Consider the following 55,571-nt stretch of genomic DNA (forward strand, 5'->3'; position numbering starts at 1 on the left):
GCAGGATCAGGGCAGCGCTGTTCTGCTGCAAGTGAAGTCATGGATGCAGCTTAAATTCTGGCAAACGCTGTCTTGACGGATGGGTCCACTTTATAGTTACCGGAAAAATTGTCGCGGACTCAACCGGCGCATCCATGGAAATGCCTGTGCTGTTGAGTCCCAGTGGGGTGGTGATACCACTGGTTGATTATTTGCTTTCGGTTAGGCGAAGCATGAGCTGGAGAGACAAGCTAGTGCATGCTGTGAAGCTCTTTTTGGAATATGTTGAATCTTCCGCACAGCCTGGAGCGGCAGATTGGACAGTACTTAGAAATTTTTCGAATTGTCTTTCTCTTGGCACCGTGGACACTAAGACTGGGAATGACCCCAGCGGATTGTTTTGGTCGCCGTCAGGGAAAAACGCCCACAATGAGATTATTTCGATGCTGTCGGATTTTTTCGACTGGTTGGGTGAGAACGGGCTGCCGCGTGCTAAAGAATTTAATCCAAGGTATCGAGGAAGCGTATATGACCAGAAGATATCGCCTTATTTGATTCATCTGCTTCGATAGCTCAGCCGCTTCTTCGCGACGCTCACTGTATCTATTTGTGAGGTAAGGCGAAATGTCTCGTATAAGGAGGGTGAACTTAAAGAGATCTTCCATCACGTCGACCACGCGCTCGTAGTATGGCGAGGGTTTCATCTTGCCGGCTTCATCGAACTCCTTATACGCCTTGGCGGCCGATGACTGATTTGGAACCGTCAGCATCCGCATCCAGCGCCCCAATAGAGAGTAAGAAGTCTCCACTTTACAGTGAGCCAGCTTTTTCGGTATCGCTAGTATCTCTGTTTAAGAATACTGGTCTCGGAGATGATCATGCACGGATGATCTTGGGGAAGAACGCAATCCTTTATTTACGGCAAATTTTGTTCCAGACACGCAATGCAAGTTGGGGGGGAATGGACGATGTTAAAGAAATACATCAAAAATGTCCCCAAATCATCCCCGCTGCTTGGCATGTAGCTTTAGAGGGGCGAATGCCGTTTCGAATGTTTAACTCAATTCACAAACTGAGAAATGATTTGATTTCTTGCGGAGTTATGGCCGATGACCTAGTTTTGCCCGTGTGGATGCAAGAGACGCCAAGCATTGACGGGACTACAAAAAGTTAAACCAGTTTTTCATTGAAGATAATTGCTTTTTGGCAATGCATACTTCTGCATATTTTAGAATTTACAACCTATCGATACTGAGCCAGTGCAAAGTGCATAAGTATGTAGTTTAAGGGGTAACTAGGGAAGGCTGCGAGCACGGCTGCATCTACTGCTTCGCGCGGCCTTCGCACAGCTACCTGGGCCTGTCCCCGGGCCTGGATTTCGAAAGCCGCCTGGTGGCCAAGCGCAATGCCCCCGAAGTGCTGCTGCGCGAACTGGCCAAGCCGTCCTATGAACCCGACACCATCACGGTGGGCATCAATACCGATGCCTACCAGCCCATCGAGCGCGAACGCCAGCTGACCCGGCGCATCGTGCAGATCCTGCACGACTGCGAGAATCCGGTGGCGCTCATCACCAAGTCCTCCCTGGTCGAACGCGACATCGACCTGCTGGCGCCCATGGCAGCCAAGGGGCAGGCCATCGTCGCGGTGACGATTACCACACTGGATGCGACCATCGCGCGCACGCTGGAGCCGCGGGCGGCCAGCCCGGCGCGGCGGCTGCGGGTGATTCGCACGCTGGCCGAGGCGGGCATTCCGGTGAGCGTATCGATTGCACCGGTGATCCCCTTCGTCACCGAACCGGACCTGGAACGCGTCATGGAAGCGGCCGTCGAGGCCGGGGCGCGCCAGGCGGGCTACATCGTGCTGCGCCTGCCATGGGAGGTCAGCCCGCTGTTCCGGCAGTGGCTGCAGGCGCATTTCCCCGACCGTGCGGCGCGGGTGATGAACCGCATCCAGGACATGCGCGGCGGCAAGGATTACGACGCCGATTTCGCCACCCGCATGCGCGGCACCGGGGTCTGGGCCGACCTGCTGCACCAGCGCTTCGAGAAGGCCAGCCGGCGCCTGGGTATCGATCACCGCCATCGTGCCTTCGCCACGCTGGATGCCAGCCGCTTCAGGCGGCCTGTGGTGGTGCCGGCGGGGCAGGGGCGGTCGGCGGGCGATGCCCAGCTCGATTTGTTCTGAGCGGGACGGCCGGCGGCTGGTAAGATCCGCGTTTTCGTCCGTTTCTTCACTTCTCTGCATGCACACCCTGGAACAACTGCGCAGCGGCGCCCTGGAAGGCATTACCCGCCTGTCCCTGTCGTGCGGGCTGCGCGAATTCCCGCCAGAAATCTTCACCCTGGCCGAAACCCTTGAGATTCTGGACCTCAGCGGCAACGAGCTGACGGCCTTGCCCGAGGGCCTGCCGCGGTTGCACCGGCTGCGCATCGTCTTCTGTTCCGACAATCCCTTCACCGAATTGCCCGCTGTATTGGGACGCTGCCCGTCGCTGGAGATGATCGGTTTCAAGGCCAACCGGATCGAGCACGTTCCTGCCGAATCGCTGCCCCCCACGCTGCGCTGGCTGGTCCTGACCGACAACCGGATCGAACAGCTGCCATCAAGCATCGGGCAATGCCCGCGCCTGCAGAAGCTGATGCTGGCCGGCAATCGCCTGCGCGCGCTGCCGCCGGAACTGGCGGCCTGCCGCAACCTGGAGCTGTTGCGCCTGTCGGCCAATGCGCTGGAGGCGTTTCCGCATTGGCTGCTGACCTTGCCGCGCCTGAGCTGGCTGGCCATGGCAGGCAATCCCTGGTGTGCAGCGGTGGAAGAGGCGGCGGATCGCAACGCGCAAGTCGCGGCCATCGATTGGGACGACCTGGCCTTGGGCGAAAAGCTGGGGGAAGGCGCCTCCGGTGTGATCCACGCGGCCCGGTGGACCGTGGAGGGCAGGTCGCAGCCAGTGGCGGTGAAGCTGTTCAAGGGCGCGGTCACCAGTGATGGCCTGCCCGAGCGCGAGATGGCGGCCTGCATCATGGCCGGCAGCCATCGCGGGCTCATCCCCGTGCTGGGCCGCTTGCATGGGCATCCGCAAGCGGTGCAGGCCCTGGTGATGCCGTTGATCGATCCTGATTTCAAGGTGTTGGCCGGCCCGCCCAGCCTGCAATCCTGCTCGCGCGATGTCTATGCACAAGGCTTCACGCTGGCCTGGAGCCAGGTGATCGCCATCGCACGCGATATCGCCTCGGCAGCAGCCCACCTGCACGCGCAGGGCATCGTGCACGGTGACCTCTATGGTCACAACATCCTGCATCGGGAGGGTGAAGCCTTGCTGGGCGATTTTGGTGCGGCCTGGTTCTACGATGTCGAACAGCCGCATGCCTGGGGTGTGCAGGCCATGGAGGTGCGGGCCTACGGCTGCCTGCTGGAAGAGTTGCTCGCGCATGGCCAGCCGGCAGATGACGCCGGCAAGAAGCAGCGAGCAGCCCTGGCCGGGGTGCGCCAGGCTTGCCTGAGCGCCGATGCCGCCGCGCGGCCGCATTTCGAGGCCATCGTGGCCATGCTGGATAATCTGACTGCGGGCTGAAGCGGCGTTCAGGCCCGTTCGCTGGAGCGCAGCAGCACCACCAGCGCACCCGCGCCGCCATCGGCTGCGCGGGCCTGGCAGAAGGCCATCACTTCATCCTTCTGCGCCAGCCAGTTGCGCACCTTGTGCTTGAGTACGGGCTCCTTGTTCACCGAACCGAGTCCCTTGCCGTGGATCACCCGCACGCAGCGCAGGCCGCGGCGGCGTGACTGGCGCAAGAATTCACCTAACGCTTCACGGGCCTGGTCGCGGCGATAACCGTGCAGGTCCAGCTGGGCCTGGATTACCCAGTTGCCGCGCCGCAGCTTGCTCAAGACATCCATGCCCACGCCGGGGCGGGCGAAACTGAGGTTTTCGTCGCTGTCCATGAGCGTGTCGACGGTGAACTCGTCGGAGAGCGACTCGAGCAGCGCGGCCTGTTCATCGGCCAGGTGCTGGCGGGGAATGGGGAGGGGAGGTTCCGGCAGGTAATGCGCCTTGTCGACCACTTCGGGACGCAAGGGCGCCACCTGGCCGATGCTGTTGCGAAAGATGTTGGCTTCCTCGCGGGCTGCCGCTTCCTGGCGCTGGCGCTCGGCCAAGGCCAGTGCGCGCGCTTTTTCCTGTTCCTGCAGATCGCGGCGCAATCCCTGGAGCGCCGAGAAATCCTTCATTGTCGCCATGACAGCCACCCAACCCTGTAGCGTATTGTTCCCTAGGTGACTACTTTAGCAGAAGCGGGCGAGCTCTTCAGCCGCAGGCGACCTTGATGATGACCAGGCCCGGATCGACGTGCAGGTTCAGGCGGCGCGGGTTGAAGTCCATGGTGGCAGCGTCATCGGGTTTGAGCACGCGGATGTCGGTGGCGCCGGACTCGGCCAGCGCCTGGCGTTCCACGTAGCCGCTGTAGTTCTCGCCGATCAGGTGATCGGCGCGGGAGGCATCGCATTGGCCGGCTGTGGCATTGGCCACCGGCGTGTCGCGCGAAGCGCTGCAGGCCACCAGCACGGCGCCCAGGCTCATGGTGGCCAATACCGCCTTGATGCCCGGCGATCGCACGCCGGCGCGGGAGGGAGTTGAGTGATAGGGCACGATGCTTTCCTCGGTCTTGATGATTCTTGTGTTGGATTGCTCGAGTGAAACAAAAAAGCCGGGACGACAACTCGTCACCGGCTTTTGGAGTGCCCGTTGCGTTGCGAGTTCTCGCAGCGCAGCATTTTACATGGCTTTATTTGCTTATTCGAGCCCTTCGAGGTAGCGCTGTGCATCCAGTGCCGCCATGCAACCCGTGCCGGCGCTGGTGATGGCCTGGCGGTAGATGTGATCCTGCACGTCGCCCGCAGCGAAGACGCCGTCGATGCTGGTGGCAGTGGCAAAGCCTTCGGTGCCGGTACGGGTCTTCAGGTAGCCGTTCTGCATCTCCAGCTGGCCTTCGAAGATGCTGGTGTTGGGCTTGTGGCCGATGGCGATGAACAGGCCGTGCACCGGGATGTCGGTGATGGCACCGTCCTGGGTGGACTTGATCTTGATGCCGGTCACGCCGCTGTCGTCGCCGACCACTTCATCCAGGGTGGAATGCCACTGGATGGCGATCTTGCCTTCGGTGACCTTGTGCAGCAGGCGGTCGATCAGGATGGGCTCGGCGCGGAACTTGTCGCGGCGGTGCACGATGGTGACCTTGCTGGCGATGTTGGAGAGGTACAGCGCCTCTTCCACGGCGGTGTTGCCGCCACCCACCACGGCGACTTCCTTGCCGCGATAGAAGAAACCGTCACAGGTGGCGCAAGCCGACACGCCACGGCCCATGAAGGCTTGTTCCGAGGGCAGCCCCAGGTATTGGGCCGAGGCGCCGGTGGCGATGATGAGGGCATCGGCGGTGTATTCGCCGCTATCGCCGATGAGGCGGAACGGACGCTCGGAGAGCTTGGTGGTGTGGATGTGATCGAAGATGATCTCGGTGTTGAAGCGCTCGGCGTGCTGCAGCAGGCGCTGCATCAGTTCCGGACCTTGCACGCCCAGCGGGTCGCCGGGCCAGTTCTCGACATCGGTGGTGGTCATCAGCTGGCCGCCTTGCTCCACGCCGGTGATCAGCACGGGGTTCAGGTTGGCGCGCGCGGCATAGACGGCGGCGCTGTAACCGGCGGGGCCGGAGCCGAGAATCAGGACCTTGGCATGTTTGGGCGTGCTCATAAGCTACTCATCAAATGTTGTGGGATCGCTTCTGCAAATGAGGCGACTCCCGGGGATTTCAATTCCCGGCCGGCCTGACAGTTCAGCCAGACCGGCCGGCACAAGCGGGGTGGGTTGCCAGCGCACAAGTTTGCGGTTTGCCGCGCTGCAAAACGGGTAAGATTATAGTCCATGCCCCCGACCGGGCTCATGGAATTACGCTATGCCGGCAATAGCCGCGGGCGGGGCGGGCAGTAGCAGTGATGCTGTCCAGAATATGAACAAAATGACAGCACGACCAGAACGATAGCGGTCGATCAGGGTCTGTGCAGCGGGTTTCCCGCCGCCCTGCGCAAAACCGCGAAGCGCCAATTCAATGCCGTTACAATGACGGCGTGTATTTTTTGTACGGAAGTTATGTCCAAGACGAGTCAAGCCCACATCCGCACCAACAAGACGCCGGCGCCTCCCATGCCCAACCGTCTGGTACGGCTGTTATCGGAGGCGCGCTGGCTGGCGCTGGCGGCCTTGCTGGCCTATCTGGCGCTGATCCTGCTGAGCTATGCCAAGACCGACCCCGGCTGGTCGGTGGCCAGCTCGGTGCCGCGCGTGGGCAACTGGGGCGGCCGTGTGGGGGCCTGGATGGCCGACCTGCTGCTCTACATCTTCGGGCTCTCGGCCTGGTGGTGGTGCGTGCTGCTGGGGCGCTCGGTATGGACCGGCTACCGCCGCCTGTCGAACCGCTTCCTGGTCGCCCAGCCGGTGGAACCGGAACACCATCAGGAACCGCTGATCCGCGCGGTCGGCTTCGTCTTCATGCTCACCGGCAGCATGGGTATCGAATTCACCCGCATGCAGCGCTTTGCGCCCAAGCTGCCGCATTCGCCCGGTGGCGTGCTGGGGGAGATGATCGGTTCGGGCATGCAGCCGACCTTCGGTTTCACGGGGTCCACCTTGCTGCTGTTGCTGCTGTTCGGGCTGGGTTTCTCGCTGCTGTTCCAGGTCTCCTGGCTGGCGGCGGTGGAACGCATCGGTGGCATGATCGAGGATGGCCTGTTCTGGGTGCGCGACTTCTTCGCCGCCCGTGCCGATCGCCGCGCCGGCCAGGAAGCCGCCGTCAAGCGCGAGGAAACCGTGGTGCAGGAACGCGCCAAGATCGTGGAAGCGCCGCCGATCCGCATCGAACCGCAAATCGTCGAAGTGCAGAAATCCGACCGCGTCCAGAAGGAGAAGCAGACCAGCCTCTTCGATGACCTCAACAGCGAATTGCCGCCCCTGTCCCTGCTGGATGAAGCACCGCCGGCGCAGCAGACAGTCTCGGTGGAAACCCTGGAATTCACCAGCCGCCTGATTGAAAAGAAGCTCGCCGACTTCGGTGTCGAGGTCAAGGTGGTGGCGGCCTATCCGGGCCCGGTGATCACCCGCTACGAAATCGAACCGGCCACGGGGGTGAAGGGCAGCCAGATCGTCAACCTGGCGCGCGACCTGGCGCGCTCGCTGTCGCTGACCTCGATCCGCGTGGTGGAAGTCATCCAGGGCAAGAATTTCATGGGCCTGGAGCTGCCCAATCCCAAGCGCCAGATCGTGCGCCTGACCGAGATCCTCGGCTCCAAGGTCTACAACGACAGCCATTCCAGCCTCACCGTGGCGCTGGGCAAGGACATTGCCGGCAATCCGGTGGTGGCCGACCTGGCCAAGATGCCGCACTTGCTGGTGGCCGGTACCACCGGTTCGGGCAAGTCGGTGGGCATCAATGCCACCATTCTGTCGCTGCTGTACAAATCCTCGCCACGCCAGGTGCGCCTGATCCTGATCGATCCCAAGATGCTGGAACTGTCGATTTACGAGGGCATTCCGCACCTGCTGGCGCCGGTGGTGACCGACATGCGCCAGGCCGGCCACGCCCTGAACTGGGCGGTGGAAGAGATGGAGCGCCGCTACAAGAAGATGTCCAAGCTGGGCGTGCGCAACCTGGCCGGCTACAACCAGAAGATCATCGACGCCGAGAAGCGCGGCGAGAAGATCCCCAATCCCTTCAGCCTCACCCCGGATGCGCCGGAACCGCTGGAGCAGCTGGAAACCATCGTCATCATCATCGACGAACTGGCCGACCTGATGATGGTGGTGGGCAAGAAGGTGGAAGAACTGATTGCCCGCATCGCCCAGAAGGCGCGCGCGGCCGGCATCCACCTGATCCTGGCCACGCAGCGGCCGTCGGTGGACGTCATCACCGGCCTGATCAAGGCCAACGTGCCTACCCGTATCGCCTTCCAGGTGTCGTCCAAGATCGACTCCCGCACCATCCTTGACCAGATGGGTGCCGAAACCCTGCTGGGCATGGGTGACATGCTCTACAACCCGCCGGGTACGGCCTTGCCGGTGCGCGTACACGGCGCCTTCGTCTCGGATGACGAAGTGCATCGCGTCGTGGAGCACCTCAAATCCCAGGGGGAACCGAATTACATCGAGGGCATCCTAGAAGGAGGCGTGCTGGAGGACGCCGACGGTGGCGGTGGCAGCGGTGCTGCGGCCGGTGCCGGTGGCGGCGAAGGTGACGAGATGTACGACCAGGCCGTGGCCGTGGTCCTGAAACATCGCCGGGCCTCGATCTCGCTGGTACAGCGTCACCTGCGCATCGGCTACAACCGCGCGGCGCGTTTGCTGGAGCAGATGGAGCAAAGCGGTCTCGTCTCCACCATGCAATCCAATGGCAACCGTGAAATCCTGGTGCCGGCAGGTGCCAGCGATGCGGCTGAATAAGCCGCGTTCCAGCCAGACCGCATCCCGTCATCAACAGCACGCCCAGAAGGCCGGCCACTGTCGCGCCGGCCGCCACCTTGCTGGTGGCATCCGTCAAGAAGGAATCGAATAACATGGACAATTCCAGAAACGCTCTCCGCTCGCGCACTGCGCAAGCCCGCACCTTGAACCTGCGCCGCCTGGTCATGGCAGCCGGTCTTTCGGCACTGGCGGTGGCCAGTGCCATCGCCATCACCGCGCTGACCCCCGGCCGCGCCTCGGCTGCTGCGCTGGACCAGTTCAAGCAGTTCGTCAGCAGCACGCAATCGGCCAAGGGGGCGTTCACCCAGCGCATGGTGCGGGTCGAGAACGGCAGCTCCAAGGTGGTCAATACCTCCAGTGGCAGCTTCGTGTTTTCGCGTCCGGGCAAATTCATCTGGACCTACCAGAAGCCCTATGAGCAGGTGATCCAGGCCGACGGGGAAAAACTCTTCATCTACGACAAGGACCTCAACCAGGTCACCACCAAGAAACTGGGCAATGCGCTGGGCTCTTCGCCGGCGGCCATCCTCTTCGGCAGCAATGACCTGGAAAAAAACTTCACCTTGAAGGAAGCCGGCACCAAGGATGGACTGGAATGGCTGCAAGCCGTACCCAAGAGCAAGGATACGACCTTCGACAACATCGGCATCGGCCTGAAGAACGGCACGCCCGTGGCCATGGAACTGCATGATTCCTTTGGCCAGGTCTCGGTGTTGAGCTTCGACAGCTTCGAGAAGAATCCGCCGCTCAAGGGCAACAGCTTCAACTTCACGGTGCCGAAGGGTGCGGACGTGTTCGAGAACTGATCGGTTTCCCCCTTCACATGAAAACAGCCCCGCAAGCGCATGCCTGCGGGGCTGTTTTCATGTCGGGCGCGTGGATGTCAGGGCTCGGGCATTTTCAGCAGCGGCAGCTTGCCGGTAACGTCTTTCCACTGCGCATGATCGGGCAGGGGCGGCTGGGCCTTGGTGATGGGTTTCCAGCCCGGCAGCTTGGCCAGGCGGGCGTTGAGGTCCTCGAAGTGCGACAGGGCGGCGGGCAGGTCGGTGGCATTGTAGATGGCACCGACCGGGCATTCCGGCACGCACATGGAGCAGTCGATGCAGCCGTCCGGATCGATGGCCAGGAAATTCGGGCCTTCCACGAAGCAGTCCATGGGGCAGACGCTGACGCAATCGGTGTACTTGCACTGGATACAGGAATCGGTGACGACGAAGGGCATGGAAAGCAGGGGAAAGGGCAGGTAAAAGGGCGATGTGAAGAAAAACGCGCAGGCGGCATTTTAACCGCTGCCGCTGATGGCTGCAGGCGCAGCCCGTCATCGCGCCATCGCCCTCGCGGCGGCCTGCTGCGTTAGACTACGGCCTTTGGTGAATGCGCCTTGCAATCCGGCGCTGCGCCCGCATCCTGATGACTATGAACTTTATTTCGCTGGCCGCGCTGTGGCCGTCCTCTTTGCCTGTTGATTCCCGCTGCCTGCAGGAGGCTGCCCATGGCTGACCTGTTTGCGCAAGAGCCGGCCGCGCCGCTGGCGGAGGCCCTGCGGCCCAAGACGCTGGACGAGGTCATCGGTCAGTCGCACCTGCTGGGCGAGGGCAAGCCGCTGCGCCTGGCCTTCCAGTCCGGCAAGCCGCATTCGATGATCTTCTGGGGGCCGCCGGGCGTGGGCAAGACCACGCTGGCGCGGCTGACCGCGACTGCCTTCGATTGTGAATTCATCGCGCTGTCGGCAGTGTTCTCGGGCGTGAAGGATATCCGCGCGGCCATGGAGCAGGCCGAGCAGAATCTGGCGATGGGCAAGCACACCATCCTGTTCGTGGATGAAATCCACCGCTTCAACAAGTCGCAGCAGGATGCGCTGTTGCCCTATGCGGAAAGCGGGCTGGTGACCTTCATCGGTGCCACCACCGAGAATCCTTCCTTCGAAGTCAATTCGGCGCTGCTGTCGCGGGCGCAGGTCTATGTGCTCAAGTCGCTCACCGATGAGGAGTTGAAGCAACTGCTCAAGCGTGCGCAGGACAAGGCGTTGGGCGACCTGCAGTTCGACGGGCAAGCTACGGAGACCATCATCGGATACGCCGATGGCGATGCGCGGCGTTTCCTGAACCTGCTGGAGCAGACCCAGACTGCGGCGCACACGACCGGCACCCAGCTGGTCACGGCCGAATTCCTGCAGAACGCATTGACGCTCAACAGCCGCCGTTTCGACAAGGGCGGCGACAATTTCTACGACCAGATTTCAGCGCTGCACAAGTCGGTGCGCGGTTCGCATCCGGATGCCGCGTTGTATTGGCTCACGCGCATGCTCGACGGCGGTGCCGATCCGCGCTACCTGTCGCGGCGCATCGTGCGCATGGCCTGGGAAGACATCGGCCTGGCCGACCCGCGCGCCATGCAGATCGCCAACGATGCGGCGCTGACCTATGAGCGCCTGGGCAGTCCCGAGGGCGAACTGGCGCTGGGGCAGGCGGTGATCTACCTGGCGGTGGCGGCCAAGAGCAATGCCGGCTACAACGCGTACAACGCTGCGCGCGCTTTCGTGAAGCAGGACAAGAGCCGCGAGGTGCCGGTGCATCTGCGCAATGCGCCGACCAAGCTGATGAAGGAATTGGGGTATGGGCATGAATATCGGTATGCCCATGATGAGCCCAATGCTTATGCGGCGGGGGAGACGTATCTGCCCGACGGTATTGCCGAGCCGGGGTGGTATCAGCCTGTGCCGCGGGGGTTGGAAATCAAGATTGGTGAGAAGCTCAATACGCTGCGGCAGTGGGATGAAGAAGCGCGTAAGCAATAGTGTTCAGGCGACGACGTCATATCGAACCAACGCCTCCCCCTTCTTGACCCGCACCGATTCAATCCGGATCTGCCCGATCTCCCCCAAGGCCGCCACATGCGTGCCGCCACAAGGGTAGGCGGGCAGTTCTCCAAATCCAATCTGCCGCAAGCCATTCTCCATGGCCATCACACAGGGCAGATCCTGCGCCAGCAAGTCATTGCAGCGCCGCTCCAGTTCCGCCGGCACCAGTTCCTGCGCTGCGCCGTCAGCTGCTGCAGCCACGCCCACCACGCGCGCCTCTCCCGGCCAGTGATGGGCCTTGGTTAGCTTCCATCCCAGTTCTGCCATCACTTGCCCAATCACGTGGCCTGCCGAATGCAGGCGCGCATGCAGCTGGCGCGGCTCGGCGTCGACGGTCGCCACGGCCGGGCCCGGTACGACGGGGGCGGCGGTGTAATGGATGATGCCTTCACTTTCGCTGACCACGCGCAGTACTTCCACGTCGCCGATCCGGCCGGTATCACTGGGCTGTCCGCCGCCCTGTGGATGAAAGGGTGTGGCCGACAGGCGCACGGCGTAGCGGCCATCGTCCTGCGGGGCGCAGTCGAGCACGTGGATGTCAGCGCGCAAGGCGCGGTCGGTCAGGTAAAGGCGATCAGTCATGGCTAGGCTTTCAATGTGGCTTGCTGCGAGTGTCCTGCATTGTATCGGCCGCACGAAGTTGCGATAATCCGGCACCGACGCAAAGGATCTTTGCACCATGAGCACAAATCAAAGCATCGCCCTCCTGAACGAAATGGCCGTCTTCGCCAAGGTGGTGGAGACCGGCAGCTTCTCCGAAGCGGCACGGCAACTCGGTGCCACGCCCTCGGCCACCAGCCGTGCCGTGGCCCGGCTGGAAAAGGCCCTCGGGACGCAACTGCTCCAGCGGACCACCCGCAAGCTGCGCCTGAGCGACAGCGGCGAGGAAATCCACGCCCGCTGCCGCGATATGCTCAATGCCGCGCAAGCCGTGCTGTCGGTGTCCGGCGCCTTCGATGCCGAACCGCAAGGGCAGGTGAGGGTGAGCGTGCCCAAGGCGGTCGGCCATGCGCTGGTGCATCCGCACATGCCGGATTTCCTGGCCGCGCATCCCAAGGTGGATGTGCTGCTGCGACTGGAAGACCGCTACATGGATCTCATCGACGACCAGGTCGACCTGGCCATCCGTATCACCGACCAGCCGCCGCCTGGCCTGATGGGCCGGCGCCTGATGCGCATCGACCATCTCCTGTGCGCCACGCCGCAGTACCTGCAGCGCCATGGGATGCCTGCCCACCCCCAGGCCTTGAAGGAGCACAGCTGCATCTACCTCGGTGAATCACCGGCGGACGCACGCTGGCGATTTCGCCGGCAGGGAAAGTCCGTCAATGTCGAGGTACGGGGAAGGTATGCCGCCAACCATACCGGCGTGCGGCTCGATGCCACGCTGCGGCATCTGGGGATTGCCAGCCTGCCGTATTTCATCGCCAGGCCGGCATTGGAAGAGGGGAATCTGGTGCAGGTGCTGCCCCAGTGGAGTTTCAGGACGCGTTATTGCGGCGAGCTGTGGGCGCTCTATCCGGCGACGCGCCATCTGCCGCCGCGCCTGAGTGCCTTCGTGCAGTTTCTGGCGCACCGGCTGGCGCAGGAGCCAGCCCTGGCACCGGGCGCCAAGCCGCTGCGCTGACGGGGTTCAGGCCGCAGGGCGGTGCCAGATGTGGAAGCTGCCTTCCATGGCGGACATGGCGGCGATCACGGTTTCGTAGTTCTTGTCATCGTCATAGCCGGGCAAGCGGGTCTTCATGGCTTCCATCAAGGCTTCCAGGCCATCGGCGTCATTCGGGACCAGCACGCCCTTGATGCCCTCGGTGCTCTTGCCGGCCAGGATCCATTGCGGCTGCGGCAGGGCATCGTCGCTGATGCGGATGGTGACGTCATCGACTGCACTCCAGGCAATGCCTTCGCGCTTGGCGCCGCGCACCATGGTGCGGATTTCTTCATCGTCGAATTCCACGCTGATCTTGCGTGCCTGCTGCGCGGCCACGCGCGTGGGCGACAGCTCGGCTGCACCCGGGGCCTGCACCTTCCAGTCGGTCTTGCGGACCTTGGGCGGGACCAGGCGGTTCTTGATCTGCTGGCCGAAGGCAAAGGTGGCGCCGAAGGAAAGTCCGGCGATCAGTCCGTAGAACAGGCTGGCCTCGTTGGACATGTAGTGGATGCCCGCCCACAAGCCCACGGAAAGGGCGGCGACCAGGCCCAGCAGGGAAAACAGGACAGGGACTTCGCGCGGCGGACGGGGATCGGGCTGGACGGACATGGGCAAACGGGTCTCATGAGGGATGCAATGGGCCGCATGGTAACCCGCATGGGCGATGGCGGCTACCGCTGCGGCCGGATTTTATTGGGGGCAGGGCGCACGGGAGGCCCGTGGCGGGCGCGCGACTTGGTACAATCGCGGTTTCGAGCACCAACCCTATCGTAATTTCTTCCCATGATCGACATTCAACTCCTCCGTAAAGACATCGAGAACGTCGCAGCCCGCCTGGCGGCCCGCAAGTTCGTCCTGGACGTGGCCGGCTTCAATGCGCTGGAAGCCGAGCGCAAGCAAATCCAGACCCGTACCGAAGAACTGCAGGGCAAGCGCAATTCGCTGTCCAAGCAGATCGGCATGCTCAAGGGCAAAGGTGAAGACGCTTCTGCCGTCATGGCCGAAGTCAATGGCATCGGCGACGAGTTGAAGGCGTCCGCCACCCGCCTGGAAGAAGTGCAGCAGCAGATGACCCTGTTCCTGCAGGCCGTGCCCAACCTGCCGCACGAATCCGTGCCCGCCGGCAACGACGAAAGCGGTAACGTCGAGCTGCGCAAGGTCGGTACACCCCGCAGCTTCGACTTCGAGATCAAGGATCACGTCGACGTCGGCGCCCCCCTGGGCCTGGACTTCGATACCGCCACCAAGCTGACCGGTTCGCGCTTCGCCGTGCTCAAGGGCGGCATCGCCCGCCTGCATCGCGCGCTGGCGCAGTTCATGCTCAACACCCATACCATGGAGCATGGCTACACCGAGTGCTACACCCCCTACATCGTCAATGCCGACAGCCTGCGCGGCACCGGCCAGCTGCCCAAGTTCGAGGCGGACCTGTTCGCAGCCAAGAAGGGCGGCCAGGAAGGCGAGGCCGAGAACGCCGCGCTGTACCTGATCCCCACGGCCGAAGTGCCGCTGACCAATTTCGTGCGCGATGAAATCGTCGCCGGCGATGCGCTGCCGATGAAGTTTACGGCGCACTCGCCGTGCTTCCGCTCGGAAGCCGGTTCCTACGGCCGCGACACGCGCGGCATGATCCGCCAGCACCAGTTCGACAAGGTGGAAATGGTGCAGATCGTCCATCCGGAGAAGTCTTACGAAGCCCTGGATGAGATGCTGGGCCACGCCGAGACCATCTTGAAGAAGCTCGGCCTGCCGTATCGCGTCATCACCCTGTGCACCGGCGACATGGGCTTTGGTGCGGCCAAGACCTACGACATCGAAGTCTGGCTGCCGGCGCAGAACACCTATCGCGAGATCTCCTCGGTCTCCAACTGCGAGGCCTTCCAGGCGCGCCGCATGCAGGCCCGCTTCCGCAATGCCCAAGGCAAGCCGGAACTGCTGCATACCTTGAACGGTTCGGGCCTGGCCGTGGGCCGTACCTTGGTGGCCGTGCTGGAAAACTACCAGCAGGCCGATGGCAGCGTGGACATTCCCGAGGTGCTGCAGCCCTACATGGGCGGCGTGACCAAGCTGGTGCCGGGCGCCTGATCCGGTTTTCCTGAGCGGCAAATGAAGACGGCTGCCTCGCAAGAGGCAGCCGTTTTTTTATCTTCGCACCGAGTGAGAAAACGTTTTCGCAAGCAGGCTGGCTAAGCGTCCTTGAGCGCCCAGGAGAAGGTGGTCGGGATGCGGCGCTCGATGAAGAGGCTGTTGCCCTGGATCTTCTTGGCTTCCTTCTTGGCGCGGGTGGCGGCCGAGGCGATCTGGTGCGGTGACGAGTATTGCGACGGTTCAATCTTCACCGAGCCCAGCGACAGCGACACCAGCGGGTGGAAGACCCGGTTGCCCTGGCGGTCCTCGGTGTAGTAGCCATTGCGCGCTACGTCTTCGTCGTAATAGAAGCTGCGGGTGTCTGCCTCGAAGGTGTCGAGGATGGTGCGGCAGCGTTTTTCCCAGTCCTCGCTCTGGAACAGGATGAGGAAATCGTCCCCGCCGATATGTCCGATGAAATCCAGGTTGGGGTCGCAGGCCTGCTGCAGCACGCGGCCGGTGGCCTGGATCATGTCGTCGCCCTTGCGATAGCCGTAGACATCGTTGAAGGGCTTGAACTGATCGAGGTCGCAGTAGCAGATGCAGAATTCCACGCCGCTCTGCAGCAGGTATTCGATGTGATCGTTGATGGGCACGTTGCCCGGCAATTGCGTCAGCGGATTGGCGTGGCGGGCGGCGTCGATCTGCATCTGCGTGATCTCGCGCAGCAGGTCGTGGCCGGTGCCCAGGCCCACATACTGGCCGCGATCGGTGATGATGAAGCCGTTGGAAAGGTGGTGCGACTCGGCGTGCACCAGCAGGTTGGAGAGGTCCTGCAGGCTGGTGTCCTGTTCGGTCAGGATGGGATTGGGGTCCATGAAGAAGGCGCAGGACTTCTTGCCGTACAGCTCGCGTCCATACAGGCGGGCAAAGCGTTCCACCATGCTGTAGCGGTTGATGAGCCCGATCGGCAAGCCATTGCTGACCACCGGCAAGGCCTGCAGCTGCGGATCATTGACGAACATGTCGTAGGCCGCATCATTGGTCACTTCCGGGCTCACGTACTGGGTCTCGCGCAGCAGCTTGGCCACCGTCGCGCTGCGCTTGCCAGGACCATACTTGTTGGCCGACAGTGGCACCTTGTCGCGACGCAGGGTCTTGCTGACATCCTCCGAGATCGACACCGGCGGCTCCGGCAGCGGGCGCGAGATGTGGTAGCCCTGGCCGCAGGCAATGCCGAGGTCGCGGATGGTCAGCAACTCGGCTTGGGATTCAATGCCTTCGGCGATGACGATGGAGCCGGATTTCTCGGCAATTTCCTGGATCGAGCGGACGAACTGCAGTTTCATCGGATCATGGTTGATCCCCTGCACGAAGTGCATGTCGACCTTGACGTATTCCGGCTGCAGCTCCGACCACAGGCGCAGGCTGGAGAAACCTTCACCCAGGTCGTCGATGGCGATCTGGAAGCCCATGTCGCGGTAATGCATGGCGGCATTGCGCAGCAGGGCATAGTCGTAGGTAGGCTCGTTCTCGGTCAGCTCGATGATGATGCGCTGCGGATTGACGCCCAGCTTTTCCAGATACCGCAGGGTTTCGCCCTGGATCGCCTCCGGCTGCATGAGCGCACCCGGCGAGACGTTCAGGAACAGGTTGCCCGGCAGGCCCAGTTGCGCGAAGCGGGTCAGCACGATGTGGCGGCACAGGTATTCCATCTGCACCGACAGGTTGTGCGCGCGCGCCACCTTGAACAGCGCCAGCGGCGAATGCAGCGGGGTATTGGACGGGCCGCGGATCAAACCTTCATATCCCAGGATCTCGCCATTGCGCATGCGTACGATGGGCTGGAACAGCGCCGAGAGCTTGCGCTGGGCGATGATCTCATGCAGCAATGACAACATCGGATCGTCTGCACTGCGCAAGGCGGCGCCGGAGGCGCGGGCGATCAGGTCGACGACTTCGGCGCCGAGCGGGAAGGAAGTGCTGGAGAGGGGAGCCATCTGGCTGAATCCGGGGTTGAAGGTTCCAAAGAACGGCGGTGCATCAGAAAATAGTTTACGGATGCTAGAAGTGATTTATGACAAGATGATGATAAGCAATTCACTTCCGCTATTTTAAGTGTGAATGATGATTGGTGAGGGTTGCGAATAGTACGTCCGCGGCAGGATGCAATGGCGGGAAGATAATTTTTTGAAGTTTTTTCAAAAAATAGTTCCACTCCGAAAATGTTTCTGCTATAGTCGCTGTCTTCGCTGCACCACGCAGTTGAACGACCGAAGTTAACCGGAGAGGTGGCAGAGTGGTCGAATGTACCTGACTCGAAATCAGGCGTACGGTTTCCCGTACCGTGGGTTCGAATCCCACCCTCTCCGCCAGCATTTACGCGGTTCACCCCGCGCTGTAAAAATAGCCGCCTTGTGCGGCTTTTTTTACGCCCTGTGGGGAAGACGTTGTCGGAGAATTCCGGGCGCGCTTCTTCTCGACAGGAGTGCGTTCTACGTTCTGCGCACTTGTCATTTCCTGGCCGCCGTCTGCTTTTCGAGGGGGAGAGCACCCGGTCCGCGCCAGGCCATCCCAGCCGCTGGGAGGGTCCTTCCTGTTTCGTGGCGCCGCTGCGATACACGGATCAAATTTTCTTCCCGCTCGCGAAGTAGCCGTGCCCCTGATCGAGCGCGGCTTGTTATATTCGTCTCATGCGTTTGCTTTCCATGGCGGGCTCATCATGTCCCTGAATCGTCTGTTCCGGCTGATCTCGGTCGCTTTGCTGGCGCTGTTCTTGGCGTTTGCGGTGGCCTTGGTCTGGACGGAGTGGAGCACCTATCGCAGCGGTGCCAACAGCGTGCCGGCCTTGCGCAAGCTGCGCCTGGCGCTGCTGGCCATGGAAAAGGTTTCCGCCGAGCGTGGGCCCGCCAATGCCGCCATGGGGGCGGCAGCGCCACTGGCGCCGGAGCTGCAGGTCCGGCTGGCCGATGCCCGTGCCCGCAGCGACGCCGCCCTGAATCAATTGCGCACTGCGCTGGAGACCGATAGCAAGCTGCGCCAGTCGTGGGCCATGGACAAGGTGCGGCTGGTCCAGCAGGGCTTGGTTCCGGCACGCGCCAATGTCGATCGGGTGGCGCACCTGGCGCCGCAGGATCGCAGCGACGTGCTGGTGGTCGCCGCCGTGAGCAGCATGGTCGATCTGATGCCGCTGATGGTGCGCGTGGTCAGTGACTTGAGCAATGAGGCTGACCGCGCCGATCCCTTGCTGCGGGATGGACTCTCGGCAGTGCGTGCCGTCGCCAGCCTGCGTGAGTATGCCGGGCAGGTCGGATCGCGGTTCGCCGCGCCGCTGATCGCGCACCGTCAGCTGACCCAGGATGAGGTCATTGAAATCGGGCGCCTGTATGGCCGCATCGAGTTGCTGCGCACCTTTATTGGCGGCCAGTTGGGCAACTACAGTCGCGCCCCGGAATTTGTCACGGCCCTGGAGCGGGTAGAAAAGGAATTTTTCGACAGTGGCTTCCAGTTCCTTGACTTCCTGCTGCAGATAGGCCTGAAGTCGGGTGATTTCGGTGTCACGCCCTCGGAACTCTTCAAGTTCTATGTGCCCTCGATGGCTTCCATCACGGACCTGCGTGACCTGCTCCTCGATGACCTGCTGGAGCAGGCTGAGCGCCACAACACGCGTGCCCGCAACCTGCTGATCCTGGTGGTGAGCTTGACGCTGGTGGCCTGCCTGTTCTTCCAACTGCTGGTGGTGCTGATCGGCCGGCGCGTGGTGCGCCCGCTCGTGCAGGCCACCGACCTGGTCTCCGGGCTGGTCGACGGCAAGCTGGAGCAGCAGATTCCCGAAGGGCAGCACCGGGATGAGATCGGCGCCATGATGCGCGCGCTGCGCGTGCTCAAGGAGCGCATGCGCGAGCGCAACAGCCTGGCCAAGGAACGTGAAGCCTTGATCACCCAGCTGCAGACCTCCTCCAACACCGATTTCCTCACGGGCGCGCTGAACCGGCGCGCTTTCTATACCCATGCCGACCAGCAGCTGGGTGTCGCCCAGCGCTATGGGCGGGCGGTATCGGTGGTGCTGTTCGACATCGATCATTTCAAGCGCATCAACGATACCTATGGCCACCAGGCCGGTGACGTGGTGCTGATTGGGGTGAGCCAGTGCGTGGCGCAGTTGCTGCGCAAGGTCGATGTGCTGGCGCGTTACGGCGGTGAGGAATTCATCATCCTGTTGCCCGAATCCGACCTGGCCCAGGCGGGCGCGGTGGCGGACAAGCTGCGGGTTGCCCTGGAGGAGTGCGTGTTCGATGTCGAGGGCGATCGGCGCATCAAGGTCACGGCCAGCTTCGGCGTGGCTGCGCTGGCCGGTGGCGAGGCGCTGGACATGCTGACCAAGCGCGCCGACATTGCGCTGTATCGCGCCAAGCGCCTGGGGCGCAACCGCGTCGAACTGGCCGGGGATGAGGTCGAAGAACCCTGAGCTGCGCCGCTGAGGGGGCCAGGGTGGTCTCAGGTGCTTTCGCGTTCCAGGATTGAATACCCCAGGTCGCACAGCGGCTCGGGTACGGTCTGCCCGTCGAAGCGGGTCAGCAGCATCTCGGCTGCGGTCAGGCCGATCTGGTGTGCGCTGATCTGCACCGTGGTGAGGGCGGGCAGGACTTCGGTGGCGATCTCCAGGTTGGCGAATCCGGCCAGGGCGATGCGCTTGGGCACGGCGATGCCGCGCCGCGCGCATTCCAGTGCGGCACCGGCGGCCATGACGTCATTGCTGAAGAAGGCAGCTTCGATGTCCGGCTGCAGTGCCAGCAGCCGGCAGATGGTCTCGCGGCCGGCCTGCAGGAAGCTGCCCACCGGTACCACCAGATGCACCGGCTCCGGCGCGCCCTGTGCCAGCAGGGCAGCGCGCATGCCGGCAAAGCGTGCCAGGCCGCGCGGATCATCGCCGCCCACGAAGGCCATGCGGCGATAGCCCTTGCGCACCAGGTAATCTCCCATGGCCTGTCCGGCAGCATGGTTGTCGAAGCCGACCAGCATGTCGATGGGCTGCGGGCTCATGTCCCAGGTTTCCACTACCGGAATGCCGGCCGCCTTGAGCCGCTGGCGCGTGCGTGCCGAATGCTGCACGCCGGTCAGCACCAGGCCATCCACCCGGCGGCCGATGAAGGCTTCCACCAGGCCGGTTTCCGCTTCTTCCGAATAATTGGTCTGCCCCAGCAACAACTGATAGCCCTGCAGGCTGAGCTGCTCGGACAGGCCGCGCACGGTCTCGGCAAAGATCGAATGGCTGATGGTCGGCACGATGGCCGCCACGATGCGCGTGCGGCGTGAGGCCAGGCCGCCGGCCAGCATGTTGGGGATGTAGCCCATGCTGCTGATGAAGGATTCGACCCGTTCGCGCGTGGCAGGGGACACCTTTTCAGGCGTATTGATGACTCGCGAGACCGTGATGTGCGATACCCCGGCAGCGCGCGCCACATCTTCCTTGGTAATGGCGCGGGCGGGTGCAGCGGTGGGGGCGTCTTTGCGGGTCATGGGAAAGGCTGGAGAGAAGTTGTCGCCAGCATAACAGCAGCTGGCTCCGGCGGGTCTTGCGGATATCCGCAAGACCGTTGGCGCAGGGTCGGTAGCCGGGTTCAGTCGCGGTCGTTGAAGGCCGAGATGTGGGACACCTGGAATACGCCCGACAGCGACTGCAACTCATTGCGATGCAATTGCGCCAGGCGATGCAGGTATTGCTCGCCCAATTCGGTCAGGCGGACCTGGACCAGGCGCTTGTCGCGATCATCAGGGGTGCGCGTGACCAGGCCGGCCTTCACGCAGCGCGTGACCAGTGCCACCACGCCGTGATGCTGGGCTTGCAGGCGTTCGGCCAGCTCGCTGATGCTGGCCCAGTCGCGCCCGGGATAGCCTTTGATGTGCAGCATGAGCAGGTATTGCAGCGGCGTCAGGCCTTCACCTTGGGCGGCATCCTCCGAAAAGCGCAGGAAACGGCGTAGCTGGTAGCGAAATTCCGACAGCGCTTCGAAATCGTCTTTTTGCAGGCGGGGCGCGGCATTCATTGGCACACGCCTCCACTGTGAAGGAAAAGGGAGAGAGGCAAACGGGACATATATATCATCTTGTGATGTAATTGTGGCTTTGGCGCGCGCGCTGTCACGCGCGTGCCGTGTTGAAGACCCGTCGTCACGGAAGGGATATGCCCGATTCTATCTTGCTGTGGTTGAAAAGTTTTATTCCTGCCAAGACCAATATCGATCGCTTCGAGCGCATGCGTGCTTGCGCCGGCAGTCTGTTCGGCATCCTGCTGGTCGGATTGATCAGCTATGCGCTGCTGCCGCATGAGGCGCATACCATCTGGCTGATCGCGCCCATGGGGGCGTCGGCGGTGCTGCTGTTCGCGGTGCCGTCCAGTCCGCTGGCCCAGCCCTGGTCGATCGTGGGTGGCAACCTCTGGGCCGCGTTCATCGGGGTGAGCTGCGCCAAGCTGGTGCAGGAGCCGGCCCTGGCGGCGGCGCTGGCCATTGCGCTGGCCATCGGCGGCATGTTCCTGTTGCGCTGCATTCATCCGCCCAGCGGGGCGGTCGCCTTGACGGCGGTGCTGGGCGGGCCGGTAGTGCATGACATGGGTTATGCCTTCGTGCTCTCGCCGGTGCTGCTCAATTCGGTACTGCTGCTGGCATCCGCGCTGTTCTACAACAATGCCACCGGACGCCGCTATCCGCATGCCCAGCAGAGCGCTGCACCGCATCCGCACCAGACCCGCGATGAATTGCCGATCACGCGGCTGGGGTTCTCGCATGAAGATCTGGACGAAGTCCTGAAGGATTTCAACCAGGTGCTCGACATCGGCCGCGACGACCTTGAAGAAATCTTCCTGCAAACCGAAATGCGGGCCTATCACCGCCGCTTTGGCCAGACCCTGTGTGCCGCCGTGATGTCGCGCGATGTGGTCGCTGTGGAATTCGCTACCGGCCTGGACGAGGCATGGCACCTGCTGCAGGAGCACCAGCTGCGGGCCCTGCCGGTACTCGATCGGGGGCGACATGTCATCGGCATCGTCAGCCGGACCGACTTCCTCGAGCATGCCGGCGTGGAAGTGCATACGGGCCTGGCCGCGCAGTTGCGTCGCTTGCTGCATCGTGTGCCGTTCTCGCATTCGGACAAGCCGGAAGTGGTCGGCCAGATCATGAGCCGGCCGGTCATTGCTGCGCAGGTCGATACGCCCTTGCTGGAGCTGGTGCCGCGCATGGCTGATGGATTGCACCAGATCCCGGTGGTGCAGGCCGATGGCAAGCTGGCCGGCATGCTGACGCAGTCGGACATGATCGCGGCCCTCTATGAGAAAAACCTGGCAGCCGCCCGTGCGGTGCCGGCCGCTGGTGCGGCGGGCAGCCTGCGCAGCGCCGCCTGATCGGCTTGACAGGCGGGCCGGGCGGGCGGAAGGTCGCATTCTATGCAGGAAAATTCATACACGGAGGCTGTGATGAGAATGAATGCGCTGATTTTGCTGGTGTTCGCTCTGTTATTGTCTTTGCAAGCCTGTGACCGCAAGGGTAGCAATCCACCCAAGCCGATGACGTCAGCGGTGCAGGGTAACGGGGGGATGGGGTAGGTGGCCGGGGTTGACGGCAGACTGCATGTGGTGCGGTTTGGACGGTAGATATGAGGAATGTGAATATCTGCTATTGCCACAATAAAGCAGACTCGGCCGGGGTGCATCGCTATAGTTGCACCTGTCTCCTCCAATCTCCTTAAGAAATTGGATTCAAGCCCGCACCTATTGGTCGCGGGCTTTTTTTTGCCTGTCGCTTTTGCCTGTCGCTTTGGTGCAGCGGCGATGGACTCTTCATATCCCTTCGATCAGCAGGGAAAGGCTGTCCCCGGTTCTTGGTAAGATGCGAGGCATCGCGTTGCTGGTCAAGTGAAGGTTCTTGCCCGTTTGGTCTTCGTCCGGGCAGGCCGCTTGCGCAATGCTTCATCTTCCTCATTCAGATTCACTCAATGTCTTCCAGCTCTTCTTTGCCGTCTGCCATCCCGTCCGCACCCGAGCGTCCCGACACGCCTTGCGTGGCCGTCTGCTCCACCACCTTTGATGATGTGTGCCGCGGCTGCGGCCGTACCGTCGATGAAGTGGCGCAATGGGTCTTCATGGACAAGGACCAGCGCGAAGTCGTGTGGCAGCGCATCCTGGCAGAAGGCTATCCACGCCGTAATTATTGAGTCGGACGGCCTGCAGCGAAGAACGCTGCGCCCGCCCGCCGCAGCATGCCGGTCAAGGCGATCAGGGGCAGGCCGGTGAGGGCGGTGGGATCGTCGCTGCGGATGCTCTCCAGGATGGCGATGCCCAGGCCCTCGTTCTTGGCGCTGCCGGCACAGTCGTAGGGCTGCTCGATGCGCAGGTAGGCATCGAGCTCGGCGTCTTCCAGCGCGCGGAAACGCACCACCGTCTGCACATTGCAGGCCTGCGCAGCGGCGGCCGCATCGGCTTGGCGGCCATCCCACAGGCACAGCGCCGTGTGAAAGATCACTTCGCGCCCGCGCATCAGTTGCAATTGCTTCAGGGCATTGGCGTGATTGCCGGGTTTGCCGATCTGCAGGCCGTCCAGCGTGGCGACCTGGTCCGAACCGATCACCAGGGCTGGGCCGACCCGGGCGGCAATGGCGGCGGCCTTCTCGCGCGCCAGCCGCAAGGCTGTCGCTTCCGGGGTTTCGCCGGGCTGCGGGGTTTCGTCGATGTCCGGGGCCATGGTTTCGAAGGGCAGGCCGAGGCGGCTCAGCAATTCCTTGCGATAGACGGAACTGGAGCCCAGGATCAGGCGGGGCAGGGTGGAATCGGTGCGGTGTGATGTCATGGTGAAGGCGCCTCACGCGCCATGCTGAAACAATAAAACCCGGATTTTGGCGGAAATTCGCCACAAAAGTAGGGCTGCTTCCTCCGACGGAGCCATTTTTAGCGAGATTTTCGCAAGCAACGCGCTAAGGCTTTGACTGGTAAGGAAATTTTCTGTTATGATCGCAGGTTTTCCGGATTCTGCTTTGGCTATGAATGCATTTGTTATCGACGCGTTCGAATTCTGCAGGCTGAAACAGCAGGCGCAGGGTGAGATTCCGGTTGCTGAATTAGGTCGTCTGGCGCAAGAGACGGTTGACCGTTCCGGCACGATTCGTTGGGCTTTGTCCGGCGATATCGACAAGCTGGGACATGCTCAACTCAGTCTGGCAGTGTCGGGTGCAGTTAATCTGATCTGTCAGCGTTGCCTGACGGCATTGAATTTCGAGATTGATTCGAAGTCGCTGCTGGTATTGGCAAAAGATGAGGCGCAAGCCGACACCATCGAAGAACTGCTGGACGATGACGAGATCGATGTCATCGTCGGTTCGGCAGCCTTCGACGTGAACTACCTGATCGAGGACGAGGCGCTGCTGGCCCTGCCGGTGGCACCCAAGCATGACGTCTGTCCTGACGGTAGTGTGGCGGACCAGGCCAAAGGTGCTGAACGGGCTTCCCCGTTTGAGGTACTGAAGAAGTTGAAGCAGTAACAAGTATTGTTGGGGAATGTCTGGCAAAGGCCGGGCAGCGGCACAGCGGGGTTGGAGAAACACCGATCCGATGTGTTAAAATTTTCAATCTTAAGTAAGGTTTAGGAGTAATCATGGCCGTTCAACAGAACAAAAAGACCCCGTCCAAGCGCGGTATGCATCGCGCACACGACTTTCTGACTGCACCCCCGCTGGCTGTGGAGCCGACCACTGGTGAGACCCACCTGCGTCACCACATCAGCCCCAACGGTTTCTACCGTGGTCGCAAGGTGCTGAAGACCAAGAACGACGAGTAATCTCATTCATTGAGCTTGCTGTTTTTGGAGAAAAGCGGCGCAATGAGCTTCTGTTTCAGGAGGTTCATTTTGCGCCGCTTTTTTATGTCCGCGACATCCGTCAGCGGACCTGCCTGCCTGCTTGCGTGAAGCTTCATCTGGTGCGCTGTCCAAGTGTGCCATTTTGAAGGCTTTGCAATCTGCCTCATAATGTGGGCTGGCAAGGCTCTGAATCAAATCGATGACCATCAAAATTTCAATCGACTGCATGGGTGGCGATCATGGCCCGTCAGTCACGCTCCCGGCCGCTGCCTCCTTCCTCAAGCGCCAACCTGATGCAGAGCTGATCCTGGTCGGCCAGGAAGCCGTGCTGCAGCCGCTGCTGAAGAAATACAAGCTGGCCGGCGAAGCCCGCATCCGCATTCACAATGCCACTGAAGTGGTGACCATGGACGACCCGATCGAGGTCGCCCTGCGCCGCAAGAAGGATTCTTCCCTGCGCGTGGCCGTGACCCTGGTCAAGGAGGGGGATGCCCATGCCGCCGTCTCGGCCGGCAACACCGGCGCCCTCATGGCGGTCTCGCGCTATGTGTTGAAGACCCTGCCGGGCGTGGACCGTCCGGCCATCTGCACCATCCTCCCCAACCAGAAGGATGGCCCCACCTACATGCTCGATCTCGGCGCCAACGTCGACTGCGAGCCACAGCATTTACATCAATTTGCACTCATGGGCTCGGCCCTGGTCGCGGTCATGGAAGGCAAGGCCAAGCCGACCGTGGGCCTGTTGAACGTGGGTGAAGAGGACATGAAGGGCAATGAGCTGGTCAAGGCGACCGCCGCCCTGCTGCGGGCCGACCATGAGAAGGGTATCCTCAACTTCTACGGCAACGTGGAAGGCAACGACATCTTCGAAGGCACGACCGACCTGGTGGTGTGCGATGGCTTCGTGGGCAACGTGACCCTGAAGGCCTCGGAAGGCCTGGGACGTTTCGTCAAGCAGGTGCTCACCAGCGAATTCAAGAAGGGCATCATCAACAAGCTCGGCGCCCTGATCGCCTACGGTGCCATCAAGGCCCTGTCACGCCGCCTCAACCCTTCCCGCTACAATGGCGCCAGTTTGCTGGGCCTGAAGGGCCTGGTCTTCAAGAGCCATGGCGGGGCCGATGTATATGCTTTCGAATGGGCCATCCGCCGCGCGTATGATGCGGCCAAGTATGATGTGCTCGCCCGTATTGCCGCCAGCATGGCGGAGCTGATGCCCCAGGAGCAGGGGCGCACGGCCGAGGCCCCTGCCAAGGCTTTCGAGCCGGCACCGGTCTCCCTGGATCAACCGAACTAACAGAGCAAGAAGACGGCATGACCACTTACAGCAAAATCGTCGGCACCGGCAGCTACCTGCCGGCCAAGCGCGTCACCAACCATGAGCTGGCCGCGCAGCTGGCCGAGCAGGGCATCGAGACCTCGGACGAATGGATCGTCACGCGCAGCGGCATCTCCGCGCGCCACTATGCCGAACCGGACCAGCTCTCCAGCGACCTCGCCCTGCAGGCAGCGCAGCGCGCCCTGGAAGCGGCGGGCATGCAGCCCAATGATATCGACCTGATCATCATGGCCACCTCCACCCCGGATCACCTGGGTGGCTTCCCGAGCACCGCCTGTGTGGTCCAGCGCAAGCTGGGCATCACCAATGGCGCGCCGGCCATGGATGTGCAGGCCGTCTGCAGCGGCTTCGTCTACGCCATGTCGGTGGCAGACAGCTTCATCAAATCGGGTGCTCACAAGAACGTCCTGGTCATAGGCGCCGAAGTGTTCTCGCGCATTCTGGATTTCAAGGATCGCACTACCTGTGTGCTCTTCGGCGACGGCGCCGGTGCCATCGTCATGAGCGCCTCGCAGGAGCCGGGCGTGCTGGCGACCAAGCTGCACGCCGATGGCAGCCATGGCCACATCCTGTGCGTGCCGGGCAGTGTCAACAACGGCACCGTCGCTGGCAGCGCCTACCTGTACATGGACGGCCCGGCGGTCTTCAAACTGGCCGTTTCGCTGCTGGACAAGGTGGCGCGCGAAGCGCTGGAAGCGGCCCGGATGCAATCCACCGAGGTCGACTGGCTGGTGCCGCACCAGGCCAATATCCGCATCATGCAGGGCACGGCCAAGAAGATGGGCCTGCCGCTGGAAAAGATGGTGGTCACCGTGGCCGAACACGGCAATACCTCGGCGGCCTCGATTCCCTTGGCGCTGGACCAGGCGGTGCGCGATGGTCGCATCCAGCCGGGCCACACCGTCATGATGGAAGGCGTCGGCGGCGGCTTCACCTGGGGCGCCGTGCTGGTGCGCATGTAAAGCGGGCAGGGAGGGGCTGCTGATGCAGTCCTTTCGTTCACTGGCTTCATCGATTTCCTGCATTTTCATCCAATTTACCTACATCCAAGCATGACAACATTTGCTTTCGTTTTCCCGGGCCAGGGTTCGCAGGCCATCGGGATGCTCAATGGTTTTGCCGACAATGAAGTCGTTCGCCAGACCGTCGCTGAAGCTTCCGACGCACTGCAATTCGACCTGGGCAAGCTCATCGCTGAAGGTCCCAAGGAAGACCTGGACCTGACCACCAACACCCAGCCCGTCATGCTGACGGCTGCCGTGGCCTTCTATCGCGCCTGGCTGGCCGCAGGCGGCAAGGCACCGGCGCTGGTCGCCGGCCACAGCCTGGGTGAATACTCGGCGCTGGTCGCCGCTGGCGTGATCGCCTTCAAGGATGCGGTGCCGCTGGTGCGCTTCCGCGCGCAAGCCATGCAGGAAGCCGTGCCGGTCGGGCAGGGCGGCATGGCGGCCATTCTCGGCCTGTCCGATGAGGATGTGCGTGCGGCCTGCGCCGAAGCGGCGCAAGGTGAAGTGGTCGAAGCCGTCAATTTCAACGCTCCCGCACAAGTCGTGATCGCCGGCCACAAGGCTGCCGTCGGTCGTGCCTGCGACATCGCCAAGGCCAAGGGTGCCAAGCGCGCATTGCCGCTGCCGGTGTCGGCGCCGTTCCACTCTTCGCTCTTGAAGCCCGCTTCGGATCGCCTGCAAGCCTATCTGGCCAACGTGGTGTTTTCTGCCCCGCAGATCCCGCTGATCAACAACGTCGACGTGGCCGTGGTCAATGATCCGGCTGCCATCAAGGATGCCCTGGTGCGCCAGGCGGCCGCGCCCGTGCGCTGGGTCGAGACGGTGCAGAAGATGGGGGCCGACGGCGTCACCCACCTGATCGAATGCGGTCCGGGCAAGGTGTTGACCGGCCTGACCAAGCGCATCAATGGCGATCTGGTGGGTGAGGCCATCGTCGACCAGGAATCCCTGAACAAAGTATTGGAGTTGCTGAAATGAGTGCACAGAATCTGCAAGGCCAGGTTGCCCTGGTGACCGGCGCGTCGCGCGGTATTGGCCGAGCCATCGCTACCGAGCTGGCAAAGCAGGGCGCCAAGGTGGTCGGTACGGCTACCTCGGAATCGGGTGCGGCCGCCATCAGCGAGTACCTGGCAGCACTGGGGCCGGAAGCCGGTCGTGGTGCGGTCCTCAACGTCAACGACGCAGAAGCCAGCGTGGCCCTCGTGGAGCAGGTGCAGAAGGAATTTGGCGCACTCTCCATCCTGGTCAACAATGCCGGCATCACCCAGGACCAACTGGCCATGCGCATGAAGGACGAGGAGTGGGACAGCGTCATCGCCACCAACCTGACCGCCGTCGGCCGCCTGTCGCGCGCCGTGCTGCGCGGCATGATGAAGGCGCGTACCGGCCGCATCATCAACATCACTTCCGTGGTGGGCGAGGCCGGCAATCCCGGCCAGATGAACTATGCTGCCGCCAAGGCCGGCGTGGCCGGCATGAGCCGCGCGCTGGCGCGCGAGATCGGCAGCCGCAACATCACCGTGAACTGCGTCGCGCCCGGTTTCATCGATACCGACATGACCAAGGCGCTGAACGAACAGCAGTCCGCCGCCATCCTGCAGCAGATCCCGCTGGGACGCCTGGGCGCGGCAGAGGAAATCGCCTATGCGGTGGCCTTCCTGGCCTCCCCGCAAGCGGCCTACATCACCGGTACGACGCTCAATGTCAATGGCGGCATGTACATGGGTTAAGTAAGTCTTGGGGGCTTGATTCAAGTCCTTTTGACGACTTTTGTTTGCAGTTAAGCTGGACTTGGCACAATCTTGCCAGGAATAGTTAAAAGTAAATTTTCCGCGCGCAAACCTGCTAAAATGCGCGCACTTTTGTAACCTATCATCCCTCTGGAGGAACACTATGTCCGATATCGAACAACGCGTGAAGAAGATCGTCGCTGAGCAACTGGGCGTCGCCGAAGCCGACATCAAGAACGAATCGTCGTTCGTGGACGACCTGGGCGCCGACTCGCTGGACACCGTCGAGCTGGTCATGGCACTGGAAGATGAGTTCGAAATGGAAATCCCCGACGAACAAGCTGAAAAGATCACCACGGTGCAACAGGCGATCGACTACGCAAAGTCGCAAGTCAAGGCCTGATAAGGGCTTTGGTCAAAGTTTCAGGAGAATTGCTTGAGCCGCACTCGTGAACGTCGTGTAGTCATTACCGGCCTGGGATGCATCTCGCCTGTCGGCAACAACGTCGCCGATACGTGGAGTGCCATCAAGGAAGGCAAGTCCGGCATCGCTACCGTCACCAAGTTCGACGCAACCCCCTTCACCACGCACTTCGCCGGTGAAGTCAAGGGCTTCAATATCGAGGATTACATCCCCGCCAAGGAAGCGCGTCATATGGATACCTTCATCCACTTCGGCATGGCCGCCGGTATCCAGGCCATCCAGGACAGTGGATTGACGGTGACTGATGAGAATGCCGAGCGCATTGGCGTCATGATCGGTTCGGGCATCGGCGGCTTGCCGCTGATCGAAGAAACCCATGCCGAACTGACCAACCGTGGTCCGCGCCGCATCAGCCCCTTCTTCATTCCGGCCTCGATCATCAACATGATCTCGGGCAACTTGTCCATCAAGTTCGGTCTGAAGGGCCCCAACCTGGCGATCGTTACCGCCTGCACCACCGGCCTGCATTGCATCGGCTCTGCCGCACGCATGATCATGTACGGCGATGCGGACGTGATGGTTGCCGGCGGCGCAGAATCCAGCGTTTCGCCGCTGGGTATCGGTGGTTTCGCTTCGGCGCGCGCACTGTCGACCCGCAACGATGATCCCGCGACCGCGTCCCGCCCCTGGGACAAGGATCGCGACGGCTTCGTGCTGGGCGAGGGTGCCGGCGTGATGGTGCTCGAAGAGTACGAACACGCCAAGGCCCGTGGCGCCAAGATCTATGCAGAACTGCTCGGCTTCGGCATGAGCGGCGATGCTTACCACATGACTGCGCCCAACCTGGATGGTCCGCGCCGCTGCGTGCTCAATGCACTGCGCGACGCCGGCGTCAATCCGGATGAAGTGCAGTACCTGAACGCGCACGGTACGTCGACCCCGCTGGGCGACAAGAACGAATCCGACGCGATCAAGGCCGCATTCGGCGACCATGCTTACAAGATGGTTGTCAATTCGACCAAATCCATGACCGGCCACCTCCTGGGTGGTGCCGGTGGCCTGGAAACGGTGTTGACCGTGCTGGCAGTGCACAATCAGGTGTCGCCGCCGACGATGAACATCTTCAACCAGGATCCGGAATGCGATCTGGATTACTGCGCCAACCAGGCGCGGGACATGAAGATCGATATTGCCGTCAAGAACTCCTTCGGGTTCGGTGGCACCAACGGTACCCTGGTCATCGGCAAGATGTAAAATGCAAGACCCGGCTTCCCTTCGGAAGCCGGGTTTGTCGTTTTAATGGCGCACATTGCGCACTTTCCGCCCGGGTAACCCATGTCGATCGCAGTGTCTGCGGATATCAAACCTTCCCGCTTGCTCCTCCTGGTCACTGCCTTTGCTTCGCTGTGCGTGGCCTTGATCGGCGTAGTGCTGGTATTTGGCCTGCCGGGTGCGTTGTCCTGGACTGCCCGCATCCTCCTGGCCATGAGCTGCATCCTGGCGGCGGCGCTGGCCATGGCACTGGTGTTGCGCGCGCGCAAGGTGATCTGGCTGCATATTTCCGGCACCGGGCAGATTCGCGTAGTAGAGCACCTGCTGCCCTCGGCGCGCGCCAAGCCGCAGGTGATGAAAGCCGGGCTGGCCCAGCTGCTGGCTGGCAGCACCATCTGGCCAGGCATGCTGTTTCTGCGCCTGCGCCTGGAAAATGGCAAGACCCGAACCATCCCCATTCTCACGGATTCCGTCTCCGAAGATACATTCCGTGCACTTTCCGTGGCGTGCCGCTGGCTGATCAGTCACAATACGGCCAAGGCAAGGATGCTGGAAAAATAAGGCTGGCAGACTTGAAAATTGCCGAGCTGGAAGCATCTGCGCGAGGCAATGACGATAAAACAACACGGCCATAAAAAACAAGGAACCCGGTTTGACGACAGAACGCGAAATAGACCAACAGCTTGTTGAGCGCGTCCAGCGTGGCGACAAGAAGGCGTTCGAGCTATTGGTAGTCAAGTATCAACGCAAGCTGATGCGCCTGGTGTCACGCCTGGTGCGCGACCAGGCCGAAGCCGAAGACGTGGTGCAGGAAGCCTTCATCAAGGCATATCGTGCGCTGCCGCAATTCCGTGGCGATTCGGCCTTCTATACCTGGCTTTACCGCATCGGCATCAACACTGCCAAGAACTATTTGGTCACCATGGGCCGCAGGGCGCCAACTTCGACAGAAGCAGATGCAGAAGAAGCTGAAACTTTTGACGACGCAGACCATCTGAGGGACATCAACACTCCAGAGTCGATGTTGGCCACCAAGCAGATTGCTCAAACGGTCAACGTGGCGATGGAGGCATTGCCGGAAGAATTACGTACTGCCATCACGTTGCGCGAGATCGAGGGGTTGAGCTACGACGAGATTGCAGATGCGATGAATTGTCCGATCGGCACCGTGCGCAGCCGTATTTTCCGCGCCCGGGAAGCAATTGCCGAGAAGTTGCGTCCACTGCTGGATACGGCGGCGGACAAGCGCTGGTAATGAGGCCACAAGCCTGTTGTTAAAAAGAAAATAATAAAGCGGGTATGGAACTAAGATATTTGCCGGGTGACTGCACATGGATACCAAAGTAACGACCAAAGAACAGATCTCAGCCCTCGCCGATGGTGAGCTGGGTTCTGAAGAAATGACTCTTGCCTTCGCGGCCCTGCGTTCTTCCAAGGACGCCCAGGACGCTTGGGAGGATTACCATCGCATCGGCGAGGTGCTGCGTTCGGAGGAGATGGATGTCTCCCTGAGTGCTGGCTTCTCGGCCAAGATGAGCGCCTTGCTCGACGCCGAGCCCGCCATCGTGGCACCGCAGCTTGCGCCTGCGCAGCCGGTGGCAGAGGTGGCACCGGCCGCGCAGGCCGTGGCAGCGTCCAAGACCGCCGCCAATGGCGACCATCGCGCGAGCCGTCCCGGCCGCCTGGTGCGTTTCCTGATGCCCAGTGCTGCAGCGGCTGCAGCTGCCGTGGCTGCGGTGTTCGTGGCGATGCCGCAGCAAGTGGTGGTGACGGCCGACGCCAAGGGGGCAGCGCCTGTGGCCCAGGTGGCTTCGGCGCCGGTCAATGTGCCCTCGGCCATTGCCACCGTCGCTGATACCAACGGCAATCCGCAGAACGTGAACCAACTGAGCTCGCTGGCGCAACAGGGTGAAGTCAAGCGCGATCCGCGCATCGACGATTACCTGTTCGCTCATCAGCGTTTCTCGCCGTCCTACAGTTCGGCGCAATACACCCGTTCCGCAGCCTTCTCCTCGGACGCAGACAAGTAAGATGCATCTGACGGGGCGTCTGTACGGCGTACTGTGCTTGCTGGCCACGTTGTTGGGGTTTTCCTTGGCGCCATCCGCTCATGCGGCGGATGGCGTTTCCACAACTGCGGCCAGCGAAGCCACCACTTCTTCCGCCATGCTGGCGCAATTGCAGAAAATGCAATCTGCTGCCCAGCGTCTCAATTACTCAGGCAGTTTCGTCTACCAGCAGGCCGCGCAGATGCGCAGCTCGCGGGTCACCCATGTGGTGGCTGGCAAGAGCGAGCTGGAAAAGCTGGAACTGCTCGACGGCAAGCCGCGCGAGTTCGTGCGCGACAACGAGGAGGTCGCCAGTTACGACCCCGAGCAGCGCATCGTGCGCCGTGAAAAGCGGGTCACCCGTGATACTTTCCCGGCCATCGTCGATGCGCGCCCGGAAGACCTTGCCCGCTACTATCGGCTGCAGTCCGACGGCGATGAGCGCGTGGCCGGCCGCAACTGCCAGGCCATCGTGCTGGCGCCGCGCGACAAGCTGCGCTACGGCTACCGTTTCTGCGCCGACCAGGCCACCGGCCTGTTGCTGCGTGCACAGACGCTGGATGGCCGTGGCGAGGTGATCGAACAGATCGCCTTCACCCAGATCGACATCGGGGGGATTGATCGCGCCCGCGTCAACCCCACTTACAAGGACACGCGTGGCTGGCGCATCGAAAAGGCCGCCACGGTGCCGGCCGACCTGTCGGCCTGGCAGGTCGTGCCGCCGCCTGGTTTCCAGAAGATCCAGCAGGTGCGGCGCGTCATTTCCGACAGCGGTGAGGCGGGTGCTGCGCCGGCCCAGAACCGTCCGGCTGAACGCGAAGTCCTGCAAGTCGTGTTTTCCGACGGGCTGGCTGCCATCTCGGTGTTCATCGAGCCAGGCAGCCAAGGCCGGGAAGAGGGTACGATACAGCAGGGTGCCATGAATATCCTGGGCAAACGCCAGGGAGATTACTGGCTCACCGTGGTGGGAGAGGTGCCCGCCGCTGCGATTCGTCAGGTCGCCAATTCCATTGAACTGAAATCCAAATAAAAGAGACCGTTGCAATGACTCCCATGAAGAACACCCTTGCCGGCGCCTTGCTGGCCGCTTCCGTCTTCGCTGCAGCACCGGCCGTGGTGGCGGCGCCTCCCGTGGCTTCGCCCACGGTCGCAGCCCTGCCTGACTTCGCCGATATCGTCGAGCGCACCGGTCCGGCGGTGGTGAATATTCGTACTACCGAGCGCGTGCGCCAGAATGCCCAAGGGCAGGGCGGCATGGATGATCCGGAAATGCAGGAATTCTTCCGCCGCTTCTTCGGCATCCCCATCCCGCGCCAGCAGCAACCTGGTACCCCGCGCGGCAATGGCAAGCAGGGCGGCCAGGGCCAGCAGGAAGAAGTGCCGCGCGGCGTGGGCTCGGGCTTCATCATCTCGGCCGATGGCTTCATCATGACCAATGCGCACGTGGTGGATGGGGCCAGCGAGGTCTACGTAACCCTGACCGACAAACGTGAATTCAAAGCCAAGATCGTGGGCTCGGATACCCGCACCGACGTGGCCGTGCTCAAGATCGATGGCAGCAACCTGCCGCGCCTGAACATGGGCGACTCCGACAAGATCCGCGTCGGTGAATGGGTATTGGCGATCGGCTCGCCCTTCGGCCTGGAAAATACCGTGACCGCCGGCATCGTCTCGGCCAAGGCGCGCGACACCGGCGACTACCTGCCGTTGATCCAGACCGACGTGGCGGTCAACCCGGGCAATTCGGGTGGCCCGCTGATCAATCTCAAGGGTGAAGTGGTCGGCATCAATTCGCAGATCTACAGCCGTTCCGGCGGCTTCATGGGCATCTCCTTTGCGGTGCCCATCGATGAGGCGCTGCGTGTAGCCGACCAGCTCAAGGCCAGCGGGCGCGTCACGCGCGGCCGTATCGGCGTGCAGATCGGCGAAGTCACCAAGGATGTGGCCGAGTCGCTGGGCCTGGCCCGTGCGCAGGGCGCGCTGGTGCAGCGCGTGGAAGCCGGTGGCCCGGCTGACAAGGCGGGCCTGGAGGCGGGCGACATCATCCTGAAGTACAACGGCGCAACCATCGAGCGCCCCAGCGACTTGCCGCGCATGGTCGGTTCCACCAAGCCGGGTGCCAAGGCCACCGTCAATATCTGGCGCAAGGGCAGTGCCCGTGACGTCAGCGTGACCGTGGTCGAGCTGGAAGCCGACAAGCCCAAGCAGGCCGAGGAAAAGAAGGCCAAGCCCGACAACACCCCCAACTCCCTGGGCCTGGTGGTGAGCGACCTGAGCGATGCGCAGAAGAAGGAGCTGAAGGTCGAAAACGGCGTGCTGGTGGAAAACGTCAGCGGTGCCGCTGCTGCCGCCGGCATCCGTCCGGGCGATGTCATCCAGCGTCTCAACGAGGTCGATGTCAACGACAGCAAGCAATTTGGCCAGCTGGTGGCCAAGCTCGATGCCAAGAAGCGGGCGGCGGTGCTGGTGCGCCGTGGCGACTCCTCGCAGTTCGTGCCGCTGCGTCCGAACGGCGGCAACTGAGGTCGGGCCATTTTTCCGTAAAATTGCCTGATACTTCAGCATGAAGGCTGCGGCTCACAAGGGCCGCAGCCTTTTTCCTTGGTTCGCGCCGGGCTGAGGGAAGAAACTTTCATATGGGCCTATGACCACTCCTTCTTCACACCCGGTCGCCGGGCAAGCCTTGCACTTCATCATCTACTCGCGCAGCTACTGCCACCTGTGTGAAGACCTGCGTGACGCCTTGCGCCAAGCCCTGGGCGAGATCCCGGCCAGGATCGAGATGGTCGACGTGGATGCCGATGAGGCGCTGGTCGCGCGTTACGACGAGCTGGTGCCGGTATTGATGGGGCAGGGCCGGGATGGCCAGTGGCAGGAGTTGTGCCATTACCATCTGGATAAGCCGCGCCTGCAGGCATTTGTTGCTGAAATGAAATAAGTTGTGTTGTCGCAGCCAGGTCCGGCTGCGCGGCCTGGCACCGGAAAGTCGGGCTTGTCCCTGTGAATTCCGGTAAAATGCCGGGTCGAATAAGCTGTTGCAAAGGCGCTCGGCTGGGCAAAGCCCGCTACAGAGCGCCTTTTTTCATCGTTTCCAGTCTGTTAATGAACAATATCCGTAATTTCTCGATCATCGCCCACATCGATCACGGCAAGTCCACGCTCGCCGACCGCATCATCCAGTTGTGCGGGGGCTTGTCCAACCGTGAGATGGAAGCCCAGGTGCTGGATTCGATGGATATCGAGCGCGAGCGCGGCATCACCATCAAGGCCCAGACCGCCGCCCTGGCCTACAAGGCCAAGGATGGCCAGATCTACAATCTCAACCTGATCGACACCCCGGGGCACGTCGACTTCAGCTATGAAGTCTCGCGCTCGCTGTCGGCCTGCGAAGGCGCGCTGCTGGTGGTCGATGCCTCCCAAGGCGTGGAAGCGCAGACGGTGGCCAACTGCTACACGGCCCTGGACCTGGGCGTGGAAGTGGTGCCGGTCTTGAACAAGATCGACCTGCCCTCCGCTGATCCGGACAACGCCAAGAGCGAGATCGAGGACGTGATCGGCATCGACGCATCCGACGCCACTCCCTGCTCGGCCAAGACCGGCCTGGGCGTGGAAGACGTGCTCGAAGCCATCGTGGCCAAGGTGCCGGCCCCCAAGGGCGACCCGGATGCCCCGCTGCAGGCCCTGATCATCGATTCCTGGTTCGACAACTATGTCGGCGTGGTCATGCTGGTGCGCATCGTCAATGGCACCTTGCGTCCCAAGGACAAGATCCTGCTGATGGCCACCGAGACCCAGTACCTGACCGAAAGCATCGGCGTGTTCACGCCCAAGTCGCAATCGCGCGACGCCCTGACAGCTGGACAGGTCGGTTTCGTCATCGCCGGCATCAAGGAACTGAAGTCCGCGCGTGTGGGCGACACCATCACCCTGGCCGGCAAGCCGGCCCCGGCGCCGCTGCCCGGCTTCAAGGAAGTGCAGCCGCAGGTGTTTGCGGGCCTGTTCCCGGTGGAAGCCAACCAGTACGATGCCCTGCGCGACTCGCTGGAAAAATTGAAGCTCAACGACGCCGCCCTGATGTACGAGCCGGAAGTGTCGCAGGCGCTGGGCTTCGGCTTCCGCTGCGGCTTCCTGGGCCTGCTGCACATGGAAATCGTGCAGGAGCGCCTGGAGCGCGAGTTCGACATGGACCTCATCACCACCGCGCCAACGGTAGTGTATGAAGTGCAGCAGCGCGACGGCACCCTGCTGATGGTGGACAACCCGTCGAAGATGCCGGAAGTCTCCAAGATCGAGGAAATCCGCGAACCCATCGTCACCGTCAACCTGTACATGCCGCAGGAATACGTGGGCTCGGTCATCACCCTGTGCACGCAGAAACGCGGCATCCAGATGAACATGAGCTACCACGGCAAGCAGGTCCAGCTGACCTATGAAATGCCGATGGCCGAAATCGTGCTGGACTTCTTCGATCGCCTGAAGTCCACCTCGCGCGGCTACGCCTCCATGGACTACGAGTTCCAGGAATACCGCGCGGCAGACGTGGTCAAGGTCGACATGCTGATCAACAGCGAGAAGGTCGATGCGCTGGCCATCATCGTGCACCGTGCCGCGGCCCAGATCCGCGGTCGCCAGGTGGCGGCCAAGATGCGTGAGCTGATCCCGCGCCAGATGTTCGACGTGGCCATCCAGGCCGCCATTGGTGCCACCATCATCTCGCGTGAAAACGTCAAGGCCATGCGCAAGAACGTGCTGGCCAAGTGCTATGGCGGCGACATCTCCCGCAAGCGCAAGCTGCTGGAAAAGCAGAAGGCCGGCAAGAAGCGCATGAAGCAGGTGGGCTCGGTCGAAATTCCGCAGGAAGCATTCCTGGCAATCTTACAAGTGGACGATAAATAACATGCAGGCTTTGTTGGGCAACTTCGCACTCATTCTGTTCGTGCTGATGCTGGTGACCGGCGTGATCTGGTTCGCCGACACCTTCTTCCTCTCCAAGCAGCGCCGCGCCCGTGCCGATGCCGCCCTGGCCGAGTTCGATGCCGCGGTCGCGCGCGATCAGGCGCAAGGCGTCAAGCGTGACGGTACCGTCGCCACCGCCCGTGCCGACCTGCAGGCGCGTCACTTGAAGCAGCCAGCCTGGATCGAATATTCCGGCAGCTTCTTCCCGGTCATCGCACTGGTGTTCTGCCTGCGTTCTTTCCTGTATGAACCGTTCAAGATTCCGTCCAGCTCGATGGTGCCGACCCTGCTGGTGGGCGACCTGATCCTGGTGAACAAATTCACCTACGGTATCCGCCTGCCCATCATCAACAAGAAGATCATCGAAGTGAACCAGCCGCAGCGCGGCGACGTCATGGTCTTCAAGTACCCCAAGGACATGTCGGTGGACTACATCAAGCGCGTGGTGGGCGTGCCTGGTGATAAAATAGTCTATAAAAACAAGCGCTTAACGGTTAATGGTGAACAAATTTCTTACAAAGCGCTGCCGGATTATCTGGATGAGGAAAATCTGACGTACTATAAGCAATGGCAGGAAAACCTGACCGGCGTGGAGCACAAGATTCTCACCGATGAGCGTGCCCCCAACTTCGTGCCCAATCCCGATGCCTTCCCGCATCATGAGCTGTGCACCTACAACGCCGAAGGTTTCGCCTGCACGGTGCCGCCGGGTGAATATTTCATGATGGGCGACAACCGGGACAACAGCCTCGACAGCCGCTACTGGGGCTTCGTGCCGGACCAGAACATCGTCGGCAAGGCCTTCTTTGTCTGGATGAACCTGGGCGATATCAAGCGGATCGGCAGCTTCCACTAAGAGCGCGCCGCATCCTGGTCCAGCAGCTTACGCAGTTTCTGCAGTTTCCAACTGGCAACTTCGCATTGTGGAGGCAGACCCGGAGCAGTTTTCAGCTTTGCTTTGAACCGATCCCGCTGACTGGTCAGGCTGGTAATCCCCGATCCACGCGCCACTGCGCGTATCGGGGCGGCAGACTGAATGACGGATGAAAAAATGGATCCTCAACTCTTGCAACAACGGCTAGGCCACCCATTCAAGGATGCTTCGCTCCTGCAGCAGGCCTTGACCCACCGTAGCCATAGCGCCTTGCATAACGAGCGGCTGGAATTCCTCGGCGATTCGGTGCTGAACTGCGTGGTGGCTTCGCTGCTCTTCGAACGTTACGACAAGATCGACGAAGGCGACCTCTCGCGCCTGCGCGCCAACCTGGTCAAGCAGCAATCGCTGTATGAAATCGCCCAGCGGCTGGAGCTGTCGCAGTTCCTGCGCCTGGGAGAAGGCGAACTCAAATCCGGCGGCTTCCGCCGTCCCTCGATCCTGGCCGATACCCTGGAGGCGCTTTTTGGCGCGATCTTCCTCGATTCCGGCTTCGAAGCGGCACGCGCGGTGATCCGCTCGCTCTACGTCCCGGTGCTGGAACACGTCGATCCCAAGACCTTGGGCAAGGATGCCAAGACCCTGCTGCAAGAGTTCTTGCAGGGCAAGAAGATCCCGCTGCCGCAGTACAACGTCATCGCCACCCATGGTGCGGCCCACAGCCAGGAATTCGAGATCGAATGCCTGGTGCCCAAGCTGGACATCCAGGTCTTCGGCACCGGTGGCAGCCGTCGCGCCGGCGAACAGGCCGCCGCCAAGCTGGCCCTGGAAGCCGTGCAGCTGGCGCTGGCCAAGACCCCGTCGGCCGGCCGCAAGCCGCGTGCCCGTACCACCCAGCTCAAACTGGCCGGTATTGCAACCATCCAGCCGGATGCACCCGAGCACGAAGCGGGCAAGGGCAATCGTCCTGACGCCTCGACGGTCAATGGCAGCAAGCCTGCCAAACCGCCCAAGGAGCTGAAGGAGCAGAAGGAAACCAAGGAACAGAAGGGCGCGCCCGTCACCGCGCGCAACGATGGCAAGACCACCGGCGACCGCACTGAAACGGCCGCAGCAGAACCCATTTCGGCGGCTTCATCCGCCTCGCAATCCAGAACAGCATGACAGATTCCCCCATGGCCGATGACGCATCGGCGCAGACCCCCGAGAGCGATTACCGTTGCGGCTACATCGCCATCGTCGGTCGTCCCAACGTTGGCAAGTCGACCCTCATGAACGTGCTGGTCGGCGCCAAGGTCAGCATCACCTCGCGCAAGGCCCAGACCACGCGCCACCGCATCACCGGCATCCAGACCATCGAGAACACCCAGTATGTCTACGTCGACACGCCGGGTTTCCAGACGCGTCACAGCAATGCCCTCAACAAGACCCTGAACCGCACCGTCACCAATACCCTGACGGCGTCCGACGTGATCCTCTTCGTGATCGAAGCCGGTACTTTTGGTCCCGCCGACAAGCAGGTGCTTGATCTCCTGCCGGCCAACGTGCCCTGCATCCTGGTGTTGAACAAGGCCGACCGCAACAAGGACAAGACCACGCTCATGCCCTTCGCCCGCGAAGTGGCTTCGCACCATGATTTTGCCGCCGTGGTGCCGGTCTCGGCCAAGCAGCGCTTCCAGCTCGATCGCCTGCAGGAAGAAGTGCGCAAGCTGCTGCCGCAGAATCCGCCGATGTTCGACGAAGACGACATCACCGACCGCAGCGAGAAATTCCTGGCCTCTGAAATCGTGCGCGAAAAGGTATTCCGCTTCGTCGGTGAAGAATTGCCCTACACCAGCACGGTCCTGATCGAGAAGTTCGAGCAGGAAGGCAACCTGCGCCGCATCTTCGCGGCCATCCTGGTCGAACGCGACACCCACAAGGCCATGGTGATCGGCCAGAAGGGCGCACGCCTGAAGGAAATTTCCACCCAGGCGCGCCTGGACATGGAGCGCCTCTTCGGTGGTCCGGTCTACCTGGAGATCTGGGTCAAGGTCAAATCGGGCTGGGCCGACAACGAAGCCGGCCTGCGCGCCTACGGCTACGAGTGAGCCCGCGTGCGGCCTCCTGCGGGCTGCGCGCAATCCCTGCATAATCATGGCATTACGCCGCGCCCCAACGACGTGGCTTCACGCATTCAGGACGGATATCCATGACCACCATGCTCAACGAACCCCAGCTCGACGGCCAGGTAATCGATCCGGCCGCGCCGGTCGCGCCCCAGGCGCCTGCCAAGGCCCCGGCACGCAAGCCGGCCGCGCCCCGTGCGCGCAGCCGCGCGGTGCCGGAGAAGGAGCACAAGGTACTGGCGCAGCCGGGCTTCGTGCTGCACAGCTATCCCTACAAGGAAACCAGTCTCATCATCGACGTGTTCTCCCGGGATCACGGCCGTATCGCACTCGTAGCCAAGGGCGCCAAGCGTCCGCACTCCAAGCTGCGCGGTGCCTTGCAGACTTTCCAGCCGCTCTCGCTGTCGTGGAGCGGCAAGTCCGAAGTGCGCACGCTGACCGATGCCGAATGGGTGGGCGGCCTGCTGCCGCTGGAAAAATCGGCCCTGCTGTGCGGTTTCTACCTCAATGAATTGCTGGTCAAGCTGCTGGCGCGCGAAGATGCGCACCCGGCACTGTTCGACCATTACGTGGCTACCCTCAACAAGCTGGCCCATGGCGAGAATGCCCCCATCGTGCTGCGCCAGTTCGAACGCATCCTCTTGAAGCAGACCGGCGTGGCCGGCAACTGGAGCCATTGCGTGGCCAGCGGCAAGACCGTGCAGCCGGATGGCATCTATGTCGTGGATCCGGAGCAGGGCACACGCCCCGAGCGCATTTCCGACCGCGCGCCCAAGGTCTCCGGCAAGACACTGCTGGACATGGAGCGCGAGGACTACAGCGACCCCACCACGCAGTTGCAGAGCAAGTTCCTGATGCGCTACCTGCTGTCGCATCACCTGGGCGGTGCGCAGCTCAACACGCGCCAGATCCTGATCGACCTGATGCAGCTGTGACGGCGCGGCGGCCTGCCTGCCGCCGGCCAGAACATGCCGCCACTTGATCCCGTCTGCCCCCGCGTGCGATCCCGAGCCGCTACAATCCGACAGTGGCTGCACGGTACTTCACGTGCAGCCTTGATCACATCCCGACATCATTCAAACGAAGCTTCCTGACACCATGAGTTTCCTGCAGCCTGCCGGCCCGGCCATCGACCTGGGCATCAACATCGATCACGTCGCCACCTTGCGCAATGCGCGCGGCACCCGTTATCCCGATCCCATCCGCGCCGCGCTGGAAGCCGAGGAGGCCGGTGCCGATGCGATCACCCTGCACCTGCGCGAAGACCGCCGCCACATCCGCGATGAAGACGTCAAGGCCATCCGTCCGCTGCTGCAGACGCGCATGAACCTGGAAGCCGCTGTGACGAAAGAGATGATCGATTTCGCCTGTGGCATCCAGCCGCAGGATGTCTGCCTGGTGCCGGAAAAGCGCACCGAAGTCACCACCGAAGGCGGCCTGGACGTGCGCGGCCATTTTGCCGATGTGCAGGCGGCGATCGTGCAGTTGCAGCAGGAACGCATTCGCGTCTCTTTGTTCATTGATCCGGATGTGGAGCAGATCCAGGCGGCCGCAGAATCGGGTGCTCCCGTCATCGAACTTCATACCGGCCGTTATGCGGACGCCACCAGCGAGCGTGAACAGCAGGAAGAGCTGGAGCGCATCCGCATTGCCGTGCAAGCCGGCGTCAAGCTCGGCCTGAAGGTCAATGCCGGCCACGGGCTGCACTACACCAATGTCCAGGCCATCGCCGCCATCCCCGAGATCGCTGAACTCAACATCGGCCACGCCGTGGTCGCCCATGCGGTCTTTGCCGGCTGGCGCAATGCGGTCTCCGAGATGAAGGCCATCATGGTCAAGGCCCGCCTGGACGCCCTCAAGGCCAAGGCTTGAGGCGCGCCGCATGATTTACGGCATCGGTACCGACATCCTCCAGATTTCGCGCCTGGAGGCGACCCTGGGGCGTCACGGCGACCGTTTCGCCGCCAAGATCCTGGGCCCGCAGGAAATGGAAAAATACCTGCGCCGCAAGGCCAAAGTGGAAGCACGCGGCGTGCGCTTCCTGGCCACCCGTTTCGCCGCCAAGGAAGCCTTTTCCAAGGCCATCGGCATGGGCATGCGCATGCCCATGACCTGGCGCGCCATGCAGGTGTTGAACGCCCCCAGCGGCAAGCCGGTGGTGGTCTGCAGCGGCGCCTTGCAAGAATGGATGGAAGAGCAGGGCTTGAGCGCCCAGGTTTCCGTCACCGACGAAGTGGAATACGCCGTCGCCTTTGTCATCGTGGAGAAGTCATGAATCAAGCCGTCAAGCCGCTCGGTCCGGTCATGCTGGACGTGGTCGGCACCACGCTGGATGCCGCCGATATCGCGCGCCTCCAGCACCCGCTGACGGGCGGGGTCATCCTGTTTGCCCGCAACTATGAGAACCGTGCGCAACTGGTCGCCTTGACCAGTGCGATTCGCCAGGCCCGTCCCGGTATCCTCATCGCCGTGGACCACGAAGGCGGCCGCGTGCAGCGCTTCCGCACCGATGGTTTTACGCGCCTGCCGGCCATGGGCCAACTGGGCCAGCTGTGGGATCGCGACGTACTGCAAGCCACCAAGGTGGCCACGGCCACCGGCTTCGTGCTGGCCGCTGAACTGCGCGCCTGTGGCATCGACCTGTCGTTCACCCCGGTGCTCGATCTGGATTACGGCGTCTCCAGCGTGATCGGCGACCGTTCCTTCCATCGCGATCCGCGCGTGGTCACGCTCATGGCCAAGAGCCTCAATCACGGCCTGGCGCTGGCGGGCATGGCCAATTGCGGCAAGCATTTCCCCGGCCATGGTTTTGTCACGGCCGACTCCCACGTGGCCATACCGGTCGATGAGCGCGGCCTGGAAGACATCCTCGGCGACGACGCCACACCGTATGACTGGCTGGGCATGAGCCTGGCCGCGGTCATGCCGGCCCACGTCATCTACCCCAAGGTGGATGCGCAACCGGCCGGTTTTTCCAAGGTCTGGCTGTCGATGCTGCGCGAGCGCTTCGGCTTCCAGGGGGTGATCTTCAGTGACGACCTCAGCATGCACGGTGCCAGTGTTGCCGGTGGTCCGCTGCAGGCCGCACAGGCTGCGCTGGATGCGGGCTGCGATGTGGCGCTGATCTGCAACTCGCCGGACAAGGCCGACGCCATCCTCGCCGGGCTCCAGGGCGGTACCGATGCGGCCTCCGCCGCACGCCGCGCGACCCTGCTGCCCTGTGGCGAGGCATTGGGCTGGGATGCGCTGCAAGCCGATCCGCGCTACCTGGCCGCACGCGCGCTGGTGCAGTCGCTGTAAGTCATTCGTTTTCGCTCATGTCCGATATCCCAGTATCCCCGCTCCCCGACCCGCGTGAAGTCGTGCTGGACACGGTTGCCCGGCTGCCGCACCTGCCGGGCGTCTATCGCTACTTCGACGCCGAGGACAACGTGCTCTACGTGGGCAAGGCGCGCGACCTCAAGAAGCGTGTCTCCAGCTATTTCCAGAAGACCCTCACCAGTGCGCGCATTGCCATGATGGTCGAGCGCATTGCGCGCCTGGAAACCACGGTCACCCGCAGCGAGGCTGAAGCGCTGCTGCTGGAAAACAATCTCATCAAGACGCTGCGCCCGCGCTTCAATATCCTCTTCCGCGACGACAAGTCCTATCCCTACCTGAAGATCACCGGCCACGCCTTCCCGCGCATGGCCTACTATCGCGGCGCGGTGGACAAGCGCAGCCAGTATTTCGGTCCGTTCCCCAATGCCGGGGCAGTGAAGGAATCGATCCAGATCCTGCAGAAGGTGTTCCTGCTGCGCACTTGCGAAGACACCGTCTTCACCAACCGTACGCGGCCCTGCCTGCTGCACCAGATCCACCGCTGCAGCGGACCCTGCGTGAACCTGGTCAGCCGCGAGGATTACGCGCTCGACGTGGAGAATGCCTCCAAATTCCTGCGCGGCCGCCAGAGCGAAGTGATGGAAGCGCTGGAGCAGAAGATGCATGCCTTCGCCGCCGACCTGAAATTCGAACAGGCCGCTGCCGTGCGCGACCAGATCGGTTCGCTCTCCAGCGTGCTGCACCAGCAGAGTATGGAGACGGTCAGCGACGCCGACATCGACATCATCGCCGTGGTGGTGCAGGGCGGCCGTGCCTGCGTGAACCTGGCGATGGTGCGCGGCGGCCGCCATCTCGGCGACCGTGCCTATTTCCCCACGCATGTGGATGATGCGATGGACACCGCCGAGGACAGCATCGAGGTGGAAGTGCTCAAAGCCTTCCTGGCCCAGCACTACATCGACAAGTTCATCCCCGGCTCGCTCATCGTCGGCACCGAATTCGATGATCCGGCCCTGATGATGGCCTTGATGGAGCAGTGCGGCCATCGCATCACGCTGACTTTCCAGCCACAGGGCCAACGTCGCCAGTGGCTGGAGATGGCCGCCAAGGGGGCCGGGATCGCACTGGCACGATTGCTGTCCGAGCAAGGCTCGCAGCAGGCCCGCACGCGTGCGCTGGCCGAAGTGCTGGAGCTGGAACGCGAAGACCTGGACGAACTGCGCGCCGAATGCTTCGACATCAGCCACACCCAAGGTGAAGCCACGCAAGCCTCGTGCGTGGTGTTCCATCACCATGCGATGCAGAACGGTGAATACCGCCGCTACAACATCAACGACATCACGCCCGGCGATGACTACGCCGCCATGCGCCAGGTGCTCACGCGCCGCTACGAGAAGGTCGCCAACGGCGAAGGCGTGATGCCGGACATCGTCCTGATCGACGGCGGCAAAGGCCAGGTCGAGATGGCGCGTCAGGTGCTGACCGAACTGGGGTTGGACATCAGTCTGATCGTCGGTGTGGCCAAGGGGGAAGGGCGCAAGGTCGGCCTGGAGACCCTGGTCTTCGCCGATGGCCGTGCGCCCAAGGAGCTGGGCAAGGAATCGGCTGCACTGATGCTGATCGCGCAGATCCGGGACGAAGCGCACCGTTTTGCCATCACCGGCATGCGCGCCAAGCGCGCCAAGGCACGCCAGACCTCGCGCCTGGAAGAGATCGAGGGCATCGGTGCCAAGCGCCGCCAGCGCCTGCTGGTGCGCTTCGGTGGCCTGCGCGGCGTGGCCGATGCCAGCGTGGATGACCTGGCCTCCGTGGAAGGCATCTCGCGCCAGCTGGCCGAGGAAATCTACCGCCAGTTGCACTGAGTTCGTTCACGCTGCTGCACCGCTGCTGCGCGCACCGACGTAAAGGCGGGCGCAGCAGGGGATGACTCTGCTACTATTCGGTAAATTTTTTTTCGTGTACGCCGCTCCAACCCTCCAAGACGTATGCCTTTCAATATTCCGATTCTGCTGACCTGGTTGCGGGTGGCGCTCATTCCTCTGGTCGTCGGGGTCTATTACCTGCCTGAGATTGGCTTGAACCGTTACGAGCAGGGCATCGCCGCCACGGCCGTGTTCATCGTCGCGGCCGCTACCGACTGGTTCGATGGCTTCCTGGCGCGCCGCTGGAACCAGACCTCCGCCTTTGGCGCCTTCCTCGACCCGGTGGCCGACAAGCTCATGGTCACCGGCGCCTTGCTGGTGCTGGTGCACCTGGATCGCGTGCATCCGGTGATCGCCTTCATCATCATCGGCCGCGAGATCGCCATTTCGGCGCTGCGTGAATGGATGGCCCAGATCGGCGCCTCCAAGTCAGTGGCGGTCAGTTCGCTGGGCAAGATCAAGACCACCGCACAGATGATCGCCATCCCCATGCTGCTGTACTACGACAGCCTGTTCGGCTTCATCGATACGCGCCTGTGGGGCAGCTTGCTGCTGCTGGTGGCGGCGGTGCTGACGGTGTGGTCGATGCTGTACTACCTGCGCCGCGCGATGCCGATGATCAAGGAAGCCGATGCCGGGAACAGAAAAAAATAATTAAATAATTAAGATCGATAGTTGACAAATACCAACGCTGCCTTATAATAGCGTTCTGTTTTCGATGCGGGAGTAGCTCAGTTGGTAGAGCGATACCTTGCCAAGGTATAGGTCGAGAGTTCGAGACTCTTCTCCCGCTCCAAGTTACTTGGAAAAAAGGAAGCCTGACAAAGCTTCCTTTTTTTATTGTGATAGGTGAGCGAGCATTGAAATTTTGGCTGCGGCGCAAGTCGAAAAAAGTCAAAAAAGATGTTTGCAAACAACACGTGTTTTAGGTAGTATGCGTGTCCCCAAGGCGGGGTAGCAAAGTGGTTATGCAGCGGCCTGCAAAGCCGTCTACGCCGGTTCGATCCCGACCCCCGCCTCCAAAACGCTCCATGCGGGAGTAGCTCAGTTGGTAGAGCGATACCTTGCCAAGGTATAGGTCGAGAGTTCGAGACTCTTCTCCCGCTCCAGATTCAAGGCAGGCAGCTTCGGCTTCCTGCAGCAGTAAAGTGTAAGTTCCCATGCGGGAGTAGCTCAGTTGGTAGAGCGATACCTTGCCAAGGTATAGGTCGAGAGTTCGAGACTCTTCTCCCGCTCCAGTTTCAAACCAGGCAGCTTCGGCAGCCTGTTGCAGTAGATGTAAAAGTCCCATGCGGGAGTAGCTCAGTTGGTAGAGCGATACCTTGCCAAGGTATAGGTCGAGAGTTCGAGACTCTTCTCCCGCTCCAAATTGAAAGAGGAAGCCTTCGGGCTTCCTCTTTTCATTTCTGCGCTGCATTTGCGCACCCGCCGCTCTCGTTGCTTTTCCTTCCTCAACGCCGAGTGCATCCTGCACATCACGCGGATACCTCCAGTTTTTGATTTCCTCGTCTGCTTGTTCGTCGTGGCGGTACGATGCGTCTCTCCTGCCAGGCAGCGAGCGTGGTATTTCGATACATGCGACAAGGCAAGAATGAAAAATGTCGACTATCGGCATTTGCCTGATTGCCACGACCATCTTTCCCTACTACATTGCTGAGTCAGGCTTTTCGCCTGTCACTATCATTCGCATCCTGGGGAGGGGGCATGGACAATTTTCAGAAAGAGATTGACGAAAGAACCAATCTCACCGCATCCAACAAATTCGAGCTGCTGCTGTTCCGCCTGGGGGCGGATCCACATGGTGAGCGCTCCGAGCTGTTTGGCATCAACGTCTTCAAGATCCGCGAAATCGTGCCCATGCCGCCGGTGACCAAGGCCGCCGGTACGCAATCGCCGATGCTGGGCATGGTCAACATCCGTGGCCAGATCATCTCGGTGATCGACCTGCCGGCGGTGGTGGGCTGTGTGCCCAAGACGGGCCTCAACATCCTGCTGGTCACCGAATACGCGCGCAGCACCCAGGCCTTTGCGGTGGAATCGGTGGACGAGATCGTGCGCCTCGAATGGAGCCAGGTCCTCTCGGCCGAAACCAGCAGCGGTGGCGCCTTCGTCACCAGCATCGCGCGCCTGGATCAGGACAAGGACACCAGCCGCCTGGCGCAGGTGCTGGATGTGGAGCAGATCCTGCACGAGATCATGCCCAGCGATCGCAACATGAAGATGGAAAACCTGGAAAAGAGCGCCGGCCATGGCATGCGCCCCGGCGCGGTGGCCATCGCCGCCGACGATTCCAAGGTAGCCCGTTCGCTCATCGAGCAGGGCTTGCGGGCCATGGAAATTCCCTTCGAGATGCATGTCACCGGCAAGGATGCCTGGGACAAGATCCAGAAACTGGCCAAGGAAGCGCGCGCCGAGGGCAAGCCGATTGCTGACAAGATATCCTTCGTGCTGACCGATCTGGAAATGCCGGAGATGGACGGCTTCACCCTCACGCGCAACATCAAGCGCGAGGACTTCCTGAAAAACATTCCCGTCATCATCCACTCCTCACTGTCCGGTTCGGCCAACGAGGATCACGTCAAGAGCGTGGGCGGGGATGCCTACGTCGCCAAGTTCGAAGCCAACGAACTGGCCGCGACCATCTTCGGCGTGCTCGACAAGGCCGCGGCCAAGGCCTGACCTGCCCGCGCTGCAATCACCGCGAAGGGAGCCTTTGGGCTCCCTTTCTTTTTCTCCTGCGCCGGCCACTGTCCTGCCGCTGCATGCGCCGATCTCGTATACTGACGCTCCCTTGATCCTGCCGCATCGTGCGGCGCAGAGCCTCTCTTCATGCAGATTCCCGCCATCGCCTCTCCGTATGACGCCGCCCTGGCCGCGCGTCTCGACGCGCGCATCAACGACAAGACCAAGCCCCTTGGCAGCCTCGGCGCGCTGGAGCGCCTGGCGCGCCAGATCGGCCTGATCCAGGGCAGCGACCATCCGGTGCTGCGCCAGAGCGCCATCGTGGTCTGTGCCGGGGATCATGGCGTCACCGCAGAGGGCGTCTCAGCCTATCCGCAAAGCGTGACCTGGCAGATGGTGGAGAACTTCCTCGCTGGCGGTGCCGCGATCAACATCTTCGCGCGCCAGAATGAATGCGCGCTCTATATCGTCGATACCGGCGTCAATCATGATTTCGGCCAGCGCGATGGCCTGCTGGACCGCAAGATCGCAGCCGGTACCGCCAATTTCTGCAAAGCGCCGGCAATGACGGCACCGCAATGCGAGGCCGCGCTGCAGGCCGGCCTCCAGTTCGCCGAATCGCTGCAGGCCGATGTGCTGGGCTTCGGCGAGATGGGGATCGGCAATACCACAGCCGCTGCCGCGTTGATGGCGGCCTTCACAGGTGCGCCGGTGCAAGAATGCGTCGGCGCCGGCACCGGCCTTGATGCCCAGGGCGTCGCCCGCAAGGCCGATGCGGTGACGCGCGCGCTGTACCTGCATGCACAAGCGAGCACACCGCTGCAGCGATTGGCGGCCTTGGGTGGCTTCGAGATCGCCTTCATGACCGGTGCCATGATGGGCGCCGCACATCGCCGCAAGGTGGTGCTCATCGATGGCTTCATCGTCACCTCGGCGCTGCTGGTGGCAGCCGCCCTGCAGCCGGCCGTGCTGGAGTACTGCGTGTTTTCGCATTGCTCGGATGAGGCCGGCCATCGCCGCATGCTGCAGTACCTGGGGGCCACGCCGCTGATGCAGCTGGACCTGCGCCTGGGCGAGGGCACCGGGGCCGCGCTGGCCTTGCCGCTGCTGCGCGCGGCCGTCAATTTCCTGGAACGCATGGCCACTTTCTCCTCGGCCAGCGTCAGCGAAAAGCATGTCTGACAAAGACTTCACCTCTGCGCCGCCATCGTGCAGTGAGGGCCCGCTGTACCAGCTGCGTCTGTTCTTCACGGCGCTGCAATTCTTCACACGGCTGCCGATCCCGCGCTGGGTGGGCTTCCAGCCACACTGGCTGCAGCACGCCACGCGCTATTTTCCGCTGGTCGGCTGGATCGTGGCCTGGGCCTGTGCCCTGGTCTACCTGCTGGCCGTGCAGTTCTGGCCCCAGATGGTGGCGGTGCTGCTGTCCACCGCAGCCGGGATCTGGCTTACCGGCGCCTTCCACGAGGATGGCTTTGCCGACGTCTGCGATGGCCTCGGTGGCGCAGTCAGCCGTGAACGTGCGCTGGAGATCATGCGTGATTCGCGCCTGGGCAGTTATGGCGTGATCGGTATCGTCGCGCTCTTGCTGGCCAAGCTGGCGGCCCTGCAGGCGCTGCTGCCGTTGCAGGTGCTGGCCGTGCTGGGGATGGCTCATCCGCTGTCGCGCTGGCTGGCCACCTGCCTCATCTGGCGTATGGATTATGTCCGCGAGGAGGGCAAGGCCAAGCCGCTGGCGCAGCAGATGGGGCATGGCGAATTCCTGTTGGCGACCTCGTTTGCGGTGCTGCCGGTGATCGGCGTGATCGCGCTGGGCATGATGTCCTGGCAGCGCATCGCCGCCGGCGTGCTGCTGGCGGCACTGGCGACGATCTGGCTGGCCTCGCGCTTCCGGCGTCGCCTCGGCGGCTATACCGGGGATTGCCTCGGTGCGGTCCAGCAGTTGAGCGAGACGGCCTTCTATCTCGGTGCGCTTGCCTCACTGCCGTCGTGGTGGAATCCCTGAGCCATGCCCATGCGCCTGCATCTGGTCCGGCATCCCCAGCCACTCGTGGACAAGAGCACCTGTTATGGTCGCAGCGATATTGCGGTCGCTCCCGAGATGCTGGCGCAGAGCGCGGCGCAACTATTGCCGCAGTTGCGGGCGTTGCCCCATGACTGGCCGCTGGTGAGCAGCCCCCTGCAGCGCTGCGCGAAGCTCGCGCACTCCCTCGCGCAGGCCATGCATCGTCCCGCACCGCAGGTGGATCCGCGGCTGCAGGAAATGGATTTCGGGCAATGGGAGCTGCGCCCTTGGGATGACATCCCCTGGGCCGAAGTCGAGGCATGGAATGCCGATCTTGCGCATTACGCACCCGGCGGTGGCGAGACTTTGACCGAGGTGGCAGGCCGCATGTGGCAAGCCTTCGACGACCTGCTCGCCACCAGTGCCGAGGGCGTCATCGTGATCTGCCATGCCGGGTCCATCCGCATGCTGCACGCCTGCGCCGCATGGCGTGCAGGGCAGGGCGAGTCTGCCAGTCCGGAGGCCGCAGACTTCCGGGAGATCGCCCTGAACGCCGCAGCCCATCGCACCGAGATTCCCTATGCCCGCCCGCTGGTGCTGGATGTCTCCCCCAGCCCGGCGCGCTAGCCCGCCCCGCGCGACTCCACCGCAAATTTGATCAGTTCCGCCTGTCCATCGATATTGAGCTTGCGCTTGATGTTGAGCCGGTGGGTTTCCACCGTACGTACGCTCAGGTCCAGCTCGCGGGCGATCTGCTTGTTCGATTCACCATTGGCAATGTGCTGCAGCACTTCGCGCTCGCGCTGCGTGAGCAACTCGCGCACCGGCAGTGGCTGGGTCAGCTGGCGCACCAGTGCGGCGCTGTAGTAGATGCCGCCCGAGCGCACCGTTTCGATGGCATGCACGATGTCCTGGCTGGGCGCATCCTTGAGCACATAGCCGCGGGCACCTGCCTGGATCGATTGCATCACGTATTCCGCCTTGTCATGCATGCTCAGGATCAGTACCGCGATCTCCGGATGCAGCGCATGAAAACGCGCCGTCAGCTCGATGCCGTTGATGCCGCGCATGTTGATGTCCATCAGTGTGAGATCGATCTGATGCAGGGCGGCGGCGGCCAGTGCCTCCTCGGCATTGCCCGCCTCGGCCACCACTTCCAGTCCGGGCACGGTTTCCAGTCGCGCGCGCAAGCCGTCGCGCACCAGCGGATGATCGTCGATAAGCATGATGCGCGTAGTAGCAGCGGCAGGGGCAGGGGAGATGGGGTTGGCGGTCTCAGACATGGGGCGAAGGGAAGAGGGAAGAGCGCGCAATGACGGCGCTGATGCTGGTGCCGGCAGCCGATGAATCGATGGCCAGCTCACCACCGACGGCTTCCATGCGTTCGCGCATGTTGCGCAGTCCGATGCCGTGGCGCGAATGATCGTCTACCTGGCCGGGATCGAAGCCGTTGCCGTTGTCCTGCACTTGCAGCATCAGCAGGTTGTGGCCGTCATACAGGCGCATGCGGATCTGGCTGGCGTTGGCGTGCCGTGCAATGTTGGTGAGCGCTTCCTGCGCCACGCGGAACAGCACGGTGTTGACCACGTCCGAGAGCGCCGCGCCGTCCTCGCGCTGGCGCTCATGCTCGAAGACGATCTGTGTCTGCGGGCTGCTTTCGCGCCACTCGCCGCACAGGTGTTCCAGTGCCGCCGCCAGTCCGAGATCATCGAGGATGGCCGGCCGCAAATCGTGCGAGATGCGGCGCACTTCGGCCAGCACGCCGTTGATCTGGGTCGCGGTCTTTTCAAAGCCGGCGCGTGCCACCGCCGCTTGTTCGGGCGTGCCGCGCAGGCGTTCCAGGGCGGCTTCGATCTGCAGCTTGATGGAGACCAGCCACTGGCTGATGCCGTCATGCAGGTCGCGCGAGAGGCGCGCGCGTTCTTCTTCCTGCGAACGCACCACGCGCTGGGCCAGCTGGCGCAGCTTGGCATCGGCCACGCGATACTCGCTCAGGTTCAGCAGCAGGCCGGCCAGTCCCACCGCCAGCGCGCTGGATAAAGCGATGATCGCGATGAGCAGCATGGTCTGGTGCAGGTAGCCGGAATTCTGGTGATCGACCTGGGCCAGCGCCGCTTCCACATCATCGAGGTAAATGCCGGTGCCGATCACCCAGTCCCAGCGCGGCAGCGCGATCACGTAACCCAGCTTGGGCGCCACGGTCTTGCTGGAGGGCTTGCGCCACAGGTAGCGCTCAAAGCCGCCGCCCTGGTGGGCGCGTTCGATCAGGTGCTGGATGGTCGGGCTGCCGGAGGCATCGCGCCAGTCCCACATCTCGCGTCCGACCAGTTCCGGCTGGCGCGGATGCATGATGCTGCGGCCCTGGTCGTCATAGACGAAGAAATAGCCGTCGTCGCCAAACTCCAGGTCGGCCAGGATGCGCCGGGCTTCTTCCTTGATGGCGTCATCGGTGCGTCCGGTGTCGTAGAGATGGGCCAGCGCATGCTGGGCCAGGTCAACGTAGTGGCGTAGCTCCGTATTCTTGCTGGCCAGGTAGGCGGCCTCGATGGTGGAACGCTGCTGGCGCGCCAGTTCCACCGCCTGGTAACGCACCACCAGCGCGATGGCCGCAAAGGCCAGGCACAGCGGGACGATGGCGAGGAAGATGATTTTCTGGCGCAGTTTCATGCCCGCGATTCTACCCAAAGCCTATGGGTGCCCGCGTAAATCTTCATCTCGTTTGCCTGCCCGTTATCACCACGGAAGAAAATCCCTTCACCCTGCGTAATTCTACGTAGCGGCTCTGCGTAGTGCTGCGCTTGTGGGGCAGCAGGGGCATGCCGATACTGGCGGGCATCCTGCGCAGTGCGTCCGTTCGATCAGTTTCATTCATGTGGACCTGGACGACGACGCACTGACGACAACAAGATTTCCCACAACAATTCATATCCGCAAGGAGGAGAACAATGAACCGCTTGGTTTCCAGACTGGGCTGGCTGGCTGTCGCCCTGGGTGGCGCCGGGGCCTGCGCCTACGTCGCATTGCAGCGCGGCGAATCGATCAATGCCGTCTGGCTGGTCGTGGCCTCGGTGTGCGTCTACCTGATCGCCTACCGCTTCTACAGCAAATTCATCGCCGAGCGCGTGCTGGGCCTGGATGGCGCGCGCATGACGCCGGCCTACAAGTTCAACGATGGCCTGGATTACGTGCCCACCAACAAGTACGTGCTGTTCGGCCACCACTTCGCCGCCATCGCCGGTGCCGGTCCGCTGGTGGGGCCGGTGCTGGCCGCGCAGATGGGCTATCTGCCGGGCATGCTGTGGATCCTGGCCGGCGTGGTCTTTGCCGGTGCCGTGCAGGACTTCATGGTGCTGTTCATCTCCACCCGCCGCGACGGCCGCTCGCTGGGCGACCTGATCAAGTCCGAACTGGGGCAGGTACCCGGCGTGATCGCGCTCTTCGGGGCCTTCATGATCATGGTCATCATCCTGGCGGTGCTGGCGCTGATCGTGGTCAAGGCCCTGGCCGAGTCGCCGTGGGGCACTTTCACCGTGGCCGCGACCATTCCCATTGCGCTCTTCATGGGCGTCTATTCGCGCTACATTCGTCCGGGCCGCATCGGTGAAGTCTCGTGGATCGGCTTCGTGCTGCTGATGCTGGCCATCGTCGGCGGCCAGTATGTGCAGGAACATGCCGTGCTGGGCCAGATGTTCACCTTCAACGGCAAGCAGCTGACCTGGATGTTGATCGGCTACGGCTTTGTCGCCTCGGTGCTGCCCGTGTGGCTGCTGCTGGCGCCGCGCGATTACCTGTCCACCTTCCTGAAGATCGGCACCATCGTGGCGCTGGCGCTGGGCATCATCTTCATTGCCCCGCACCTGAAGATGCATGCGGTGACCCGCTTCATCGACGGCAGTGGTCCGGTGTGGTCGGGTTCGCTGTTCCCGTTCCTGTTCATCACCATCGCCTGCGGTGCGGTCTCGGGCTTCCATGCGCTCATTTCCTCGGGCACCACGCCCAAGCTGCTGGAAAACGAAAAGCACGCCCGCTTCATCGGTTATGGCGCCATGCTGATGGAATCCTTCGTGGCCATCATGGCGCTGATCGCGGCTTCCTGCATCGAGCCGGGCATCTACTTCGCCATGAACAGCCCGGCCGCGCTGATCGGCACCACGCCGGAGAACGTGGCGCAGGTAATCTCGCAGTGGGGCTTCCATATCACCCCCGAGATGCTGACCCATACCGCCCAGGCCGTGGGTGAACATACCATCATCTCGCGCGCCGGCGGCGCGCCTACGCTGGCCGTGGGCATGGCCCAGATTCTCTCCGGCGTGACCGGGGAAGCCATGATGGCCTTCTGGTACCACTTCGCCATCCTGTTCGAAGCGCTGTTCATCCTGACTGCCGTGGATGCGGGTACCCGTGCCGGCCGCTTCATGCTGCAAGACCTGCTGGGCGCCTTCATCCCGCCGATGAAGCGCACCGATTCCTGGGCTGCCAGCCTGATCGCTACCGGCCTGTGCGTGACCGGCTGGGGTTACTTCCTGTACCAGGGCGTGGTCGATCCGCTGGGTGGCATCAATACCCTGTGGCCGCTGTTTGGCATCTCCAACCAGATGCTGGCCGGTATCGCCCTGATCCTGGCGACCTGCGTGCTGTTCAAGATGAAGCGCGACCGCTTCGCCTGGGTCACCGTGGTGCCCACGACCTGGCTGCTGATCTGCACCCTGACCGCCGGCTGGCAAAAGGTCTTCGATGCCAATCCGCGCGTGGGTTTCCTGGCGCATGCGCAGAAGTACCAGGCGGCGCTGGACGAAGGCAAGCTGCTGGCACCGGCCAAGTCGATCGAGCAGATGCGCCAGGTGATCTTCAACGATTACGTCGATGCCGGCCTGGCCGCGATGTTCATGCTGGTGGTGGTGAGCGTGCTGGTGTTTGGTATCCGTACCGTATTGAAGGCGCGTGCGGCGCACCAGCCCAGCGTCAAGGAATCGGCCTACCA

At 62.4% G+C, this 55,571-nt stretch carries 51 protein-coding genes, 6 tRNA genes and 2 pseudogenes (1 of these 59 running past the window's edge); 45 read left to right on the forward strand and 14 right to left on the reverse strand.

From position 1 onward, the window contains the following. Positions 1 to 530: 530 nt before the first annotated feature. Positions 531 to 770 (reverse strand): annotated as a pseudogene (locus CEJ45_RS02290) (arsenical resistance protein ArsH); the annotation flags it as partial. 511 nt (positions 771 to 1,281) lie between these two features. On the opposite strand from CEJ45_RS02290, the pseudogene CEJ45_RS02295 reads away from it, so the two are divergent. Both CEJ45_RS02295 and CEJ45_RS02300 read left to right on the forward strand, forming a co-directional pair. Then, a pseudogene (locus CEJ45_RS02295) lies at positions 1,282 to 2,169 on the forward strand (PA0069 family radical SAM protein); the annotation flags it as partial. A gap of 58 nt (positions 2,170 to 2,227) precedes the next feature. Beyond that, positions 2,228 to 3,553 (forward strand): leucine-rich repeat-containing protein kinase family protein, encoded by a 1,326-nt coding sequence (locus CEJ45_RS02300; protein WP_088753635.1) that lies wholly within the window; start codon positions 2,228 to 2,230, stop codon positions 3,551 to 3,553. A gap of 8 nt (positions 3,554 to 3,561) precedes the next feature. Here the strand turns inward: CEJ45_RS02300 and CEJ45_RS02305 are convergent, their stop codons facing one another. The 3 genes from CEJ45_RS02305 to trxB form a co-directional block, all read right to left on the reverse strand. Next, entirely contained in the window at positions 3,562 to 4,215 is a 654-nt protein-coding gene (locus CEJ45_RS02305) for a Smr/MutS family protein (protein WP_186450043.1), read from the reverse strand. Positions 4,216 to 4,282: 67 nt separating this feature from the next. Further along, positions 4,283 to 4,624 carry an I78 family peptidase inhibitor gene (locus tag CEJ45_RS02310; protein ID WP_187697619.1) on the reverse strand — a complete coding sequence of 114 codons (342 nt, stop codon included), beginning with the start codon at positions 4,622 to 4,624 and terminating at the stop codon, positions 4,283 to 4,285. Between the two features lie 144 nt (positions 4,625 to 4,768). Further along, entirely contained in the window at positions 4,769 to 5,722 is a 954-nt protein-coding gene (trxB, locus tag CEJ45_RS02315; protein ID WP_088753636.1) for a thioredoxin-disulfide reductase, read from the reverse strand. A 396-nt stretch (positions 5,723 to 6,118) separates the two neighbouring features. On the opposite strand from trxB, the gene CEJ45_RS02320 reads away from it, so the two are divergent. Both CEJ45_RS02320 and lolA read left to right on the forward strand, forming a co-directional pair. Continuing rightward, positions 6,119 to 8,461, forward strand: coding sequence for a DNA translocase FtsK (locus CEJ45_RS02320; protein ID WP_088753637.1), 2,343 nt, complete (start codon positions 6,119 to 6,121; stop codon positions 8,459 to 8,461). A gap of 113 nt (positions 8,462 to 8,574) precedes the next feature. Then, positions 8,575 to 9,288: an outer membrane lipoprotein chaperone LolA gene (lolA, locus tag CEJ45_RS02325; RefSeq protein WP_088753638.1), complete on the forward strand. Its 714-nt coding sequence runs from the start codon at positions 8,575 to 8,577 to the stop codon at positions 9,286 to 9,288. Between the two features lie 77 nt (positions 9,289 to 9,365). Here the strand turns inward: lolA and fdxA are convergent, their stop codons facing one another. Continuing rightward, positions 9,366 to 9,704, reverse strand: a complete 339-nt coding sequence (gene fdxA / locus CEJ45_RS02330) for a ferredoxin FdxA (protein WP_088753639.1) — start codon at positions 9,702 to 9,704, stop codon at positions 9,366 to 9,368. A 270-nt stretch (positions 9,705 to 9,974) separates the two neighbouring features. Between fdxA and CEJ45_RS02335 the strand changes: the two genes are divergently transcribed. Then, positions 9,975 to 11,279 carry a replication-associated recombination protein A gene (locus CEJ45_RS02335; RefSeq protein WP_088753640.1) on the forward strand — a complete coding sequence of 435 codons (1,305 nt, stop codon included), beginning with the start codon at positions 9,975 to 9,977 and terminating at the stop codon, positions 11,277 to 11,279. 3 nt (positions 11,280 to 11,282) lie between these two features. Here the strand turns inward: CEJ45_RS02335 and CEJ45_RS02340 are convergent, their stop codons facing one another. Beyond that, on the reverse strand, positions 11,283 to 11,924 hold the full coding sequence (locus CEJ45_RS02340) for a hypothetical protein (protein ID WP_088753641.1): 642 nt from the start codon (positions 11,922 to 11,924) through the stop codon (positions 11,283 to 11,285). A 97-nt stretch (positions 11,925 to 12,021) separates the two neighbouring features. On the opposite strand from CEJ45_RS02340, the gene CEJ45_RS02345 reads away from it, so the two are divergent. Continuing rightward, positions 12,022 to 12,969, forward strand: a complete 948-nt coding sequence (locus CEJ45_RS02345; RefSeq protein ID WP_088753642.1) for a LysR family transcriptional regulator — start codon at positions 12,022 to 12,024, stop codon at positions 12,967 to 12,969. Between the two features lie 6 nt (positions 12,970 to 12,975). On the opposite strand, the gene CEJ45_RS02350 is transcribed toward CEJ45_RS02345, so the two are convergent. Then, positions 12,976 to 13,599, reverse strand: a complete 624-nt coding sequence (locus tag CEJ45_RS02350; RefSeq protein ID WP_088753643.1) for an anaphase-promoting protein — start codon at positions 13,597 to 13,599, stop codon at positions 12,976 to 12,978. Positions 13,600 to 13,773: 174 nt separating this feature from the next. Between CEJ45_RS02350 and serS the strand changes: the two genes are divergently transcribed. Beyond that, positions 13,774 to 15,075, forward strand: a complete 1,302-nt coding sequence (gene serS / locus CEJ45_RS02355) for a serine--tRNA ligase (protein WP_088753644.1) — start codon at positions 13,774 to 13,776, stop codon at positions 15,073 to 15,075. 101 nt (positions 15,076 to 15,176) lie between these two features. Here the strand turns inward: serS and CEJ45_RS02360 are convergent, their stop codons facing one another. Further along, positions 15,177 to 17,057, reverse strand: a complete 1,881-nt coding sequence (locus CEJ45_RS02360; RefSeq protein WP_088753645.1) for a GGDEF domain-containing protein — start codon at positions 17,055 to 17,057, stop codon at positions 15,177 to 15,179. Between the two features lie 285 nt (positions 17,058 to 17,342). Between CEJ45_RS02360 and CEJ45_RS02365 the strand changes: the two genes are divergently transcribed. Both CEJ45_RS02365 and CEJ45_RS02370 read left to right on the forward strand, forming a co-directional pair. Beyond that, a tRNA-Ser gene (locus tag CEJ45_RS02365) sits at positions 17,343 to 17,432 on the forward strand. 347 nt (positions 17,433 to 17,779) lie between these two features. Continuing rightward, entirely contained in the window at positions 17,780 to 19,525 is a 1,746-nt protein-coding gene (locus tag CEJ45_RS02370) for a GGDEF domain-containing protein (RefSeq protein ID WP_088753646.1), read from the forward strand. A gap of 29 nt (positions 19,526 to 19,554) precedes the next feature. Here CEJ45_RS02370 and CEJ45_RS02375 read toward each other — a convergent pair whose 3' ends face one another. Together CEJ45_RS02375 and CEJ45_RS02380 are read right to left on the reverse strand one after the other, a co-directional pair. Continuing rightward, positions 19,555 to 20,577 carry a LacI family DNA-binding transcriptional regulator gene (locus CEJ45_RS02375; protein ID WP_088753647.1) on the reverse strand — a complete coding sequence of 341 codons (1,023 nt, stop codon included), beginning with the start codon at positions 20,575 to 20,577 and terminating at the stop codon, positions 19,555 to 19,557. Positions 20,578 to 20,678: 101 nt separating this feature from the next. Next, positions 20,679 to 21,104, reverse strand: coding sequence for a MarR family winged helix-turn-helix transcriptional regulator (locus CEJ45_RS02380; protein ID WP_088753648.1), 426 nt, complete (start codon positions 21,102 to 21,104; stop codon positions 20,679 to 20,681). Between the two features lie 137 nt (positions 21,105 to 21,241). Here CEJ45_RS02380 and CEJ45_RS02385 point away from each other — a divergent pair, with 137 nt between their 5' ends. Next, positions 21,242 to 22,456 carry an HPP family protein gene (locus CEJ45_RS02385; RefSeq protein ID WP_187697620.1) on the forward strand — a complete coding sequence of 405 codons (1,215 nt, stop codon included), beginning with the start codon at positions 21,242 to 21,244 and terminating at the stop codon, positions 22,454 to 22,456. A gap of 590 nt (positions 22,457 to 23,046) precedes the next feature. After that, complete coding sequence (locus CEJ45_RS02390; protein ID WP_088753650.1) at positions 23,047 to 23,265, forward strand: DUF1289 domain-containing protein; 219 nt, start codon at positions 23,047 to 23,049, stop codon at positions 23,263 to 23,265. Here CEJ45_RS02390 and CEJ45_RS02395 read toward each other — a convergent pair. Continuing rightward, positions 23,259 to 23,897 (reverse strand): Maf family nucleotide pyrophosphatase, encoded by a 639-nt coding sequence (locus CEJ45_RS02395; RefSeq protein WP_088753651.1) that lies wholly within the window; start codon positions 23,895 to 23,897, stop codon positions 23,259 to 23,261. The genes CEJ45_RS02390 and CEJ45_RS02395 overlap by 7 nt on opposite strands. Before the next feature lie 157 nt (positions 23,898 to 24,054). Between CEJ45_RS02395 and CEJ45_RS02400 the strand changes: the two genes are divergently transcribed. Together CEJ45_RS02400 and rpmF are read left to right on the forward strand one after the other, a co-directional pair. Next, positions 24,055 to 24,585 carry a YceD family protein gene (locus tag CEJ45_RS02400; protein WP_088753652.1) on the forward strand — a complete coding sequence of 177 codons (531 nt, stop codon included), beginning with the start codon at positions 24,055 to 24,057 and terminating at the stop codon, positions 24,583 to 24,585. Positions 24,586 to 24,698: 113 nt separating this feature from the next. Continuing rightward, entirely contained in the window at positions 24,699 to 24,881 is a 183-nt protein-coding gene (gene rpmF / locus CEJ45_RS02405) for a 50S ribosomal protein L32 (protein WP_006463510.1), read from the forward strand. A gap of 6 nt (positions 24,882 to 24,887) precedes the next feature. Here the strand turns inward: rpmF and CEJ45_RS24780 are convergent, their stop codons facing one another. After that, positions 24,888 to 25,130, reverse strand: coding sequence for a hypothetical protein (locus CEJ45_RS24780; protein WP_158214885.1), 243 nt, complete (start codon positions 25,128 to 25,130; stop codon positions 24,888 to 24,890). On the opposite strand from CEJ45_RS24780, the gene plsX reads away from it, so the two are divergent. From plsX to CEJ45_RS02565, 31 genes are all read left to right on the forward strand, one after another. Beyond that, entirely contained in the window at positions 25,102 to 26,199 is a 1,098-nt protein-coding gene (gene plsX / locus CEJ45_RS02415) for a phosphate acyltransferase PlsX (RefSeq protein ID WP_088753654.1), read from the forward strand. The genes CEJ45_RS24780 and plsX overlap by 29 nt on opposite strands. Before the next feature lie 17 nt (positions 26,200 to 26,216). Then, a complete protein-coding gene (locus CEJ45_RS02420; RefSeq protein WP_088753655.1) occupies positions 26,217 to 27,203 on the forward strand; it encodes a beta-ketoacyl-ACP synthase III in 987 nt (328 codons plus the stop codon). A 90-nt stretch (positions 27,204 to 27,293) separates the two neighbouring features. Further along, on the forward strand, positions 27,294 to 28,226 hold the full coding sequence (fabD, locus tag CEJ45_RS02425; RefSeq protein ID WP_088753656.1) for an ACP S-malonyltransferase: 933 nt from the start codon (positions 27,294 to 27,296) through the stop codon (positions 28,224 to 28,226). Beyond that, positions 28,223 to 28,978: a 3-oxoacyl-ACP reductase FabG gene (fabG, locus tag CEJ45_RS02430; protein ID WP_088753657.1), complete on the forward strand. Its 756-nt coding sequence runs from the start codon at positions 28,223 to 28,225 to the stop codon at positions 28,976 to 28,978. The genes fabD and fabG overlap by 4 nt, the downstream gene beginning before the upstream one ends. Before the next feature lie 163 nt (positions 28,979 to 29,141). Then, the gene (acpP, locus tag CEJ45_RS02435) at positions 29,142 to 29,381 is read left to right on the forward strand and encodes an acyl carrier protein (protein ID WP_006463505.1); all 240 of its coding nucleotides are present in this window, start codon (positions 29,142 to 29,144) and stop codon (positions 29,379 to 29,381) included. Between the two features lie 33 nt (positions 29,382 to 29,414). Continuing rightward, a complete protein-coding gene (gene fabF, locus CEJ45_RS02440) occupies positions 29,415 to 30,656 on the forward strand; it encodes a beta-ketoacyl-ACP synthase II (protein ID WP_039786392.1) in 1,242 nt (413 codons plus the stop codon). An 81-nt stretch (positions 30,657 to 30,737) separates the two neighbouring features. Further along, positions 30,738 to 31,235, forward strand: coding sequence for a protein YgfX (locus CEJ45_RS02445; RefSeq protein WP_088753658.1), 498 nt, complete (start codon positions 30,738 to 30,740; stop codon positions 31,233 to 31,235). Positions 31,236 to 31,326: 91 nt separating this feature from the next. Continuing rightward, entirely contained in the window at positions 31,327 to 31,929 is a 603-nt protein-coding gene (rpoE, locus tag CEJ45_RS02450) for an RNA polymerase sigma factor RpoE (protein ID WP_006463502.1), read from the forward strand. Between the two features lie 76 nt (positions 31,930 to 32,005). Then, the gene (locus CEJ45_RS02455; RefSeq protein ID WP_088753659.1) at positions 32,006 to 32,704 is read left to right on the forward strand and encodes a sigma-E factor negative regulatory protein; all 699 of its coding nucleotides are present in this window, start codon (positions 32,006 to 32,008) and stop codon (positions 32,702 to 32,704) included. 1 nt (position 32,705) lies between these two features. After that, on the forward strand, positions 32,706 to 33,752 hold the full coding sequence (locus CEJ45_RS02460) for a MucB/RseB C-terminal domain-containing protein (RefSeq protein ID WP_088753660.1): 1,047 nt from the start codon (positions 32,706 to 32,708) through the stop codon (positions 33,750 to 33,752). Between the two features lie 14 nt (positions 33,753 to 33,766). After that, a complete protein-coding gene (locus CEJ45_RS02465; RefSeq protein WP_088753661.1) occupies positions 33,767 to 35,245 on the forward strand; it encodes a DegQ family serine endoprotease in 1,479 nt (492 codons plus the stop codon). Between the two features lie 121 nt (positions 35,246 to 35,366). Beyond that, complete coding sequence (locus tag CEJ45_RS02470) at positions 35,367 to 35,660, forward strand: glutaredoxin family protein (protein WP_088753662.1); 294 nt, start codon at positions 35,367 to 35,369, stop codon at positions 35,658 to 35,660. A gap of 164 nt (positions 35,661 to 35,824) precedes the next feature. Next, positions 35,825 to 37,618: a translation elongation factor 4 gene (gene lepA, locus CEJ45_RS02475; protein ID WP_088753663.1), complete on the forward strand. Its 1,794-nt coding sequence runs from the start codon at positions 35,825 to 35,827 to the stop codon at positions 37,616 to 37,618. A gap of 1 nt (position 37,619) precedes the next feature. Further along, on the forward strand, positions 37,620 to 38,534 hold the full coding sequence (gene lepB, locus CEJ45_RS02480) for a signal peptidase I (protein WP_088753664.1): 915 nt from the start codon (positions 37,620 to 37,622) through the stop codon (positions 38,532 to 38,534). 195 nt (positions 38,535 to 38,729) lie between these two features. Further along, positions 38,730 to 39,716: a ribonuclease III gene (rnc, locus tag CEJ45_RS02485; RefSeq protein WP_088753665.1), complete on the forward strand. Its 987-nt coding sequence runs from the start codon at positions 38,730 to 38,732 to the stop codon at positions 39,714 to 39,716. Next, positions 39,713 to 40,642, forward strand: a complete 930-nt coding sequence (era, locus tag CEJ45_RS02490) for a GTPase Era (protein WP_088753666.1) — start codon at positions 39,713 to 39,715, stop codon at positions 40,640 to 40,642. The genes rnc and era overlap by 4 nt, the downstream gene beginning before the upstream one ends. Before the next feature lie 101 nt (positions 40,643 to 40,743). Then, entirely contained in the window at positions 40,744 to 41,595 is an 852-nt protein-coding gene (recO, locus tag CEJ45_RS02495; RefSeq protein WP_088753667.1) for a DNA repair protein RecO, read from the forward strand. Between the two features lie 163 nt (positions 41,596 to 41,758). Then, positions 41,759 to 42,532, forward strand: coding sequence for a pyridoxine 5'-phosphate synthase (gene pdxJ, locus CEJ45_RS02500; RefSeq protein ID WP_088753668.1), 774 nt, complete (start codon positions 41,759 to 41,761; stop codon positions 42,530 to 42,532). Between the two features lie 10 nt (positions 42,533 to 42,542). Beyond that, the gene (acpS, locus tag CEJ45_RS02505; protein ID WP_088753669.1) at positions 42,543 to 42,935 is read left to right on the forward strand and encodes a holo-ACP synthase; all 393 of its coding nucleotides are present in this window, start codon (positions 42,543 to 42,545) and stop codon (positions 42,933 to 42,935) included. Further along, positions 42,932 to 43,960, forward strand: a complete 1,029-nt coding sequence (nagZ, locus tag CEJ45_RS02510) for a beta-N-acetylhexosaminidase (protein ID WP_088753670.1) — start codon at positions 42,932 to 42,934, stop codon at positions 43,958 to 43,960. Before acpS ends, nagZ begins: the two co-directional genes overlap by 4 nt. A 17-nt stretch (positions 43,961 to 43,977) precedes the next feature. Beyond that, complete coding sequence (uvrC, locus tag CEJ45_RS02515) at positions 43,978 to 45,843, forward strand: excinuclease ABC subunit UvrC (protein WP_088753671.1); 1,866 nt, start codon at positions 43,978 to 43,980, stop codon at positions 45,841 to 45,843. A gap of 123 nt (positions 45,844 to 45,966) precedes the next feature. After that, entirely contained in the window at positions 45,967 to 46,557 is a 591-nt protein-coding gene (gene pgsA / locus CEJ45_RS02520) for a CDP-diacylglycerol--glycerol-3-phosphate 3-phosphatidyltransferase (RefSeq protein WP_088753672.1), read from the forward strand. A gap of 66 nt (positions 46,558 to 46,623) precedes the next feature. Further along, a tRNA-Gly gene (locus tag CEJ45_RS02525) sits at positions 46,624 to 46,699 on the forward strand. Positions 46,700 to 46,851: 152 nt separating this feature from the next. Next, positions 46,852 to 46,925: transfer RNA gene (locus CEJ45_RS02530), tRNA-Cys, on the forward strand. Between the two features lie 11 nt (positions 46,926 to 46,936). After that, a tRNA-Gly gene (locus tag CEJ45_RS02535) sits at positions 46,937 to 47,012 on the forward strand. Positions 47,013 to 47,065: 53 nt separating this feature from the next. Beyond that, a tRNA-Gly gene (locus tag CEJ45_RS02540) sits at positions 47,066 to 47,141 on the forward strand. 53 nt (positions 47,142 to 47,194) lie between these two features. Beyond that, positions 47,195 to 47,270, forward strand: a tRNA-Gly gene (locus tag CEJ45_RS02545). Positions 47,271 to 47,607: 337 nt separating this feature from the next. Beyond that, on the forward strand, positions 47,608 to 48,582 hold the full coding sequence (locus CEJ45_RS02550) for a chemotaxis protein (protein ID WP_088753673.1): 975 nt from the start codon (positions 47,608 to 47,610) through the stop codon (positions 48,580 to 48,582). A 150-nt stretch (positions 48,583 to 48,732) separates the two neighbouring features. Next, complete coding sequence (cobT, locus tag CEJ45_RS02555) at positions 48,733 to 49,767, forward strand: nicotinate-nucleotide--dimethylbenzimidazole phosphoribosyltransferase (protein WP_088753674.1); 1,035 nt, start codon at positions 48,733 to 48,735, stop codon at positions 49,765 to 49,767. Next, a complete protein-coding gene (locus CEJ45_RS02560; RefSeq protein ID WP_088753675.1) occupies positions 49,760 to 50,590 on the forward strand; it encodes an adenosylcobinamide-GDP ribazoletransferase in 831 nt (276 codons plus the stop codon). The genes cobT and CEJ45_RS02560 overlap by 8 nt, the downstream gene beginning before the upstream one ends. Before the next feature lie 9 nt (positions 50,591 to 50,599). Further along, complete coding sequence (locus CEJ45_RS02565) at positions 50,600 to 51,217, forward strand: histidine phosphatase family protein (protein ID WP_088753676.1); 618 nt, start codon at positions 50,600 to 50,602, stop codon at positions 51,215 to 51,217. Here CEJ45_RS02565 and CEJ45_RS02570 read toward each other — a convergent pair. Together CEJ45_RS02570 and CEJ45_RS02575 are read right to left on the reverse strand one after the other, a co-directional pair. Next, positions 51,214 to 51,873 carry a response regulator gene (locus tag CEJ45_RS02570; protein WP_088753677.1) on the reverse strand — a complete coding sequence of 220 codons (660 nt, stop codon included), beginning with the start codon at positions 51,871 to 51,873 and terminating at the stop codon, positions 51,214 to 51,216. The two genes, CEJ45_RS02565 and CEJ45_RS02570, sit on opposite strands and share 4 nt — an antisense overlap. Then, a complete protein-coding gene (locus tag CEJ45_RS02575; protein ID WP_088753678.1) occupies positions 51,866 to 53,257 on the reverse strand; it encodes a cache domain-containing protein in 1,392 nt (463 codons plus the stop codon). Before CEJ45_RS02575 ends, CEJ45_RS02570 begins: the two co-directional genes overlap by 8 nt. A gap of 278 nt (positions 53,258 to 53,535) precedes the next feature. Between CEJ45_RS02575 and CEJ45_RS02580 the strand changes: the two genes are divergently transcribed. After that, positions 53,536 to 55,571, forward strand: partial view of a carbon starvation CstA family protein gene (locus tag CEJ45_RS02580; RefSeq protein WP_088753679.1) — the 5' portion only. Its footprint extends 34 nt past the window's final position; the window shows 2,036 of its 2,070 coding nt (coding positions 1-2,036); its start codon is at positions 53,536 to 53,538; its stop codon lies off the right edge, out of view.

The organism is Herbaspirillum aquaticum (assembly GCF_002213425.1).
Classification (GTDB): domain Bacteria; phylum Pseudomonadota; class Gammaproteobacteria; order Burkholderiales; family Burkholderiaceae_D; genus Herbaspirillum; species Herbaspirillum aquaticum.

Excerpts from the sequence above, each read along its gene's own strand:
- CEJ45_RS02300 (WP_088753635.1), top strand. The coding sequence starts at position 2,228 with ATGCACACCCTGGAACAACTGCGCAGCGGCGCCCTGGAAGGCATTACC.
- CEJ45_RS02305 (WP_186450043.1), bottom strand. The coding sequence starts at position 4,215 with ATGGCGACAATGAAGGATTTCTCGGCGCTCCAGGGATTGCGCCGCGAT.
- trxB (WP_088753636.1), bottom strand. The coding sequence starts at position 5,722 with ATGAGCACGCCCAAACATGCCAAGGTCCTGATTCTCGGCTCCGGCCCC.
- CEJ45_RS02320 (WP_088753637.1), top strand. The coding sequence starts at position 6,119 with ATGTCCAAGACGAGTCAAGCCCACATCCGCACCAACAAGACGCCGGCG.
- lolA (WP_088753638.1), top strand. The coding sequence starts at position 8,575 with ATGGACAATTCCAGAAACGCTCTCCGCTCGCGCACTGCGCAAGCCCGC.
- fdxA (WP_088753639.1), bottom strand. The coding sequence starts at position 9,704 with ATGCCCTTCGTCGTCACCGATTCCTGTATCCAGTGCAAGTACACCGAT.
- CEJ45_RS02335 (WP_088753640.1), top strand. The coding sequence starts at position 9,975 with ATGGCTGACCTGTTTGCGCAAGAGCCGGCCGCGCCGCTGGCGGAGGCC.
- CEJ45_RS02340 (WP_088753641.1), bottom strand. The coding sequence starts at position 11,924 with ATGACTGATCGCCTTTACCTGACCGACCGCGCCTTGCGCGCTGACATC.
- CEJ45_RS02345 (WP_088753642.1), top strand. The coding sequence starts at position 12,022 with ATGAGCACAAATCAAAGCATCGCCCTCCTGAACGAAATGGCCGTCTTC.
- CEJ45_RS02350 (WP_088753643.1), bottom strand. The coding sequence starts at position 13,599 with ATGTCCGTCCAGCCCGATCCCCGTCCGCCGCGCGAAGTCCCTGTCCTG.
- serS (WP_088753644.1), top strand. The coding sequence starts at position 13,774 with ATGATCGACATTCAACTCCTCCGTAAAGACATCGAGAACGTCGCAGCC.
- CEJ45_RS02360 (WP_088753645.1), bottom strand. The coding sequence starts at position 17,057 with ATGGCTCCCCTCTCCAGCACTTCCTTCCCGCTCGGCGCCGAAGTCGTC.
- CEJ45_RS02370 (WP_088753646.1), top strand. The coding sequence starts at position 17,780 with ATGTCCCTGAATCGTCTGTTCCGGCTGATCTCGGTCGCTTTGCTGGCG.
- CEJ45_RS02375 (WP_088753647.1), bottom strand. The coding sequence starts at position 20,577 with ATGACCCGCAAAGACGCCCCCACCGCTGCACCCGCCCGCGCCATTACC.
- CEJ45_RS02380 (WP_088753648.1), bottom strand. The coding sequence starts at position 21,104 with ATGAATGCCGCGCCCCGCCTGCAAAAAGACGATTTCGAAGCGCTGTCG.
- CEJ45_RS02385 (WP_187697620.1), top strand. The coding sequence starts at position 21,242 with ATGCCCGATTCTATCTTGCTGTGGTTGAAAAGTTTTATTCCTGCCAAG.
- CEJ45_RS02390 (WP_088753650.1), top strand. The coding sequence starts at position 23,047 with ATGTCTTCCAGCTCTTCTTTGCCGTCTGCCATCCCGTCCGCACCCGAG.
- CEJ45_RS02395 (WP_088753651.1), bottom strand. The coding sequence starts at position 23,897 with ATGACATCACACCGCACCGATTCCACCCTGCCCCGCCTGATCCTGGGC.
- CEJ45_RS02400 (WP_088753652.1), top strand. The coding sequence starts at position 24,055 with ATGATCGCAGGTTTTCCGGATTCTGCTTTGGCTATGAATGCATTTGTT.
- rpmF (WP_006463510.1), top strand. The coding sequence starts at position 24,699 with ATGGCCGTTCAACAGAACAAAAAGACCCCGTCCAAGCGCGGTATGCAT.
- plsX (WP_088753654.1), top strand. The coding sequence starts at position 25,102 with ATGACCATCAAAATTTCAATCGACTGCATGGGTGGCGATCATGGCCCG.
- CEJ45_RS24780 (WP_158214885.1), bottom strand. The coding sequence starts at position 25,130 with ATGCAGTCGATTGAAATTTTGATGGTCATCGATTTGATTCAGAGCCTT.
- CEJ45_RS02420 (WP_088753655.1), top strand. The coding sequence starts at position 26,217 with ATGACCACTTACAGCAAAATCGTCGGCACCGGCAGCTACCTGCCGGCC.
- fabD (WP_088753656.1), top strand. The coding sequence starts at position 27,294 with ATGACAACATTTGCTTTCGTTTTCCCGGGCCAGGGTTCGCAGGCCATC.
- fabG (WP_088753657.1), top strand. The coding sequence starts at position 28,223 with ATGAGTGCACAGAATCTGCAAGGCCAGGTTGCCCTGGTGACCGGCGCG.
- acpP (WP_006463505.1), top strand. The coding sequence starts at position 29,142 with ATGTCCGATATCGAACAACGCGTGAAGAAGATCGTCGCTGAGCAACTG.
- CEJ45_RS02445 (WP_088753658.1), top strand. The coding sequence starts at position 30,738 with ATGTCGATCGCAGTGTCTGCGGATATCAAACCTTCCCGCTTGCTCCTC.
- CEJ45_RS02455 (WP_088753659.1), top strand. The coding sequence starts at position 32,006 with ATGGATACCAAAGTAACGACCAAAGAACAGATCTCAGCCCTCGCCGAT.
- CEJ45_RS02460 (WP_088753660.1), top strand. The coding sequence starts at position 32,706 with ATGCATCTGACGGGGCGTCTGTACGGCGTACTGTGCTTGCTGGCCACG.
- CEJ45_RS02465 (WP_088753661.1), top strand. The coding sequence starts at position 33,767 with ATGACTCCCATGAAGAACACCCTTGCCGGCGCCTTGCTGGCCGCTTCC.
- CEJ45_RS02470 (WP_088753662.1), top strand. The coding sequence starts at position 35,367 with ATGACCACTCCTTCTTCACACCCGGTCGCCGGGCAAGCCTTGCACTTC.
- lepA (WP_088753663.1), top strand. The coding sequence starts at position 35,825 with ATGAACAATATCCGTAATTTCTCGATCATCGCCCACATCGATCACGGC.
- lepB (WP_088753664.1), top strand. The coding sequence starts at position 37,620 with ATGCAGGCTTTGTTGGGCAACTTCGCACTCATTCTGTTCGTGCTGATG.
- rnc (WP_088753665.1), top strand. The coding sequence starts at position 38,730 with ATGGATCCTCAACTCTTGCAACAACGGCTAGGCCACCCATTCAAGGAT.
- era (WP_088753666.1), top strand. The coding sequence starts at position 39,713 with ATGACAGATTCCCCCATGGCCGATGACGCATCGGCGCAGACCCCCGAG.
- recO (WP_088753667.1), top strand. The coding sequence starts at position 40,744 with ATGACCACCATGCTCAACGAACCCCAGCTCGACGGCCAGGTAATCGAT.
- pdxJ (WP_088753668.1), top strand. The coding sequence starts at position 41,759 with ATGAGTTTCCTGCAGCCTGCCGGCCCGGCCATCGACCTGGGCATCAAC.
- acpS (WP_088753669.1), top strand. The coding sequence starts at position 42,543 with ATGATTTACGGCATCGGTACCGACATCCTCCAGATTTCGCGCCTGGAG.
- nagZ (WP_088753670.1), top strand. The coding sequence starts at position 42,932 with ATGAATCAAGCCGTCAAGCCGCTCGGTCCGGTCATGCTGGACGTGGTC.
- uvrC (WP_088753671.1), top strand. The coding sequence starts at position 43,978 with ATGTCCGATATCCCAGTATCCCCGCTCCCCGACCCGCGTGAAGTCGTG.
- pgsA (WP_088753672.1), top strand. The coding sequence starts at position 45,967 with ATGCCTTTCAATATTCCGATTCTGCTGACCTGGTTGCGGGTGGCGCTC.
- CEJ45_RS02550 (WP_088753673.1), top strand. The coding sequence starts at position 47,608 with ATGGACAATTTTCAGAAAGAGATTGACGAAAGAACCAATCTCACCGCA.
- cobT (WP_088753674.1), top strand. The coding sequence starts at position 48,733 with ATGCAGATTCCCGCCATCGCCTCTCCGTATGACGCCGCCCTGGCCGCG.
- CEJ45_RS02560 (WP_088753675.1), top strand. The coding sequence starts at position 49,760 with ATGTCTGACAAAGACTTCACCTCTGCGCCGCCATCGTGCAGTGAGGGC.
- CEJ45_RS02565 (WP_088753676.1), top strand. The coding sequence starts at position 50,600 with ATGCGCCTGCATCTGGTCCGGCATCCCCAGCCACTCGTGGACAAGAGC.
- CEJ45_RS02570 (WP_088753677.1), bottom strand. The coding sequence starts at position 51,873 with ATGTCTGAGACCGCCAACCCCATCTCCCCTGCCCCTGCCGCTGCTACT.
- CEJ45_RS02575 (WP_088753678.1), bottom strand. The coding sequence starts at position 53,257 with ATGAAACTGCGCCAGAAAATCATCTTCCTCGCCATCGTCCCGCTGTGC.